The 57671-nt window shown below is 68.6% G+C and carries 48 protein-coding genes (1 of these 48 running past the window's edge); 20 read left to right on the forward strand and 28 right to left on the reverse strand.

Translation table 11 applies throughout. The features are described from left to right. Positions 1-506: 506 nt before the first annotated feature. From MKD50_RS24540 to MKD50_RS24550, 3 genes are all read right to left on the reverse strand, one after another. The gene (locus MKD50_RS24540) at positions 507-2336 is read right to left on the reverse strand and encodes an alpha/beta hydrolase (protein ID WP_115699336.1); all 1830 of its coding nucleotides are present in this window, start codon (positions 2334-2336) and stop codon (positions 507-509) included. A 120-nt stretch (positions 2337-2456) separates the two neighbouring features. Then, the gene (locus tag MKD50_RS24545) at positions 2457-4799 is read right to left on the reverse strand and encodes a polysaccharide biosynthesis tyrosine autokinase (protein WP_115699335.1); all 2343 of its coding nucleotides are present in this window, start codon (positions 4797-4799) and stop codon (positions 2457-2459) included. Positions 4800-4910: 111 nt separating this feature from the next. Next, positions 4911-6485 (reverse strand): mannose-1-phosphate guanylyltransferase/mannose-6-phosphate isomerase, encoded by a 1575-nt coding sequence (locus MKD50_RS24550; RefSeq protein ID WP_371925392.1) that lies wholly within the window; start codon positions 6483-6485, stop codon positions 4911-4913. Between the two features lie 404 nt (positions 6486-6889). Between MKD50_RS24550 and MKD50_RS24555 the strand changes: the two genes are divergently transcribed. Further along, complete coding sequence (locus MKD50_RS24555; RefSeq protein WP_252669070.1) at positions 6890-7942, forward strand: DUF1839 family protein; 1053 nt, start codon at positions 6890-6892, stop codon at positions 7940-7942. A 70-nt stretch (positions 7943-8012) separates the two neighbouring features. Here MKD50_RS24555 and MKD50_RS24560 read toward each other — a convergent pair whose 3' ends face one another. The 11 genes from MKD50_RS24560 to MKD50_RS24610 all read right to left on the reverse strand — a co-directional run bounded on the left by MKD50_RS24560 (position 8013) and on the right by MKD50_RS24610 (position 20020). Next, entirely contained in the window at positions 8013-8735 is a 723-nt protein-coding gene (locus MKD50_RS24560) for a Crp/Fnr family transcriptional regulator (RefSeq protein ID WP_012354880.1), read from the reverse strand. Positions 8736-9168: 433 nt separating this feature from the next. Further along, positions 9169-11790: a glycosyl hydrolase 2 galactose-binding domain-containing protein gene (locus tag MKD50_RS24565; RefSeq protein WP_252669071.1), complete on the reverse strand. Its 2622-nt coding sequence runs from the start codon at positions 11788-11790 to the stop codon at positions 9169-9171. Next, positions 11787-12767 carry a DUF1839 family protein gene (locus MKD50_RS24570; protein ID WP_115699333.1) on the reverse strand — a complete coding sequence of 327 codons (981 nt, stop codon included), beginning with the start codon at positions 12765-12767 and terminating at the stop codon, positions 11787-11789. The genes MKD50_RS24565 and MKD50_RS24570 overlap by 4 nt, the downstream gene beginning before the upstream one ends. Further along, positions 12768-13769, reverse strand: a complete 1002-nt coding sequence (locus tag MKD50_RS24575; protein ID WP_240071348.1) for an amino acid--[acyl-carrier-protein] ligase — start codon at positions 13767-13769, stop codon at positions 12768-12770. Between the two features lie 10 nt (positions 13770-13779). Continuing rightward, a complete protein-coding gene (locus MKD50_RS24580) occupies positions 13780-14979 on the reverse strand; it encodes an acyl-CoA dehydrogenase family protein (RefSeq protein WP_252669073.1) in 1200 nt (399 codons plus the stop codon). Next, a complete protein-coding gene (locus MKD50_RS24585) occupies positions 14976-15227 on the reverse strand; it encodes an acyl carrier protein (protein WP_115665861.1) in 252 nt (83 codons plus the stop codon). Before MKD50_RS24585 ends, MKD50_RS24580 begins: the two co-directional genes overlap by 4 nt. 111 nt (positions 15228-15338) lie before the next feature. Further along, positions 15339-16742: an undecaprenyl-phosphate glucose phosphotransferase gene (locus MKD50_RS24590; RefSeq protein WP_252669075.1), complete on the reverse strand. Its 1404-nt coding sequence runs from the start codon at positions 16740-16742 to the stop codon at positions 15339-15341. Between the two features lie 97 nt (positions 16743-16839). Then, positions 16840-17505, reverse strand: coding sequence for a phosphatase PAP2 family protein (locus MKD50_RS24595; protein ID WP_115699329.1), 666 nt, complete (start codon positions 17503-17505; stop codon positions 16840-16842). A 495-nt stretch (positions 17506-18000) separates the two neighbouring features. Continuing rightward, positions 18001-18315, reverse strand: a complete 315-nt coding sequence (locus MKD50_RS24600) for a hypothetical protein (protein ID WP_115699328.1) — start codon at positions 18313-18315, stop codon at positions 18001-18003. Positions 18316-18410: 95 nt separating this feature from the next. Continuing rightward, complete coding sequence (locus MKD50_RS24605) at positions 18411-18956, reverse strand: DNA-binding response regulator (protein WP_252669077.1); 546 nt, start codon at positions 18954-18956, stop codon at positions 18411-18413. Positions 18957-19174: 218 nt separating this feature from the next. Beyond that, positions 19175-20020, reverse strand: coding sequence for a helix-turn-helix transcriptional regulator (locus MKD50_RS24610; RefSeq protein WP_252669078.1), 846 nt, complete (start codon positions 20018-20020; stop codon positions 19175-19177). A gap of 529 nt (positions 20021-20549) precedes the next feature. Here MKD50_RS24610 and MKD50_RS24615 point away from each other — a divergent pair. Continuing rightward, positions 20550-22148 (forward strand): phage integrase family protein, encoded by a 1599-nt coding sequence (locus MKD50_RS24615; RefSeq protein WP_252669080.1) that lies wholly within the window; start codon positions 20550-20552, stop codon positions 22146-22148. Between the two features lie 106 nt (positions 22149-22254). Here the strand turns inward: MKD50_RS24615 and MKD50_RS24620 are convergent, their stop codons facing one another. Together MKD50_RS24620 and MKD50_RS24625 are read right to left on the reverse strand one after the other, a co-directional pair. Further along, positions 22255-23271 carry a ParB/RepB/Spo0J family partition protein gene (locus tag MKD50_RS24620; RefSeq protein WP_240071345.1) on the reverse strand — a complete coding sequence of 339 codons (1017 nt, stop codon included), beginning with the start codon at positions 23269-23271 and terminating at the stop codon, positions 22255-22257. Positions 23272-23273: 2 nt separating this feature from the next. Continuing rightward, positions 23274-23933 carry an AAA family ATPase gene (locus MKD50_RS24625; protein WP_012354867.1) on the reverse strand — a complete coding sequence of 220 codons (660 nt, stop codon included), beginning with the start codon at positions 23931-23933 and terminating at the stop codon, positions 23274-23276. Positions 23934-24310: 377 nt separating this feature from the next. On the opposite strand from MKD50_RS24625, the gene MKD50_RS24630 reads away from it, so the two are divergent. After that, the gene (locus tag MKD50_RS24630) at positions 24311-24514 is read left to right on the forward strand and encodes a cold-shock protein (protein ID WP_006159056.1); all 204 of its coding nucleotides are present in this window, start codon (positions 24311-24313) and stop codon (positions 24512-24514) included. Between the two features lie 114 nt (positions 24515-24628). On the opposite strand, the gene MKD50_RS24635 is transcribed toward MKD50_RS24630, so the two are convergent. Both MKD50_RS24635 and MKD50_RS24640 read right to left on the reverse strand, forming a co-directional pair. Then, positions 24629-25723: a replication protein RepA gene (locus tag MKD50_RS24635; RefSeq protein ID WP_012354866.1), complete on the reverse strand. Its 1095-nt coding sequence runs from the start codon at positions 25721-25723 to the stop codon at positions 24629-24631. Positions 25724-27292: 1569 nt separating this feature from the next. Next, positions 27293-27496, reverse strand: a complete 204-nt coding sequence (locus MKD50_RS24640) for a cold-shock protein (protein WP_115699322.1) — start codon at positions 27494-27496, stop codon at positions 27293-27295. A gap of 431 nt (positions 27497-27927) precedes the next feature. Here MKD50_RS24640 and MKD50_RS24645 point away from each other — a divergent pair, with 431 nt between their 5' ends. The 3 genes from MKD50_RS24645 (at position 27928) to MKD50_RS24655 (ending at position 31921) form a co-directional block, all read left to right on the forward strand. Continuing rightward, positions 27928-29292: an NCS2 family permease gene (locus MKD50_RS24645; RefSeq protein ID WP_115699321.1), complete on the forward strand. Its 1365-nt coding sequence runs from the start codon at positions 27928-27930 to the stop codon at positions 29290-29292. Positions 29293-29957: 665 nt separating this feature from the next. Next, on the forward strand, positions 29958-30428 hold the full coding sequence (locus MKD50_RS24650) for a hypothetical protein (protein ID WP_115699320.1): 471 nt from the start codon (positions 29958-29960) through the stop codon (positions 30426-30428). 125 nt (positions 30429-30553) lie between these two features. Then, positions 30554-31921 (forward strand): sigma-54 dependent transcriptional regulator, encoded by a 1368-nt coding sequence (locus MKD50_RS24655; protein WP_115699319.1) that lies wholly within the window; start codon positions 30554-30556, stop codon positions 31919-31921. A gap of 146 nt (positions 31922-32067) precedes the next feature. Here the strand turns inward: MKD50_RS24655 and MKD50_RS24660 are convergent, their stop codons facing one another. The 3 genes from MKD50_RS24660 to MKD50_RS24670 form a co-directional block, all read right to left on the reverse strand. Next, positions 32068-32478, reverse strand: a complete 411-nt coding sequence (locus tag MKD50_RS24660; RefSeq protein WP_252669082.1) for a hypothetical protein — start codon at positions 32476-32478, stop codon at positions 32068-32070. A gap of 99 nt (positions 32479-32577) precedes the next feature. Then, a complete protein-coding gene (locus MKD50_RS24665; RefSeq protein ID WP_240071342.1) occupies positions 32578-32799 on the reverse strand; it encodes a hypothetical protein in 222 nt (73 codons plus the stop codon). Between the two features lie 428 nt (positions 32800-33227). Beyond that, the gene (locus MKD50_RS24670; RefSeq protein ID WP_240071341.1) at positions 33228-33425 is read right to left on the reverse strand and encodes a hypothetical protein; all 198 of its coding nucleotides are present in this window, start codon (positions 33423-33425) and stop codon (positions 33228-33230) included. Positions 33426-33675: 250 nt separating this feature from the next. On the opposite strand from MKD50_RS24670, the gene MKD50_RS24675 reads away from it, so the two are divergent. Both MKD50_RS24675 and MKD50_RS24680 read left to right on the forward strand, forming a co-directional pair. Then, entirely contained in the window at positions 33676-34599 is a 924-nt protein-coding gene (locus MKD50_RS24675; protein WP_501993637.1) for a YihY/virulence factor BrkB family protein, read from the forward strand. A 209-nt stretch (positions 34600-34808) separates the two neighbouring features. Continuing rightward, the gene (locus MKD50_RS24680; RefSeq protein WP_115699315.1) at positions 34809-36410 is read left to right on the forward strand and encodes a peptide chain release factor 3; all 1602 of its coding nucleotides are present in this window, start codon (positions 34809-34811) and stop codon (positions 36408-36410) included. A gap of 80 nt (positions 36411-36490) precedes the next feature. Here MKD50_RS24680 and MKD50_RS24685 read toward each other — a convergent pair whose 3' ends face one another. Continuing rightward, positions 36491-38668, reverse strand: coding sequence for a TonB-dependent receptor family protein (locus tag MKD50_RS24685; RefSeq protein WP_252669084.1), 2178 nt, complete (start codon positions 38666-38668; stop codon positions 36491-36493). Positions 38669-38987: 319 nt separating this feature from the next. Between MKD50_RS24685 and MKD50_RS24690 the strand changes: the two genes are divergently transcribed. The 3 genes from MKD50_RS24690 (at position 38988) to MKD50_RS24700 (ending at position 42567) form a co-directional block, all read left to right on the forward strand. Beyond that, the gene (locus MKD50_RS24690; RefSeq protein ID WP_252669086.1) at positions 38988-40235 is read left to right on the forward strand and encodes an MFS transporter; all 1248 of its coding nucleotides are present in this window, start codon (positions 38988-38990) and stop codon (positions 40233-40235) included. Between the two features lie 184 nt (positions 40236-40419). Further along, positions 40420-41298, forward strand: a complete 879-nt coding sequence (locus MKD50_RS24695) for a helix-turn-helix domain-containing protein (RefSeq protein WP_252669087.1) — start codon at positions 40420-40422, stop codon at positions 41296-41298. Positions 41299-41619: 321 nt separating this feature from the next. Next, positions 41620-42567: a mechanosensitive ion channel family protein gene (locus tag MKD50_RS24700; RefSeq protein WP_115699311.1), complete on the forward strand. Its 948-nt coding sequence runs from the start codon at positions 41620-41622 to the stop codon at positions 42565-42567. On the opposite strand, the gene edd is transcribed toward MKD50_RS24700, so the two are convergent. Then, positions 42564-44411, reverse strand: coding sequence for a phosphogluconate dehydratase (gene edd, locus MKD50_RS24705; protein ID WP_240071338.1), 1848 nt, complete (start codon positions 44409-44411; stop codon positions 42564-42566). The genes MKD50_RS24700 and edd overlap by 4 nt on opposite strands. A gap of 217 nt (positions 44412-44628) precedes the next feature. Between edd and zwf the strand changes: the two genes are divergently transcribed. The 6 genes from zwf (at position 44629) to MKD50_RS24735 (ending at position 50714) form a co-directional block, all read left to right on the forward strand. Next, entirely contained in the window at positions 44629-46086 is a 1458-nt protein-coding gene (gene zwf, locus MKD50_RS24710; RefSeq protein WP_252669089.1) for a glucose-6-phosphate dehydrogenase, read from the forward strand. Between the two features lie 34 nt (positions 46087-46120). Then, a complete protein-coding gene (pgl, locus tag MKD50_RS24715; protein ID WP_252669091.1) occupies positions 46121-46801 on the forward strand; it encodes a 6-phosphogluconolactonase in 681 nt (226 codons plus the stop codon). Between the two features lie 45 nt (positions 46802-46846). Beyond that, positions 46847-47860, forward strand: a complete 1014-nt coding sequence (gene glk / locus MKD50_RS24720) for a glucokinase (RefSeq protein ID WP_115699307.1) — start codon at positions 46847-46849, stop codon at positions 47858-47860. Between the two features lie 2 nt (positions 47861-47862). After that, entirely contained in the window at positions 47863-48576 is a 714-nt protein-coding gene (locus MKD50_RS24725) for a response regulator (protein WP_252669092.1), read from the forward strand. Then, positions 48576-49901, forward strand: a complete 1326-nt coding sequence (locus tag MKD50_RS24730) for a sensor histidine kinase (RefSeq protein ID WP_115699305.1) — start codon at positions 48576-48578, stop codon at positions 49899-49901. Before MKD50_RS24725 ends, MKD50_RS24730 begins: the two co-directional genes overlap by 1 nt. 357 nt (positions 49902-50258) lie before the next feature. Continuing rightward, positions 50259-50714: a YccF domain-containing protein gene (locus MKD50_RS24735; protein WP_115699304.1), complete on the forward strand. Its 456-nt coding sequence runs from the start codon at positions 50259-50261 to the stop codon at positions 50712-50714. 5 nt (positions 50715-50719) lie between these two features. Here MKD50_RS24735 and MKD50_RS24740 read toward each other — a convergent pair whose 3' ends face one another. Genes MKD50_RS24740 through MKD50_RS24750 form a run of 3 tightly spaced genes read right to left on the reverse strand, consistent with a single transcriptional unit; the run spans position 50720 to position 53083 of the window. After that, the gene (locus MKD50_RS24740; protein ID WP_252669093.1) at positions 50720-51190 is read right to left on the reverse strand and encodes a MarR family winged helix-turn-helix transcriptional regulator; all 471 of its coding nucleotides are present in this window, start codon (positions 51188-51190) and stop codon (positions 50720-50722) included. Further along, a complete protein-coding gene (locus tag MKD50_RS24745) occupies positions 51187-51411 on the reverse strand; it encodes a hypothetical protein (protein WP_252669094.1) in 225 nt (74 codons plus the stop codon). Before MKD50_RS24745 ends, MKD50_RS24740 begins: the two co-directional genes overlap by 4 nt. After that, entirely contained in the window at positions 51401-53083 is a 1683-nt protein-coding gene (locus MKD50_RS24750; protein ID WP_252669095.1) for an FAD-dependent oxidoreductase, read from the reverse strand. Before MKD50_RS24750 ends, MKD50_RS24745 begins: the two co-directional genes overlap by 11 nt. A gap of 183 nt (positions 53084-53266) precedes the next feature. On the opposite strand from MKD50_RS24750, the gene MKD50_RS24755 reads away from it, so the two are divergent. The 3 genes from MKD50_RS24755 to MKD50_RS24765 all read left to right on the forward strand — a co-directional run bounded on the left by MKD50_RS24755 (position 53267) and on the right by MKD50_RS24765 (position 56934). Next, the gene (locus MKD50_RS24755; RefSeq protein ID WP_252669096.1) at positions 53267-55045 is read left to right on the forward strand and encodes an OPT/YSL family transporter; all 1779 of its coding nucleotides are present in this window, start codon (positions 53267-53269) and stop codon (positions 55043-55045) included. 128 nt (positions 55046-55173) lie between these two features. Next, positions 55174-56331, forward strand: a complete 1158-nt coding sequence (locus MKD50_RS24760) for an acyl-CoA dehydrogenase family protein (protein ID WP_115682047.1) — start codon at positions 55174-55176, stop codon at positions 56329-56331. A gap of 30 nt (positions 56332-56361) precedes the next feature. Beyond that, the gene (locus MKD50_RS24765; RefSeq protein WP_240071329.1) at positions 56362-56934 is read left to right on the forward strand and encodes a hypothetical protein; all 573 of its coding nucleotides are present in this window, start codon (positions 56362-56364) and stop codon (positions 56932-56934) included. Between the two features lie 103 nt (positions 56935-57037). On the opposite strand, the gene MKD50_RS24770 is transcribed toward MKD50_RS24765, so the two are convergent. After that, entirely contained in the window at positions 57038-57412 is a 375-nt protein-coding gene (locus MKD50_RS24770) for a PHA-granule associated protein 4 (protein WP_115682045.1), read from the reverse strand. 141 nt (positions 57413-57553) lie between these two features. Next, positions 57554-57671: the 3' end of a M16 family metallopeptidase gene (locus tag MKD50_RS24775; RefSeq protein WP_252669097.1), read on the reverse strand. The gene runs 2750 nt beyond the window's last position; 118 of the gene's 2868 nt are visible here — the last part of the coding sequence; the start codon falls outside the window, past its right edge; the stop codon is at positions 57554-57556.

Genomic DNA, 57671 nt, shown 5'->3' on the forward strand with positions numbered 1-57671 from the left:
TCGCGCCGGCCCTATCGCGCGGTGTGGGCCCTGGCACTGCATCGCTGCGCTCGCTTGGCCCATGCGGTGCGCGCATGTGATTCCGATTCCCGTGGTGTGTGTAGGCCAGCCGCCAACATCAACCCGGGACGCCTGCAGATGGATTACGCCGGTTGCACGTGGCTTACGGAAGCTCCGCGATAGGGCCGGCGCGCAGCGCAGCCGAAGGCGTTCCTACGACAAAGCCAGCAGCAGGGGCCACTCCGCGCTCTGGGCTCGTTCAACCATCATTCCAACGCCCCACCCACGGTGGTGCCCCCCGCGGCAGGCAGTCCCGCTATGCGAGGAAGCCCAGCCCGTACGAAAACCCCCGGGCACCCTACGATAAGCATGCCGCCCGCAGGGCAGTAAACGCGCTTTTTGGTTACTTTTTGGCGCTCGGCCAAAAAGTGACCCGCCCAGCAGGGCGGAACCACGCGGTTCAACAGCCAACAGCATGTCACCAACAGCGACCAATCGAAAACCCCTCAACACACCTTAGCCCCCTGCGGCAACCCCTCTCCCACCGCCTCCATCGCATCCATCATGCCCACCACATGCTTGACGACCTGGTCACAAAAAACCTGCCTCCCCTCCGCCAGGAACAACGCATGGTCCATACACCCATGCCTGTGCACAGTGATATGCGTGAACGCCGCCAGCGCCTCCAGGTCCCTGCCAAAACGCAGCTGGGCCTCTTCGAGCCCCATGTCGTCCGACCCGTACAGCATGTCGGTCCGTACCCCACGCTCATTCAGGCTGCGCATCGCGGCCCGCGCGTAAGCCGTGGCTGACGCCAGATCTTCGCCACCGCGCAGCCGCGTCAAGCGGAAAGTTACGCGCTCGCTGGCGTTCCGGTACGCATGGCGCGCCATGGCCGCGGCGAGCGGGCCGATCCGCACATGCCCCTGCAGCATCCGCTGCCAGTTGCCGCCACGGCGCGCCGCCGAGAGCCAGCCCTGCCACGATCGCGCGCCCTTGCCCACGCTCCGGTCATCGGCGCGGTCCCAGCGGAATTTCACCAGGTTGGCCAGCACCAGGCCATTCACGCCGGAGTTGGCCAGGGCGGCGTGCAGGCTGAGGAAGGCGCCGGAGCACACCCCGGCCAGCACGATGCAGCGGAAACCGCGCGCACGCATCCAGTCCACCGCGGCGCCCACGTCCACGCGCGGCCCGGACGAGTAGATCGCGGAAATGCTCATGCTGCGTCGCGCGCGCGGGCTGTCGCCGAGCGCTGACACGTCCAGTCGCAGCGACACCACGCCCAGCCTTGCCAGCCGGCGCGACAGCGTCACGAACACGCGGCCATCGCCGACATGGTGATTGCCGCCGGTATTCGGAAAGATCACCGCGACCGGCGCGGGCGCCGCGTCGCGCGGCATGCACAGGATGCCGAACTGGCGCCGCGCGCCGAGCCAGACCGACTCTTCGACCACGCCATCGACCTCCACGCGCAGCGACGCCGTGCCCGCCGCGCCGGGCAGGTGCCACCGCGCCGCCGGCAGTGCGGCCGACGCGGCCGACGCGGCCGCCGCAGCCGCTATCGGCGCCAGCCACTGCACCAGTTGCCGCCACGTCTGCGCTGGCACCCCGGCAAACTCGGCCGATTGCATCATGTCGGCGTAGTCGGCAAACGCGGCCGTATCGACCTTCGCGCCGCCGTCGGTGTAGTACTGCGCGAGCGCGCCGGCCGCGGAGGCGGAGCCCGGCCAGGGGTCGAGCACCAGCACGCGTGGCGCGGGGCAGTTGGCGCCGCGGTCGAGCCGCAGTGCCTCGAGGTCGCGCACGGTGTCGGCGCCGAAGCGGAAGGCCAGCACGTCGAGCGCGCCGGCCGGCGGCGATGGCGGGGTTTCGGTCGGTCCGACGCTGTTGAGCCAGTTCAGGTGCAGCGCGCGCAGCTCGCGCAGGTAGGCGCGGCCATTGACCACGGGCGCGAGCAGCACCAGCGCGGCAGCCCCGCCCTGCCATGCCGGGTGCGAGCGCATCGCCTCGGCGGCCTGCACCGCGAGGCTGGCGCCGGCGCGCAGCCCGCACAGCACGATGCGCTCCACGCCGGCCAGCGCACGCAGCTGCGCGGCCGCGGCCACGATGCTGGAGGCGGCGCGGCCGAGGAAATGCGCGGCCTCGCAGGCGCCGGCGGAATCGCCGGTGCAGGGATAGTCGAAGCGCAGCACCGGCATGCCGGCCGCGGCCAGATCGTCGGCGAGATGCCGCCATGCCCGGTGCGACCACATGGCCTCGTGCCCCAGCGGCGCGCACAGTACTACCCCGGTCTTTCCTTGTGCCTCGTGCAGCCAGCCGGCACAGCCTTCAAACATAAGCCGCCTCATGTCGCCTCCTGGCGAGCGGATGGCCAGCCGCCGAGCCGGTGGAGCCAGACCCGCATTTGCACGCAGAAACGGGTACGCTCAGGCCGCGCTAACCGCTTCCGCGCCCCCTTATTCTTTTCTCTCTTCGCGGTGCAGCGCCTGCCCGATCCGGCGCGAGATCGGCGCGGTCGCCGGCATGCCGAGGTAAGGATTGACGCTGTTGAACTCGGCCCGGTTGCTGCGCTTGGCGATCACACAGTTGAGGATGCCGCCCAGCAGGCGCGCATCGGCCCGTTGCAGGCGCTTGAGCGTCTCATCGACCTGGCCGGGCAGCGTAGCGTCGGCACGCAGCACCACCAGGGTCGAACCGGCCAGGTTCGCGACCAGGCTGGCATCGGCCACCGCCAGCACCGGCGGCGTGTCGATCAGCACCAGGTCGAAGCGGGCGGCGCACTGGCGCAGCGCCTCGGCCATGCCCGGGCGCATCAGCAGTTCGGAGGGATTCGATGGCGGCAAACCCGCCGGCAGGATGGACAGGCCGTTGACTACCGTGGGCCGCACCGCGGCGGACAGCGGCACGTGCCCGGTCAGCAGTTCGGCCAGGCCGGATTCGGCGGGCTGGTCGAACCAGCTCGCCACGCGGCCGCGACGCAGGTCGGCGTCGATCAGCAGCACGCGCTGGCCGGCTTCGGCGAACAGCACGGCCAGGTTCACCGACGCAAAGGTCTTGCCCGCGCCCGGGGCCGGGCTGGTGACGGCGATGACATGGTCGGGCGCGCTGCGCAGCGCGAAATGCACCGCGGCGCGGATATTGCGCAGCCCTTCCACCGCCAGCGAGTGCGGCGCGTTGCGCGCCAGCAGGAACTGGTCGTGCAGGCCCAGCCGCAGCATCCGCTCGGCGCTGTCATCATCCTCCAGCGCGGACACGTCGATCACCGCGCTCGACGGCCGCGGCCGCTCCAGGCGCGCCGACGGCGGTGCGGCGTAGCCCGCGGCCACGCCCAGCAAAGCCTTGGCCGAGACCATGCGCTCGAGCGCGGCTTGTTCGCGGCTAAAGGCAATGTCGCCCAGCATGGTGATGCCGAGCTTGTCCTCGGCGTCATTGGCGGTGGCCACGGTGGGCCGCACGCGCTGGCGCAGCGTCAGCGCCCCCGCCGCCAGCAGCATGCCCAGCATGCCGCCGCCGGCCGCCGGCGTCCATGGCCCCAGGCCGACCGGCACGGTCGGCGTGAGCGCGTTGTCGACGATGCGCACCTGCCCGGTACGGTCGAGTTGCGCCAGCGACAGCTGCTCGACCTTGTTGCGCAGTGTCATGTACATGTCTTCGGCCACCTTGACGTCGCGCGTCAGCGCCACCGATTCTCGCTCGGACGCCGACAGGTTCTGCATGCGCGCGTCCATCTCCTGGCGCTCGCGCGTAAGTTGCTGGATCTGGCTGTCGACGGTGCGGACCTCGTTGGCTTCGGTGGTGAAGCGCTGCAGCAGCTTGGTGCGCTCCAGCCGCAGCAGCGCGATCTGGCGCTGGTATTCCATGCTGCCGTTCAGGTAGGACTGCACGTCCTGGCTCGGCGCGAGCGAGCCCGAGCGCGAGCGGTAACGCGTGAGCGCGCTTTCGGCGCGCTCCAGCTCGGCCTTCACCCGCGGCAGTTCGCCCGACAGGAAGGCCAGCGTTGCGGCGGTGTCGTCCTGGCGCTGCTCGGCCTGGCCCTTGATATAGGAATCGGCGATGCCGTTGACCAGCGCGGCCGCGGTGGCCGGGTCGCGGTTCTGCCAGCTGATGCGCAGCGTGGTGGCGTCGCTCGATTCGCTGTCGACACGCAGTTCGCGCGTGACGGCATCGACCGTCAGCGTCAGGTCGCGCCGCGTGACCAGGAAGCGCGTGCCCGGGCGCGCCTCGATCCGGCCCACCAGCATCGAGATGCCGCCTGCCTCCGCAACCTGGCCCGCGCGGCCCTCGAGCTGGGCATCCGGCCCGCTCAGCCGGAAGCCGTTGTCGGGCAGGATCTCCAGCGTCAGCGGCACGTTGAGCAGGCGCGCCGGCACGTTCAGGCGCTCCACCGCGACCCGCTCGCCGCCCCACGCATAGCCCAGCTCCGCCGGCCACGGCCCGCGCAGCTTGCCGGGCTCGGCGAAATGGTTGACCAGGCTGCCCAGCAGCGGCGCGCGCACCGGCTGGATCTCGATGTCCAGATGCAGGCGCTCGACCACCGGGCCGACCACGGCACGGCTCTTAAGCAGGCCCAGGTCGAGCTGCGGCGTGGCCATGCGGCCGGCGGCGTCGCGGGTCTGCAGCTGCACCAGCGACTTGGCGCGATAGAGGTCAGGGGTGGACAGCCACGCCAGCCAGGCAAGGGCCGCGCCGGTCAGCCCGGCGGCAAGGATCCAGCCTGCGTGGTCCAGCAGCACGCGCGCGTTGGCGCCGCTGCGCGGCGACACCTGGTCGGGTACCGGTACGGCTCCGGCAAATGACATTCTGCTCACGACTTCTCTCCCGCCACACGCTGCCTCACTCCAATCACGCAGCAACCGGTGCGTGCCCGCGCGCCTGCCGGCGCCCGGGCGCACGCACTGGCCGCCGACCCCTTATTTGCGCCCGTAGTTGTCTTCGAACCTCACGATGTCGTCTTCGCCCAGGTAGGCGCCCGACTGCACCTCGATGATCTCCAGCGGCGTCTTGCCCGGGTTCTCGAGCCGGTGCAGGGTGCCGATGGGGATATAGGTCGACTGGTTTTCCGAAAGAATGCTGATGTTGTCGCCGCAGGTCACGCGCGCGGTGCCGCGCACCACCACCCAGTGCTCGGCGCGGTGGTAATGCATCTGCAGCGACAGGCTGGCGCCGGGCTCGACCACGATGCGCTTGACCTGGAAGCGGTCGCCGCGGTCGATCGAGTCATAGCAGCCCCAGGGCCGGCGCACCTTGCGGTGGTTCACCACCTCGTTGCCATGCTCGGAGCGGATGCGCTGGACGATGTTCTTCACGTCCTGCACGTGGGCCTTGTCCACCACCAGCACCGCATCGGCGGTTTCCACCACCACCACGTCCTGCACCCCGACGCACGCGATCAGGCGGCCTTCGGAATGGGCCAGGCACGAGCTCGCGCCGTCGAACAGCACGCGTCCGCGACCGGCATTGCCGCTGGCGTCCTTGGGTGCGATATCCCAGATCGCCGCCCACGAGCCCACGTCGGACCAGCCCGCATCCAGCGGCACCAGCATGCCGGCGATATCCGGCAGGGTCTCGAGCTTCTCCATCACGGCGTAGTCGATCGAGTCGGACGGGCAGGCGTGGAACGCTTCCTTGCCCAGGCACAGCACCTCGCCGGCGCAGGCGGCGTGTTCGCTCGCCGCGTAGGCGGCGCGGCACTGACGCGCCATCTCGGGCTGCAGCTCGGCCACCGCGCGCAGCCACACCGAGGCGCGCACCACGAAGATGCCGCTGTTCCACCAGAACTCGCCCGACTCGACATAGTGCTTGGCCAGCTCCAGGTGCGGCTTCTCGACGAAGCGGTCCAGCATGAAGGCGCCCTGGTCGGCGCCGCCGGCCGCGCGGATGTATCCGAAGCCGGTCTCGGGCGCCACCGGCTTCACGCCCAGCGTGACGATGGCACCGTGGTCCGCGTGCTGGATCGCGGTGGCGATGGCCTCGCGGAACGACGCGACGTCGGCCACGCTGTGGTCGGCCGGCGTCACCACCAGCACTGCATCGCCACCCTCGCCCGCGGCCGCCAGCGCGTGCAGCGCGGCCACCGTCAGCGCCGGCGCGGTATTGCGCCCGCACGGCTCGGACAACACGCGCGCCGGCTTGCCGGCGCGCTTCATCATGTCGGTGATCATGAAGCGGTGTTCTTCGCCGCAGACCACGATCTGCGCCGCTTCCATGCCGTCGGGGCGGCCCGCCAGCGCGGCCACGCCGGCGAGGCGGTTGGCCGTGGCTTCCAGCAGCGTGTCTTCGGCAATCAGGTTCAGCAATTGCTTGGGGAACTGCTCGCGCGACAGCGGCCACAGGCGCGTACCGGCGCCGCCGGCAAGGATCACGGGCTGCACCACCGGCAACGCGGCGCGATGCGCCGCCCTGTCGCCCAGCCCTTGCAGCGCTGCATGGATTTCGCCGTTGACCGGCGGCGGCGTCTGGTTCTCTTCCCGGGTCCGAATTCGCATCATGCCTCCTGGCGTGTCGGCTGTTCCAAGCGTCCCGCGCGTTGTGCCCGGCCCTGCGCGACCACCGCGACGGTCTCGCAGAAACGGGTACGCCCGGCAGCGGTCCCTGACCGCCATGACGGGGATGCCAGCCAGTCTAGGCAGGCGTCCTGGCGCAATCTGTTCGATTCCGCACACGCTACTTGCGCCGCCGCGGCAGGCCGCGCGCACGCGTGCCGCAGTGGCCTGCGATCGCGCGCGCTCTGTTGGAGAACGCACCGATAGCCACGGCCGCCGGCGTTGCAATACAGTGGGCCGTGCAGGCGCAGCGCCTGCGATCGCGGCCCGGCGCCATGCGCGCACTGCGGAGGAACGACATGGAGCGGGCGGTGGCAACGACGGCAATGACGGCAACGATCGCGCCCATGGCAGCGACCACGGCAACCACGGCCACCGACCGCGGCGGCTACCACTACACGCGCCAGTTGCCGTGCCACGTGGCCAGGCCGGTGCAGCGCTGGCTGCACGATCAAGCCTCGGTCTGGCAGGAGAGCAATTGCTACATGGACCTGTGGATCGAGCTGCTGTATGGCTGGGGGCTCGACCCGCGCGCGGCGCTGGCGTTCACCGTGGCGCAGGACTACGAGGGCGACCATTTCACCTTCTTCAAGTACCCGCCGGCGGACCTCGAGCTGCTGTACGGCACGGTGGTGCAGGAGATGGCGGTCTACGACACGCTGCAGGCCCACCTGGTCGAACAGGTCGGGCGCGGCCATACCGTGCTGGTCGAGATGGACAGCTACTACCTTCCGGACACGCGCGCCACCGCCTACCGCCAGGCGCACGTGAAGACCACCGTCGCCATCGACCGGATCGACCCCGGTGCGCAGCGGCTGTCCTACTACCACAGCCTCGGCTACCACACCGCCGCCGACGACGACTACCGCGGCCTGCTGCGGCTGACGCCCGAGCTGCGCGACGGCAACATCCTGTTCCCGTACGCCGAATACGCCAAGCGCGTGCGCGCGCCGCTGCGGGGTGCGGCCGCGGCCGATGCCGCCGCGGCGCTGATGCGCCACCACCTGGGCCGCCGTCCCGCGCTGAACCCGGTCACGCGCTGGCGCGCCGACTTCGACCAGCACGTCGCAGTGATCCTCGCGCGCGGCGATGCCTACTTCCAGCACTACGGCTTCAACCTGCCGCGCCAGCTGGGGGCGAACTTCGAGATGCTGCATCACTGCCTCGCTTGGTTCGGCGAGCATGGTTACGATGTGCCCGCGCGCGTCGCGCGGGCGGCCCACACCATCGCTGCGGAAAGCAAGGTGCTGCAGTTCCGCCTGGCCCGGGCCACCGCGCGCGGCCGTCCGGACCGCTGCAGCGAGTGCCTGGACACCATGGAGTCCGCTTATGAAACCGTCATCGCCGGCCTGCTGTCGTCGTTTGGCGCCGCCGATCCCGCACGGCCGGCCTGCGCCTGACGCCAACGGCAAGCGCCGCCAACGTTGCCGCGGGCGCGCGGCCCCTGCCGTGGCGCGCGCCCGTGGCGCTTCAGGCGTGGGCCAGCGCGGGCAACAGGCGGTCGTACTCGCGCTTGACCAGCTTGTAGCATTCGCAGGAATGCTTCTCGAGCCCGCAATGATCGAGGATGGTGATATGGCCGCGGCTGTGGTGGATCAGCCCCAGGTTTTCCAGCTTGCCGGCCGCTTCGGTAACGCCTTCGCGGCGCACGCCCAGCATATTGGCGATGACCTGCTGGGTGATGACCAGCTCGTTGGAGTTCATGCGGTCGCGCGCCAGCAGCAGCCAGCGGCACAGTTGCTTGTTGAGCGAGTGGTGGCGGTTGCATGCCGCGGTCTGCGCGATCTGCGTCAGCACCGCCTGCACATACAGCAGCGTGACGCGCTGCAGGGTCGGCAGATAGGACAGCTCGGCGCGCAGCGCGCGCGCGGGAATGCGGTAGGCGAAGCCCGGGCTGCGCACTTCGACGCGGCTGGGCATGGTATCGCCGCCCGTCACCACCGGAATGCCGACCAGGCCTTCATTGCCGACCGCGGCGAACTCGACCGTGGCGCCGTCCTCGAGCAGCGACAGCAGCGACACCACCGACGTAGTCGGGAAATACACATGGACGATGCGCTGGCTGGTGTCAGTCAGCAGTTCGCCGGCACGCAGCCGGACCAGTTCAAAGTGGCGCGACAGCGTTTCCCATTCCTGCCGCGGCAGGGCATTGAGCAGATGATTGACATGCAGGTCCGACCGTTGCGTGATCATGCTGATTCTCCCCGTTGACCCGGGACCGGCACTGGGCCGCCGCGCGCGCACTGGTTGCGTGGTGCAAAGCCTGGCTGTACCGCTCCACCCGTGACTGATGCTTACCGACTTGTTGGCACCGCGTATGACTGACCGATGACGGCCGCGATCCGCTTTCCGTCCCGACGCGCAAGCCCTGCGGTGCGCTGTGTGCCTGCCTCGTCGTTTGACTGTATTAAGTGCTATGGCGCACTGAAGCGACAGTAGGCAGACGGTTGGTACTCGTTCATCCTTTGGTTGGTTGGTAGCAGGCCGACGTGGCGCCCGCGGCTGGCGGCGAATGCAAGTACCGGGGCGCTGGCATGTCGGCATCGGCCGGGCGACGACATGCTGCCAGGCCAGTCATGACAACGGCGGAAGCGGCCGGCGGTGGCGGCTGGGGGGCCTGTACGTCCTATGCGGCCGAAGCGTCGTAGCTGGCGGGCCGGTCGGCGTTGATGGCGTAGATCTCGCCCGAAGGGATGGCGCCGGCCGGCGCGGCCGGGCCGCTCTCATGCATCAGGCGGATGCGCCGCGTTTCACCGGGACCCAGGTGGAACCAGTCCTGCTCCGGCAGGAAAGCATGGTCCTCGATATGCACCCAGCGCGCAAAGCGGCGCGTGCCGACGTGCAGCCACCACTGGCCCTGCACGCATTCGACGCTGCCACGCAGTTCCGGCGCCGCCAGCGCGGCCGCGCTGCGGTCAGGCAGATAGACCGCCTGGCTCAGCGGCGCGCCGGCGCTGTCGTCATCGGCATGCAGCGTGGCCAGCACCACGTCGTGGGCGGGCGGCCCGAACCGGTAGGCGTAGGTGAAATCGAAGAACCGGTCGAGCATCGCCGCCGCCGCGATCCGGCACGACTCGCGCGGATGCAGCGTCAGCACCTGTTGCGCCTGGGCCGCCACCGCCTCGCCGTCGCGCAGGCATCGCAGCGTCAGACGCACCGTGCGGGGCTGCGCGGTTTCATTGATGACATGCACATGCAGGCCGTTCAGGCCCTCGTCGGTCAGCAGCACCTGCAGCGGCTGCCACACCGCGCGCAGGGCATGCCAGGGTGACTTGGGGCGGCCGCATGCGTCGACGATGCCCCAGCCGGCCCCGGGCAGCAAGTCCTGCAACATCCACACCAGCCCGCCGGCGCAGGTCGAACCCACGCGGCGCCACTCGCTGAAGACCTCGGTCATGAGCTCGGCCACCACCGCGCGCGACAGCGCCAGGTAGCGCGCCGGGCGCTCATAGCGCAGGCGCGGCGGATCGACCCGGTACAGCGCGCGCAGGTAGAAGTCGCGGATATCCTCGAAGTCCCACGCCGCACCGGCATCGCGCGGCACCCGCGCCTTCCAGCGCGGATCGTGCAGCGGCTGGTTCAGGCCGTGTTCGCGCAGCGTGCGCGCGCACGGCACGTTGGCAAAGGCCAGGCATTCGGCAGCAAAGCGCACGCTGGCCAGCCGCGCATCCGCCAGCGGTCGCTGGTAGGCGCCCACGCCGTAGTAATGGGTGACGCCGGTGTCGGGCTGGAACGGCCACGCGCCTGCGCTGGGCGAGTTGCGCACATAGACCACGTCGGCACGGTGCCGGGCCACCAGGCCGGGAATGAGCTCGTCGAACAGCGGCTGGCGCCAGTCGCCGCGCGGCGTGCCCAGCATGGCCGCCTGCTGCTCGGCTTCGCTGCCGCCGCACAGCACCGCGATGGCCGGATGCGCGCGCGTCGACTGCAGCCACTGGCCGACTTCGCGCGCGGCATCGTCCATCAGGCCGCGCGACGCTTGCAGGTCCGCGCCGTAGTCGAAATTGGCGAACATGAAATCCTGCCACACCAGCAGGCCCAGCGCGTCGCAGGTGCGGTAGAAAGCCTCGCCGGGGTAGCAGGTGACGCCGCCGACCCGCACCATGTTCATGCCCGCGTCGCGCGCCAGCCGCAGCCAGCGGCCTACGGCCTCGTCGCTGTCGGCCAGTCCGGGCAGGTCATGGCTGGACACGCAGGCACCGCGGCAGAAGATGCGCTCGCCGTTGACACGCAGCGCAAAGGCGCCGGGCTCGCCGTCGCGGTCTTGCTCGACGGTGCGAAAGCCCACCTGCGCGCAATGCAGCGCCTGCTTGCCAAGGCGCGCCTCGACCCGGTACAGCGCGGGCTCGCCATGCGTATGCGGCCACCACCGGCGGGCATGCGGCACGCGCAACGTGCCGGCCAGCACATGCTCCGACGTGCGCGCCAGGCTGCCCCAGACTTCGCTGCCACCATGCGCTGCGAGCCAGCGCGCCTGCGCCGGCGCCGGACCGGGGAAATGCAGCGCCAGCGCGATGATGCCGTCGGTGCCGTCCAGCTGCGTGCTGGCCTCGGCGCGCACGCCGTGCAGCGGATCGGCGCTGGCCGGATCGAGCAGCTCGATGCTGCGCCATGGACCGACCGCATGGACCGGCGGACACCAGCCCGGCATATGGCCCAGCAGCGTGGTGCGGACCGCGCGCAGCGTCGGCGGCACGATCATGCGCGGCTTCCAGCGGCTGTGGCCGCGCTGCGTGCGCAGCCACGGATGCAAGGCGCGGAAGCACAGGTGCAGCGTGTTGTCGCCGGCCAGCTGCACCGACACCTGGTGGGCGGCGAACATATGGCGCGTGGTCAGCACCAGCTCCCCGTTGAGCCATACCTCGGCCAGCGTCGCCAGGCCATTGCAGCGCAGCGTGCGCGCGCCGCTGCCGGCAAAACGCACGCGGTACCAGTAGTCATGCCGGTGCAGCGGCGGCGGCGCGCTGTCGTCCCAGCGGCCCGCCGCACGCATGGCCGCGGCCACGGTGCCGGGCACCGGCGCGGGCAGCCATGGCGCATCGGGTGCCAGCTCTGCGGGCCCCTGCGCCGCACCCGCGAGCGTTTCCAGCCAGCACCATTCGCCGGCGAGGGCGCACGGGCCCACCGCCACGCCGGGAGCAAGCGCCAGGTCGGTCGAGGCGGTTGCAACGGATGTGGCGGCGGCGTTGGCGCCGGGCATTCCCGCGGACTGGCCTGGCGCCAGTGCCGCCGGGTCGCGCGCGCTCATGCCACGCTCGCGCCGAAGTGCGAGGCCAGCGCCGGCACCGTGCCCTGGTAGGCCTGCTCGAGCTGGTCCAGGCAGTCCTGGCAGGGATCAGACTTGCGGCTGATCACCGCGCGCATCAGCCGGAACTGCATCACCATGGCTTCGGAGGCCATGGTGTAGCAGGCCTCGCCGATGCAATCGGGCAGCGAGTGCCCGTGCAGCACCAGCCAACGCAGGTAGCGGCCGAGCAGCTCGAAATTGACGCCCAGCTGGCGCAGCACGCTGGCCGCGTAGACCTGGAAGTTGGGCTCGCCGCGCGCCATCAGGTGTTCGAGATGGCCCGGGAACGCCATGCGGAACACGCTGATCGGGTTGTGCTGCGGACGGCGCGACAGGTGATGGCGCAGCAGCTCCAGCGAAGTCCGCATCAGTGCGGCATCGGTCAGCGCGGCGAAGCGCCGCCGTGCCACCGACGCATGCGGAAACGCAGCCACCTCGCCGTAGCCCACGGTCGCCGGGCGGAAGATGGCGGCATAGTCCTCGCCGCTGGCGGTGTGGTAGCCATCGCCATGGAAGTAGCCGACGGCGGCCGCCTCGGGCACCAGCACGTCGATGCCGATGCACGAGCGCATATGCTGGCGGCGATAGGTGCCGGCCGGCTGCGGCAGCTGGTAGTTGTCGACTTCCAGCAGCACCACGTTGCCGCGCGCGGTCTGGGTGGCCACATGCGCCTCGAGCCGGTCATACAGCGACAACTCGTGCGTGACGATGCCGTAGAGGCGTTCGAGGTCATTGGCGGGGAAGGCCGAGAACGTGAACTGGTCGCCCTCGAAGTCCTGCGCCACGGTGAACGGCAGCGCGGCAATGGGTTCCAGGTCCCAGCCCTGCAGCAGCTCGACCCACAGGTCGATCTGCTGGTTCGCATGGGACCAGACCGGATTGCCGCCATGCCAGGTGGAGCGGCCTGCGCGAACCCTGGCCCTGCCGTCGCCGTACATTTATCCCCCCCACAGCGTGTCGCGGACGGGTTGGGGCCAGCGTGCCGGATCCAGCCCGTGGTGGCGCAGCAGCGCCAGCGCCATGCGCTCGACGCCGATGCCGACACAGCCCGTGTGCGCAGTGGCGCCGTCCGCGCTGCGCAGGTCCCACATATGGCCGAAGTGGTCCATGTGGTAGTTGAAGCTCATGCACGCCGAGGGCGGCGCGCCGTCGTTGATGGGGATCAGCAGCTCGAACTTGAGCCTGAGCTCGCGCTGGCTTTCGGCGACGAGCTTGCCGCCGCGCCCGAAGAACGGATCGTTGGCGACGTCGATCTCCACCGGCAGCTGCAGCGCCGTGCCCAGCTCCGGCACGCGCTCGAGCCACTGCTCGCGGAACGCGGCGATGCGTTGCGGCGTACCCAGGCAGACATACTCGCGCTGACGGAACAGCTGCATGCGGGTCGGCTCGAGCGAGGACTCATGGCGGAAGCAGTACGACATCACGTCGACCACCTTGCCGTCCTCGGGCAGCGGGCCGCGCCGCGCGATCACCGGGTAGACCGGATAGCACGCCGCCGGGGTCAGCACCACGCCGGTCGGCTGCTGCTGGTCGGTCCAGTCGTCCTTGTCCTCCAGCCGCGCCAGCAGGCGGCGGTGGCCCTTGTCGTCGCCGCAGAAGCTGTGGACGGTGCCCGCCAGCTGGGGAAAGCTCTTCATGTAGCCGCTGGTCTCGAAATCCGCCTGGCCCATGGCCGGCGGGAAGTGCAGCGTTTCCGCGCCGAGGCCGCGCCCCAGCTGCGTCATGACGTTGTTCATGCCTTCGCAGATCGATTCGAAGATGGTGTTGCGACCATACAGGCCGGGCACGCCGGTCGGGATCATCAGGCCCTCGGCCACCAGCTGCTCGAGGAACGTGGGGCCGGATGCGCGCGGCGCCGGCTTGCCGCGCTTCGTCGCGCCGCTCGGCTCGGCCGCGGCGCCACCCTGGGCGCTGCCGTCGGTCAGGATATGGAGGTCCATGCGATCTCCCTCAGGAACGATCGGCCAGCAACAGATTGGCCGTGTTGGTCAGGATGCGATCGTTGTTGATCATCAGCGGCGCCGACCACAGATCGCGCAAGTGGCGGCCCAGGCTGAACGGCGTGCCGTGCTTGTAGCCCGCCATGCCGCACACCAGCATGGCCTGCTGCACCGCCTCCAGCGCCAGCGTGGACACCGCGGTCTTGAGCCCGTTCATGCCCGCAGCCAGCGCGAACGCGCTCGCCACCGGCGGCTCTGCATGGCGCCGGCGCTGCTGCTCCAGTGCCAGTTCCAGGCGTCCTTCGATCAACTGCAGCAGGCTGACCGCTTCGGCCACGCGCGCCGCCGACGGCGGCAGCGCGCCGGGCCGCGCGCGCGCCTGCCCCTGGAAGTAGGTCTTGGCGCGCGCCACCGCATCGCTGCAGATGCCGAGCCACAGCGCACTCCACAGGATGTGCGACACCGGCGTCATGGTGGCGTCGGCGATCTCGCCGAACGGCACCGGCAGCACCTGCGCCAGCGCGCCGGTGGCCTCGAGCCGGAAGCCATTGCTGCAGGTGCCGCGCATGCCCAGCGTGTCCCACGTGTTCAGGCTTTGCAGCGTATAGTCCGGCTTCAGCGCGCACACCAGCACCTGGTCTGATGGCCCGGCGTCGGCATGGCGGCGCGACGTGATCAGGATGCCGTCGGCATGGGCGCCATACGAAATCGTCGGCGCCATCTTGAGCAGGTGAAAGCGCTCGCCGTCGACGTTGAGCGCGCAGCCGCTGCTGCGCAGCGCGCCGCCGATGGCTTCCTCGGACGTGGCCGAAGCCAGCAGCAGCTGCTCGGCGGCAATGCGTGCGAGCAGGCCCTGGTGCCAGGAGCTGGTGGTGCCGTGTTCGAGCACGCAGGCCACCTGGATCTGATGCATGGCGTAGACCATCCCGGTCGACGCGCACGCCGCGCCGAGCACGCGGCAGATTGCCGCCACCGTCGCCAGCGAGGCCCCGGCACCGCCTTGCGCGGCCGGCACCATGGCGCCGATCAGGCCGTGTTCGCGCAAACTGTCGAAGGCTTCCTGCGGAAAGCGCGCGTCGCGGTCGACGGCGTCGGCATGGGCCTGTGCAACCGCGGCGGCGGCCTGGGCGGCCGCGAGCAGCGCCTCGGCGCGCGCGCACACGGCGCCCGCGCTGGAATGCGCCAGTGCCACCTTGGCCACGGGGGTCATGCCGCCTCCTGCTGACGCCGGATCTGCTCGACCGCGGTGGCCAGGGAATCGATGCTGCGGAACAGCTGGCGCGTCAGCATCTGGTCCGGGATCTCGATGTCGAAAGCGTTCTCGAGCGCGAGCATCACGTGCACGGTGGCCAGCGACGACAGGCCGGCGGCATACAGGTCATCGCTGTCTGCCAGGTCGGCGAGCGGCACATCGAGCCGGGCAACTTCGCCCAGGATGCTGCGGATGGTTGCTTTCATGGAACACCTCCGGTTTTTATGGGTGCGGCCTATTGCACGCTTAACCGGCTGCGGCTTCGGTACGTTTGCGCACCAATCCGTGCGCCCCCCGGCACCGCCGCAGCTGCCCCCTCAATACGCACTGGCGCCAGTCCAGCCGTGCAGCGCGGTGCGCAGGATGATCTGCAGGTCGAGCTGGAACGACCAGTGCTGGATGTAGTAGATGTCGAACTCGATACGCCGGCGCATCTTCTCGACGGTATCGGTCTGGCCGCGCAGGCCGTTGATCTGGGCCCAGCCGGTGATGCCCGGCTTGACCCGGTGCCGCAGCATGTAGCGGTCGATCAGCTCCTTGTAGAGCTCGTTGTGCTCCATCGCATGGGGGCGCGGGCCGACCACCGACATCTCGCCGCGCAGCACATTGAAGAACTGCGGCAGTTCGTCCAGGCTGGTGCGGCGCAGGAAGGCACCGACCCGCGTCACGCGCGCATCGCCGCGTACCGCCTGCGTCACGCCCACGTCGGCGTGCTGGCGCATGGTGCGGAACTTGAAGACATCGAACGGGCGCCCGTCCATGCCCAGCCGCCGCTGGCGGAACAGCACCGGCCCGGGCGACGACAGTTTCACCAGCGCCGCCACCACCAGCAGCAGCGGCGCCAGCCCGATCAGCGCGGCCAGGGCAAAGGCGCGATCGAAGCTGGCCTTGAGCAGGCCGGTGATACCCGACACCGGTGGACTGTTCAGGTCGATCACGGGCAGGCCGAGGAACTCGCTGAAGCGGTGGCCGAGCAGCTCAACCGACATCACGTCGGGGATCCAGCGGATGTCGATCAGCTCGTTGCGGAACTGCCTCACCACGTCGTACAGGTCGCGGCATGCCACCATCGGCAACGTGAGCCAGATCTCCCTGACGGCCTGGCTGCGCACGAACAGGTTGACCTCTTCCATTGTGCGCAGCGAAACCACGCCGTGGGGCACAGCGATCGGCTCCTCATGGTAGATGCCGACCACGCGGTAGCCGGCGGCGCGGATCTGGTCCACGCGCAGGTACATCTCGCGCCCCAGCGGCCCGTAGCCGAAGATCACCACGCGCTTGGCGTTGATGCCCTGCTCGCGCACATTGCCCAACATGCGGAACATGAGGGCGCGCACTCCCGCCAGCGCCAGCAGGCTGGAACCGAACCAGCCCAGCGACCAGACCCGCGACACCGCAGCGATCTGGTGCATCAGGAACGCCGTCATCAGCCCGACGATGAATACCGTGGTCCACGCCGCCAGCAGGCGCAGCACCAGCGCCGCACGGCTGCGGCCGCGCCACGATTCATAGATGCCGAAGGCGGGAAACACCGCCAGCACCCCGATCGAACACAGCGCGGCAAGAAAGCCGTGCACCGGCGCGGCCCCGCGGATGCCCTCCGGAAAGTACAGCGTACCCATCATCACCCCGCAAGCGCCGACCAGCACCGCGTCGGCCAGCCGGTACAACAGGTGCAGCGCCGTGTGGCGCTCTGCCGCGAAAGTCGAACTGGATGCCATGGCTGCCCACCGCGAATGCAATGCTCGATGCAGCGATGGTTGCCGAGCCGCCCGCCAGCGTCTGTTGGCGGGCGCACACAGGCCGTGGCCGGGGAAATCAGCGCGGCCCGGTGCGCGTCGCGGCGTGCATCTTGGCGTACCCGGGCGCGCGCCCGTGCATGGCCCATTCGCCGCGCTGGAAGGGGCGGTCGCGCCCGGACAGCAGCATGGCAAGCTGCTGGATCAGCGCGTGCGAGGCGCCCACGGTGCCGGTCATCGGCATCACCAGCGCGGTGGCCAGCACCACGCTTGCCAGCACCATCGCCAGCGGTCCGTGCGGCGTGGTGCGCCGCAAGATGAACGGCAGGCTCACGCACAGGCCCACGCCCAGGCCGCCCGCCACCTCCGACACCGAGTGCGCATGCAGCGCCAGCCGCGACACCCCTACCAGCAACGCCAGGACCACGCCTGCCGCCGCCGCCAGCCAGCCCAGGCGCCGCCACGCGGCCGGCACCGCCAGGTAGAGCAGCACCGGCAGCACCGACGCCGCCATCATCGCGTGGCCGGAGAAGCCGGTGAAGTTCAGCGCCGCACTGCCGATGCCCCAGCCCATGAACGCGAGCTTGGACGCCAGCACCAGCAGCGCGGCCGCGGCGAACGCCAGCACCCAGTGGCGCGCGCTGCCTGGCACGCCGCGCCAGTACAGCCACAACGCCAGGAACACGGCGCACGGCAGCAGGTACGCGGATTCGCCGAACAGGGAAACGAGATGCCAATGGCTCATGGGCGGGCGCAAGCAGCAAGCGTCAGGGTCTGGTGGCGCAGCGTACCACCGCGTCGCGCGCGGCGGCATCGGCCGCTTGGTCCAGGGCCACACGCGCGCGCCGCGCGGGCCCGGACTGCGCTGGTAAGGGTGCAGACAGGTTGAGAGTGCATGACTGCATTGGCCGTCTGGTGGATAGAGAGTCTTTGCGCAATTCGATATGTTCAATCGGGATCGCTGCCCTTGCATCACCGGGGCAGCGTTTTCAAAGCCCGCATGGTCCCCCGGTCGGCGGGCTTCTTTTTTTTCCGGCCCGGAAGGCATGGTCGAGATGGCGGCGGCAACGGCGAGATCATGCGGCCCAAACAATGCGGCCCAAACAATGCGGCCCACACAACGCGGCACATCAGTGCGGCCCACCGATGCGGCCAACCCGATACGACCCGCACAAACGCACAGCGGCACCGGGCGCTCGCGCCGGGTGCCGCTGCACAACAGCTGCGCGTGCCTGCAGGTTCAGCTCACCACTGACGGCGGCACGCGGTGCCGATGCTGCGCGATGATCAGTGCCTTGAGGCTCTCCACGCGCAGCAAGGCTTCGCGCTCGCCGGCCGCGCGTGCGGCATCGGCGGCGGCCAGCTCGCAATCGAACTGGCGCCCGTGCAGTTCCCCCCTGTACAGCAGCGGCTCATCGCTGCCGGCAGCGCCATCCGCGCCGCAACCTTCCTCACGATGGGCGGCGAGCCTGATCTCGAAGCAGCACGCCCACTTTCCCCGACCCTCGCGCACCGCAAAGCCGCGCACGACGAGGAACTCCAGTCCGGCCTCCATACGACCCCCTTCTTCCCGGGACGGCCAGCCTGCAAATGAGGGCCAGCTTCTGCCTCCGGGCGAATCAAGCATAGGCCATCAGCGATATTGCGCCCTCATCCGGTGGTTGTAGGAGGGATCGCACAAAGGAGGGAGGGAGCGGGAGCACGCACCCCGCCCAGCGACAGCGCCATGCGCGGGAAACACTGGCCGCCGGCCCACACCAGCGCGGTGGCCGCGCACACCAGGTCCATCGCCGCGGGCAACGCGAGGCAGCCGCTGGCACCGAGCAGCGCCGCATGCAGGATCAGCGCGGGGTCGAGGCGATCCGACAACACCAGCCAGCGCCGCGGCGCCAGGCGCGCGTGCAACTGGTCCAGCCATGCGCGGGGGTCGCCTTCGAGGCCGCTGCAATCGATCACGGCAATATCCGCGGGATCCGGCGGCAGCGGCGCGGCGGCATGCGTGGGCGTGTGGCCCGGGACGGCCTGAAGGTCCTGCGTTGCAGTCCGCGCCGGCGCAGCCGATGACGGGGCGTGCGCCGAGGCTTGCAGCCATTGCGGTGTGCGGCAGTTTATCGGCCGGGGCAGGTCGAGCGCGTGCAGGCGTCGTGCCAGCACCCGGCACATCATTTCATTGTGGGCGATCAGGTAGGTCGGCATTGACTCGGTCCGGCGGCAACCCGGGCGGCCATGGCAGCGGCCGCGCGGTCGGAGCCGGGCTGCGGGCGGCCCGGCGGGGAAGGCATCGCACCAGCGCCAACCGCCGGCGTCGGTCTGTGCGGATGTCTTCCCTCAGAAAGTAGCAAGCCGCTGCCACCCCTGCCTCATGCTTTTGGCGGAGCATCGCGCAGCAGAAGGATGAGGCGCGCGCAACCGGCTCAAGCCGCCTGGCCTACCGGCGCCGGCATACGCGCGGGCGCTGCCGCCGGGTCCGGTCCCGCCCAGTTGAGCGTGGCACCCCTTTGCAGGGCCACGTAGACCGCTTCGCCCTTGTTGCGCACATGGAGACGCTGATACAGGGTGCAGGCATGCGTCTTGGCGGTGGCGATCGAGATATTCAGCATGCGGCTGACGGTCTTGATCGGATAGCCGCGTGCCAGCAATGCCAGCACTTCGTACTGGCGCTCGGTGATGTTGAGCAGGTGCGCGCCGGCCGATGGCGTTTCGTACGCGGTGGCGTGCGCGGCGAACTGGCGTTGCGCCACCGGCGCCGCGCTGTCGTGGCCGGCGGCGTCCAAGCCGGGACGCAGCGCCACCACCCGGGCATCGCCGGGGGCCGCCGGCGCCAGGTGCGCCGCGACGGGTTCCGTGCCGGCGTGCCGGCCCGGCAATGGCTGGGTCGACGCCGGGAAGCACTCGCCACCGGCCAGCACCAGCCGCACCGCCGCATCCAGCGCGTCGGCGCTGCAATGCTTGGGCACGCAGCCGCGCACCGGCTCCGGCAGTCCGGCCTCGGGCAGCGCGGGCATCGCCTGCTCGCTGAGGACCAGCACCCGCTGTGGCCGCAGCCGCTGGCACAACTGCTCGAGCAGGGACCAGCCGCTGGCCTGGTCCGCCGGCAATCCATAGACCATCAGGTCGGCATCGTTGAGCCACAGATCGGAATCGATGGGCGCCAGCGGATCGATGTCCAGCAGGTCGCCGTCGAGGTGTGCTTGGGCCAGCAGGTGGCGCAGACCCAGGCGCAGGAGGGGGTGAGGCTCGATCAAGAGGATGGTGGCCATGGCCGCTCTCTTATTATTGCGGCAAGCACGAACCCCGCGAAAATCCGTGCCTGCTTGTCGGACGTGCCCCGCTATCCTGCGGTTGCACCTCCATACGATCCGCCATGGCTCCGGGGCCGCCGTGCAGCCTTCCCGTCTGGCTGCGGGTCGTTCTCACCCTGGAGATACCGGATCGCCCCGGTTTGCGTGTGAAACGCTTATGTTGCAAGAGCCTTAGATTCGGCTGAAGTCTGATCTAAGTATTTATAACTCCTGAGCTGCAGCATATGAAACGTGCCCCGCGAATGCAAGGTAATGGTGCGCTGCAGCGGGTAATCCCCAACCGGCGCTTTGCGCCGCTGCCCGCCAGGTCCGCTGCGGGCTGATTGCAGCATACGGACCAAACCTTACCCGCGGGCCTGTGCATCCTGCGTCATCGCGCATAAAATTATCGGCATTGCCTTTTGCTATGCATTTCGGGTCGGACGATTTCAGCCTCTGCCCGGGTGTCTTATAAATCAATAAGTTAGCGATACTGCGCAAGCTGCCGATGATTCCTGCCGCGCCCTCTGTCAGCCTCACCCGACGCGAGTTCGCCGCCGTGCGCGCCTATGTCCAGGGCATGCCGGCGGCGATGGTAGTGCCCCGCTACCTCTCCGACGACACAGACGACGATGACGCCGGCGCCGAGTCGGCGCTGCGCATCCTGCTGGCCTTGCGCGACCGCATGGTCCAGCTTGCGCACCTGCACGGCCGCGCGGACCTGGCCGACCTGCTGCTGGCCGGCCCCGGGAGGTCGAACCGCGGCATGGATCGTCGGGTGGATGCACTCGGCGAACTGGAAAGACTGGGCACGGCGGCTCCGCAGGCCCAGCATAGTGTGGAACTGTGGTTTGCTCCGGCCCTGGCGCGGCGGCTGCGCAATGCCGATATTGTGACTCTTAAAGCTCTTTTTGCTCTGGCCAATCAACGCGGTACCGCCTGGTGGCGAGCCGTGCCGCGCATTGGCGCGCTCGCCGGCACTGCCATCAACCGCTGGCTCGGCGAGCATCGCTCGGTCTTCAAGGGGGCGGATGGCGCGCCGCTGCTGCACGCGCACGTCGGCAACCGCGCGCCGCTGCAACCGGCGGCGCTGGGTCCCGCCCTGCGCCAGCCGTTGCCGCTGGAGTGGTTGAGCGAGGCGCCGGCAGCGGCTTTCGGCACCGGTCACGCCTGCCCGTACAGCCACGGCGTAACGGTGGTAAAGGCGTGGCTGCGTCATGCCACCGACGGCCAGGGCAGCACCTTTGCCGCGTATCGCAAGGAGGCGGAGCGGCTGTTGCTGTGGGCGGCGCTGGAGCGCAGCAAGGGGCTGTCGCAACTGGACCTGGACGACCGCCAGCACTACCTGGCGTTCCTGGCCAGCCCGGAACCCGCCAGCCGCTGGTGCGGACCCCGTGCGCCGCGCCACCAGGCCGCATGGCGGCCGCTGACCGGCGCGCTGAGCCCGGCCAGCCAGCGCCACAGCCTGCGCGTGCTGGCCGCGTTGTTCCGATGGATGCACGATAACGGCTACCCTTGCGCGGCGCGCTGGCCGGCGCAGATCGAAATGGCGACGGCGCCGGACGCGGCGGCGGTTACGCCGACCGCCCGCGCTGCGCTGCCGGAAGACAGCGTCGCTGCCTTCCTGGCATGGCTGACATCGCAAGCCGAGGCCCGCGACGGCCAGCGCTACCGCGCCGCGCGCGCCGCCATCCTGCTGCTGCGCGAGCGTCAGCTCAGCCTGGATCAGTTGTCAGCGGCGACGCTGCGATCGCTGTCCCTGGCCGGGGCCACAGACGGCATGGCCATCGAATCATCCACCTGCGGCAATCACGGGAACGCGCCCTGCCCGTGTCGCGGCCTTGCGCCCGCGACACGGACGGCGCTGGCGCGCCACTGGCAGGACCGCAATCTGCAATGGGAGGGTCCAGGCATGGAAGACGCATGCCTGATCGGCCCCGCGACGGCGCCGCCCACCGGGCGTGCCCGCCGCAAGCGCGCGGCACAACCACTGGGCGGGTATTCGGTGCGCGGCCTGCATGCCTTGCTGGCGGCCATGCTCGAGCGCTATCGCAAGCGCTGTGATCCGGCATTCGCGGCACGTTCGCCACGGGATCTGATGGCCTGAAAACAATGGGGGGCAGTGTCGCCACTGCCCCCGCATATTGCCCCGCCTGGCATGTCGGCACCCGCGTCACCGCGGAGCCGAACTGGCGGCTGTTCGATTCAGAGTTTCAAAGCAACGTCTTGTCAAGTCCGAAGCGAGACTTCAGGGCTTCAACCAGGGCCTCGCGCGCGCTGCGGTCGGTCAGTTGCACGTCCAGCATCACGCGTCCGGAATCCCATTCCTTGATGGTGCCGAGCAGTTGGCCGCTGTCGGTGCGGATCTTGTACTGGCGGCTGATCTCCTTGACCTTGCGCGCCTTGCCTTCCTGCGCCTGCTTGCGGATCGCCTCGACCTCGCGGCTGGACAGCCCGTCGTGGATGATCCGCCCCGCCAGTTCGCGGGTCCGCTCCTCGCCCGCCAGCTTGAAGTACAGCGTCAGTTCATAGCCGGCGGCAATGCCGATCGCGCTCGGGCATTCGCGCATCACGCCCAGCACCGATTCCGGCAGGCGCAGCAAGGCGAGGGTCTTGTTCACGGTGCCCGCGGAGATGCCGGTCAGCTCGCAGATTTCTTCTTCCTTCTGGACCTTGCCTTCATCGAGCAGCTGGCGCCAGGCGATGGCATTGTCGAGCGCGGACTGGTCCGAGCGCTGCTCGTTCAGCATGAACGACAGCCGGTAGAAATCCAGGTCGCTCAGGTCGTTCTCGACAAAACATTCCATTTCGAGCTTGCCGGCGGATGCCAGGGCTCGCTTGCGGTAATGGCCGTCGATCAGGATGTAGTGGCCCGGGCGCGCCGGATCCGGCGCCGCCAGGCCGGGCGTCTTCTGGCCGTGTGTGGCGATCGACGCGGCGCGCTCCTGCACCACGGCAGGATCGTAGATGCGACGCGCGTTCAGCGGGTTGTCATGCAGCAGCGCCAGCGGGATCCGGATCAACTGCCGGCCCGCGGCGACGTCGTCGAGACTTTCAGCGCTGAAACCGGGCAATGTTTCGGCACCCCCCCTGCCCTGCAGCAGGCCGTTGGGATGCTGGGAAATTGCCGCTTCCGCCCTTGCGAAGCGGTCCATCGTATCGTTCCGGCTCTTCTCGGCCGCCATGCCGGCGAGCATGCCGGCCTTCAGGCTCTTTAGTTTGGTAGCCATGCCTATTGCTCAATCAAAGACAACACTTCATCGACCATCATGTCGACCTCCTGCACCGCCTCGCGCGCGCCGGCCACGCCGTGGACCGTGCAGCCGATCGCCTGGCATTCGCGGAACGCCGAACGCGAGCCGATCATCGAATTCAACAGCGGGACGTCGCCATCGTCGCCAAGAATCTCAATCGCCTGGCGTGCAATCGACACCCGGCGCTGGACCATATTGGCCATGACCCGGATCAGCAGCGATTCATTTTGTACCTGCGCGTGCTGGGCCAGCGTCTTGGCGGCCACCGCGGCCCACAGGTCGGGCGGGGAAGGCACGACGGGAATGATGGCGAGGTCGGAGATCAGCAACGCGCTGGATGGCGCCGCCGAATGAACCGCCGGCGGGCAATCCACAACGATGTAGTCATAATCCTGGACGAATTTGCGAACCTCGCGGTGCATGGCGCCGCCGGATGGCGCCAGCCCGATGACCGAGGCCGGGAACGGCCGCTCGTCACTGGCCTGCGCCGCCCATCGGGTGGCGGTGCCTTGCTCGTCCATGTCGACCAGCATCGAGCGCGCACCGCGCAAGCCTAGCGTGCCGGCAAGGTGCATGCTGACCGTCGTCTTGCCGCAACCGCCTTTCTGGTTGAAGACCGTAATGATTTTGGCTGGCACTGCGACCTCTCTTTCAGCGCTGAAAGCGCGGTTGATTCTTAAGGCGCAACTGTAGCCAAAACCAGGTGACGTATCAACCGTTTTCCAATTTAACAAAAAAAGTATTTCAAGGCTGATGCGGTCGAATTGTCCTTAAGACCGGGGAAATCGCGCAAGTCGGTAAAATTGCTTGAAAATCGGACCGTAATGTGCCTAAAGTATCTGTAGTGCGCATTACGCCGCACATGACACCGTAATCCAAAGTGGTTATGATGCGCGCTACAGTCGAGTCAAGTCGTGTCACCTCGTCGGCTTCCGTTCGGTATCTACGAGAACTCAACGTGCTTGAACGGTTGTTTGCGTTGTGTACAAGAACTTGCTTCGAAAAGGAAATTCCTATGGCAACCGGTACGGTCAAGTGGTTCAACGAGACCAAGGGCTTTGGCTTCATTACCCCGGACGACGGCGGTGCAGATCTGTTCGCGCACTTCTCGGAAATCCAGGGCTCGGGCTTCAAGACCCTGAAGGACGGGCAGCGCGTGACGTTTGAAGTCAAGCAAGGCCCGAAGGGCCTGCAGGCTTCGGCAATCAAGCCGGCCTGATCCAGCCTCGGCTGAGCTCTCACCCGCCGCGACGCGTTCGCAGCGGACAACAAAAAAGGCAAGCGTTTCGCGCTTGCCTTTTTTGCGTCCGGGCCGTTCTGCCCGGGGCCGATATCAGCCCAGCTTGCGCACGCTGGTACGCGACGGCTGCAGGATCAGCGCCTTGGACGAATCCGCGTCCACCTTGGCACCGGGGTAGACCACCAGCACATCTTTCAAAGCCTTGCGGAACAGCGCGCGGAACTTGCGTTCGCTTTCGGTTTCCGTGCCAAATTGCATCTGCAGCGCTTCCCAGGGGATCTCGGTGCGGCGCTGGATCGTGAAGAACCGGTAGGTCAGCCACGAGTAGACGTCGAGCGCGAACGGCGACTGCTTGAGCGCCTTCAGCGCGCGCATGTCCACCGGCACCGGCCGGTTGACCAACTCGTTGAAGAACGGCTCCGACAGCACCACGAAGCTCTCGAACATCGAGCCCTGGCCGGGCTGCATCGGGTCCCACCAGGTCGACAGCTGGTCGGCCAGCAGGTAGCCCACGCGATCGATCGACAGCGGTTCGTGGTTGGGATTCTGGTTCTGGCTCGGCGTCGACTTGTTCTGCACGATGGCGATGGTCGCCGAAAACAGGCGGATCATCTGCTGGCGTACCAGCGTCATGGTGCCGCGCTTGCCCCCGGTGGCCATCGGGATGCCGAGGTTGTACATGAACTCCGACAGCGAATTGCCAAGCGAGATACGCCGGTCTTCCACCGTTCCGGTGAATTCGCCGCGCTTCTTCTTCGCCATGATCTCCTTGCCGATCCAGGCCAGCATCAGGCGCGGATAGGAACCATACGGGTATCCCAGCGACACTGTCTCCGACACCAGCTTCTGGCGGCCGTTGGCGGCGCGCTCGGAGCGTTGCTGCGTGAAATAGCCCGGCTGGATCATCAGCGAGATATTGCCGCTGGTGCGGGTCCAGACCGGCGGCGCGCCCTTGGGCGCGCGATATGGCAACGTGACCTGGACGCTGGCGCGGCTGAGGAAGCCGACCTCGCCGCTTTGCCAGGCGTCTTCGCGCTCCATGGCCTGCGCTTCGTCGAACAGGCGCTGGAATTTCTCGGACGGAACCAGGTTGTTCTCGTTGCCGGGAACAATGATGCGGGAGGGTTCGGCGTCCAGGTCGAGGACGCTTCGATCCCCCGTGGCGGCCGGGGAGCGTTTGATGGGCATAGTGGCTTGCTTCGGATTACCCGCCTTTGTACTCGAAGCCGCAAAGCTTGTCACGCAGAAACAGGTACACAAGCAACCGCATTGCTCACGGGGTTCTTGCCAGCCGGGAGGATCTAATGGCTGGTCGCATGGTGGCGGACGGTGGGCAACCCGGCAGGGTTGTCCACGGTTCGCCAGCCATCAGCTACCAGTAAACGATACCGATACGGGTTAACTACTTGTAAACCGTATACGTGAAGCCAAGCCCGTTGATTCGTAAGCGAAAATCACCGCCCCGCGAACCCGATTCTGCGGCGATCCGTACCCGATTCAGCGAAGGGCCGAACCCGTATCTGCGGCCACCCGAACCTGTATCTGCGGGCGGCGCGAACCGGATTCTGCGGGGATAACCGCCGTCTCCCACAGGCTTCTCCACAGCCAGGACCCCGTAAAGCGTACCCAATTCTGCGAGATCACTGACTGCCAGGCGCGCAGGATCGCCGGTTCCCGCCCAAAACCGGTGGATAACTGCGCCGACAGGCGGTTATCCCCGCAGAAACAAGTTCGCGCGCCAGTGCACAACTGGCGCGTTGAGCGGCGCCCGCGTACCCAATTCTGCGAAAACCCTGGTCAAAGCGTACCCGTTTCTGCGCCGGCCTCAGATCTGCGCCATCAGGACGCCGCAGCGTACCCGTTTCTGCGGCGTACCCATTTCTGCGACCGGAGCCTCGCGCCTGGCTTCTCCCTTCGGCGTACCTGTTTCTGCGTGTCCCGATGATGAGGGCGGCACAGCAGGGCGTACCCATTTCTGCGTCGATTCCGCCTGGGGTGCAAACGGAACTTTCACCAAGTTTCCATTATACATGGGCAGCATATAAAAAGCTAGTACTCACACCCAACGTATACGTGATCAGGCGAGGTCTCGCCACTGCGTACCCGTTTCTGCGACGCTATTGGAGGGAAACCTGGCATCCGCAAGTTGCCCCATGCCAATGCTGCGCCGGTGCGTACCCGTTTCTGCGAAGGCGCATGCGGGCCGATCGGCGCACTCCCGTACCTGTTTCTGCGAAGAGAAGCCAGGGGGAAGGAGCAGGGGCCGGGTTCTGCGTCGCAACACGGGGCGTACCCGTTTCTGCGCCGGCTGGCCGGCGCCGGGGATGTGGATAGATCGGGCCTGGAGGCGGTTGGGCAGCCCAGACGAGGGCACAAAAAATTTTTGCTGCGTACCCGTTTCTGCGCCCCATCGGAGGCGCAGGACGAAGCGACGGGTCAATGCGTACCCGTTTCTGCGTGGCTGTTAGGCCGAACGAATGGGCTGTGTGGCAGCACGTACCCGTTTCTGCGTGCGAATGGCCCGGGGCCTGTCGCCCTGCGCTGCAACATTCCGTACCCGTTTCTGCGTCGCGGGGTCGCGGCGTTGACGAGCGGCTTCTGATCAGGGCGGGGAGCGCGAAGAGACGAGAAAGAGGGGAAAAGGGAGGAGGGAAACTAGGACGCGCCGTGACGCTGCGACAGAAAACAAAAAACCCCGCCATGGGCGGGGTTCTTACGCTGTGCGGCGCACACCAGGTGCGCCGGGGCGGCCAATGCTTACAGCGGGGTGATGTTCGCGGCCTGCAGGCCCTTCGGGCCATTCTTGACTTCGAACTGCACGCGCTGGTTTTCCTGCAGCGACTTGAAGCCCTCGGAGCGGATTTCCGAGAAGTGAGCGAAGAGATCGTCACCACCTGCGTCCGGCTTGATGAAGCCGAAGCCCTTGGCGTCGTTGAACCACTTGACGATACCGGTTTGCATGATTGCTTTCCAGAAAAAGGACAAAAATAGATCGCATGACGAACACGTCATCCGACACGGGGAACTCAAGGAAAGGACACCATGGACAACCGAAGTACCAGACGGTGGCTAACGAATGAACTGTTGCCTCGTCGCTTGAATCTAGGCGCGTTTATACGGGGGAATGCCGCCATCGTCAAGTTGGGGGCGATCCGCATGGCTCACCCTGGCCGCGCGGGCATCGGGGCTGGCCCGGCCCGTGCGCGTCGTGGGATCATCACGCCTTTTGCATGTTGCCTATTCGTGCCCGCCGTGTCGGCGCCGGTCCGGGCGGTACAGAGTTCGCTTGCCCGTTCAGGGCATGCGCGGCCGGCGGGCCAGTCCGCCCGGCACCTGGACTGACCACGGGCCCCCGCTTGCCGCGGACACGATAAGACACCAGGAGACCATTCATGTCGATGCCGGATCCCGCTTCCAAGCCGGGCACATCCACCCCTGCCGCGCCCCACGCCGCGCCCTCGCTGCTCGAGCGGGTATTCAGGCTGCGCGAGCACCATACCGATGTCCGTACCGAGATCCTGGCCGGCATCACCACGTTCCTGACGATGGCGTACATCATCTTCGTCAATCCCTCCATCCTCGGCGATGCGGGCATGCCCAAGGACGCGGTGTTCGTCGCCACCTGCGTGGCCGCGGCGATCGGCACGCTGATCATGGGCTTCTACGCCAACTATCCGATTGCGATGGCGCCCGGCATGGGCCTGAACGCGTATTTTGCGTACACGGTGGTCAAGGGCATGGGTTTCCCGTGGGAAGCGGCGCTGGGCGCGGTCTTTATCTCCGGCTGCCTGTTCCTGCTGGTGACGCTGTTCCGCGTGCGCGAGATGATCGTCAACGGCATTCCGCATTCCATCCGCGTGGCGATTACCGCGGGCATCGGCTTGTTCCTGGCCATCGTTGCGCTGAAGAACGCCGGCATCGTCACCGCGAGCCCGGCCACGCTGGTCACCATCGGTGACCTGCACCAGCCTTCGGCGGTGCTCGCGATCGTCGGCTTCTTCGTGATCGTGGCGCTGGACCACCTGCGCGTGAAGGGGGCCATCCTGATCGGCATCCTGCTCACCACGCTGCTGAGTTTCGCCTTTGCCGGCAACACCTTCCACGGTGTCTTTTCCGCGCCGCCGTCGCTGAGCCCGACGCTGTTCAAGCTCGATATCACCGCGGCCCTGTCGATCGGCATCATCAACGTGGTGCTGGTGTTCTTCCTGGTGGAACTGTTCGATGCGACCGGCACGCTGATGGGCGTGGCCAACCGCGCGGGCCTGCTCAAGGCCGGCAAGATGGACCGGCTCAACAAGGCGCTGATGGCCGACAGCACCGCCATCATGGCGGGCTCGTTCCTGGGCACGTCGTCCACCACGGCCTATATCGAAAGCGCGTCGGGCGTGCAGGCCGGCGGACGTACCGGCCTCACCGCGGTGACGGTGGCCGTGCTGTTTCTCGCGGCACTGTTTATCGCGCCGCTGGCGGGAACGGTGCCTGCCTATGCCACCGCGCCGGCGCTGCTGTACGTGTCGTGCCTGATGTTGCGTGAACTGCTGGAAATCGACTGGAACGACGTCACCGAGGTGGTGCCCGCGGTGATGACGGCGCTGGGCATGCCCTTCACCTATTCCGTCGCCAACGGCGTGGCGTTCGGCTTTATCAGCTATGCGGCGCTCAAGCTGCTGACCGGGCGCGCACGCAGCGTGCCGGTGATGGTATGGGTCATTGCCGCCGTGTTTATCTTCAAGTTCTATTACCTCCCGGGACACTGACGCGCACGGATCGCGGCAGCACCCGATAGCAGGGCGGCCCAAGGGCCGCTCTTTTTTTGTCCCTTGCCGGCCGGCGTCGCGCTTCCCCGCCGACGGTCGCGTACCCGTTTCTGCGGGCGAACGATAGCGCGTGGCCGGCGCAAGCGTACCCGATTCTGCGTGCCGGCCGCCATGGCCGCTGCCACCACGCACTGGCACATGTCCCTGCCGCGGTGGGGTGTCGAAGCGTACCCGTTTCTGCGTAGTATGGTTGCGCCATCTGCGCGCGAAAGCGCGCTCTGGCGTGCTGTTGCCGGCGCGTTCGCGAGTGTGCGCGAGGGCTCATACCAAAGGATGAGATTGGCTGTAAGTCACCCACACGGGGCTGGACAAACCGCTGCAAATGCACTGAACTATAGGCGTGGCAAAGAGGGGCGCGGCAAGCGCCCCTTCTTGACTCCGGTGTATGCGGCAGGGTGCCGGAGCCAGACCGAAAGCGCGTCGGCGCAATGCGCCAGGGCGGCGGTGCTTTCGGGACAGAGACCGTCAATGTCAATGACGGCGCCGCCCACAATCCGGGAGCGTGCGGACAACATGCGCGCCACGCAGACAAGAAAATTCCAAGACCGAAGAAGTGGTAAACGTAGACGTGCAGTGCCGGGGGATGTTGTTCAACGGGGATAATCATGACCGCAGGAGAGATCCGGCGACCCGCCATCGGGCCTGTCAGGGAGTCCAGTCACCGCTCCATCCGATCTATGCATCAAGCCTGGGCTGCCGTGGGGGAAGCCGCAGGTGAAGTGCCCGCCAAACTGGCCGCGGTGGAAGCGGCCACCGCGGATGTCGCCGCCCTGCTTGCCGAAGACAGCGGACTCAGTGACAGCGCGCGTGCGGCGGTATCCAACCTGCTGCGTCGCCATCGCTTGCTGCAAGGGGAACTGGCGCGTCAGCGCACGCTGCTGCAGGAATGGATCCTGAGCCAGCTGACCTACAAGACGCTCTACTACCAGTACTCCGGCCAGTCGCCGCAGGCGCCTCGCGTGGAGTTGATGCGCGAGAAGGAGGCCGTGCGGCGGCGCATCCGCGAGCAGCTCCAGCCGGGCGCGGATTACCTTGCCGCGCCTGATGAATCCACCCGCAGTCTGTCCAGCTCGTGACACCGACGTCGACCGCGGGCGCATGCCCGCAGCCAGTTCAGCCCCACCGTCCGCCTCGGACGCGCGCCGCCACGGCGGCCACGGGTGCCGGCACCAAGAACAAGCCTAACGTCCGGGAGATCGTGATGGACCGACTGTGCAAGGCGTCACGCACTGCACAGCTCGTGGTCGTGTCGCGTCATGAAGATTTTGGTTTCGACCCGTCCGTGATCGGCACGGAATGGGAAATCCGCCGCGTCGCGCAGGTTCGCGATGCCGAGCGCGCGGTGCGCGCCTGCCCGCCCGCGGCCGGCGTGATCGACCTGCAGTCCGACTACAGCGAGGCCGAGTTCGCGCAGCTGGAACAGGCCCTGCAGCACCTGCATATCACCTGGGTGGCGATCACCTCCGATACGATGCTGGCCGACGAGCGCGTACGGCGGATGATCCGCGACTATTGCGTCGACTACGTGCGCCTGCCGTTCTCGATGCCGGAGTTGCTGTACACGCTGCGGCATGCGCGCGGCATGGCGTCGCTGCACGGCACGCGTCCGCAGGAAACCGCGTCGCGCGGCACCATGATCGGCGAATGCGCGGCGATGCGGGCGATGTTCCGCTCGCTCGCCAAGGTGGCGCACAACGAGGCGCCGGTATTTATCTCGGGGGAGTCCGGCACCGGCAAGGAGCTGGCTGCGCAGGCGATCCACGATGCCTCGAGCCGGCGCAAGGGCCCGTTCATCGCTATCAACTGCGGCGCCATTCCCTCGCACCTGGTGCAGTCAGAACTGTTCGGCTATGAAAAGGGCGCGTTTACCGGGGCCAACCAGCGCAAGATCGGCTGGATCGAACAGGCCGAGGGCGGCACGCTGTTTCTCGACGAAATCGGCGACCTGCCGCTGGAAAGCCAGGTAGCGCTGCTGCGCTTCCTGCAGCAGGGCACGATCACGCGGCTGGGCGGCCACCAGTCGATCCCGCTGAACCTGCGCATCATCTCGGCCACGCACGTGGACCTGGTGGCGGCGCAGGGCGACGGGCGCTTCCGTTCGGACCTGTTCCACCGGCTGTGCGTGCTGACGCTGTCCATCCCGGCGCTGCGCGAGCGCGGCGAGGACATCCTGCTGCTGGCCAACGCGGTGCTGGCCGAGCACGGCCATGAGGCGCACCGGCGTATCCGCGGGTTCTCCGCCTGCGCGACGCAGGCGATGATGCAGTACGCCTGGCCAGGCAATGTGCGCGAACTGATCAACCGCGTGCGCCGCGCCATCGTGATGACCGACAACCGCAAGATCACCGCCGAAGACCTGCAACTGCACAACGGCGCCGAGCTGCCGCGCAAGACCCTCGATGCGATCCGCGAAGAAGCCGAGCGCGAAGCGATCCGCACCGTGATGGCCAGCCACGGCTTCCACGTGGTGCCGGCCGCGCGCGAGCTCAACGTGTCGCGCGTGACCCTGTACCGGCTCATGCACAAGCACAACATCCGTGTGGAGAGCCACGCCTCGGCGGGGGAATAGCTCACAAGGGCGGACAGGGAACCAGGACATCGGTCGCGCGGCGCTTGCTCTATGGCCGGTCCTTCGGCCCTTACAGGCGCCAGCGGGAAAGGGGAACCGGCGACGTCCGCTCGCCGGTTCCGCCTTTCCCCGTGCCGGCCGGCACGTCAGCGCACTACCCGCGGGGGCCTCGTGGCCCACTTCCCGTCCGCGATTCCGTCCGCGAACCTGCCGCCGGTCGCCTGTGCGGGCACGGTGGCGAGGTTCATGCTGATTTTGCCGCGCGCCCGCCGCGGCAGCTCGCAGGCATCCTGGGCCGGCCACGGCACGATGTCGCGGCGGCGCTGGCCATCGCGAGCGTGCCGCGCGGGCGGCGCCAGCGTTTCGCTGCCGGTCGTGCCCGGATCCAGCCGCAGTTCTCCCCACGCCCAGCCGAAGCCGCGCACATAGACGTCATGACTGACCGCGGCGTGGCTGTTCGCGTCGTCCGCGTCGGGGCGGTCGAACCACGCGTAGCTGGCGCCCGCCGCGCTGCCCGAGCCGATCGCCAGCGCCGTGGCGAGCATTGCAGCTTTCATGGTCGGCATCTCCCTGTGGAAAAAAAGTGCCCGCCGGGGGACGGAACACTAATCCGCGCGGTCACGCTGGCTCGCGTGGCCGCCTGTTGTGTCGGCCTGTCATGCGCGCCGCTTGCCCGCGTGCCGGCGGCAGGCCGGACTGGCCTGCGCCGGCCTGCGGATCGCCACGCATGCCATGCCGTGCGCGCTGCGCGTGACTTGCACGCGCGCGCGCGGATAGGGCAGCAGCGGCGCCGACACCAGGTCCATCTCTGACGGCGGCGGACCGGCCAGGCGGTATGCGCGCCGGCGCGCCGTCATGCGGGAAGGCGGATGACGCATGTGGTGATCTCCAGCGCGCAACGACGGGTTTGACGGAACTGGCGCGGGGCTGCACTGTGCGCCTTGGGCAAGCCAGAGCGACAAGTGTGCCAAGGGCCGCAAACGCTTGTGCCACGCGGCTTTGCGAGACGGTTCGCAGTAACTGGTCGCCACTGCGCGGCGGCGCTGGATCAATCGGTTGCGCCACTGCAACGCGTTGCGCTGGCGCCGTGGCGGCGCAGGCATGGCGCTGCTGTCCGCTGGCGCGCACTGGCCGGCGCTTTGCCGTCGTCGCGAGGGGTGGCGCCACGGCCTCGCAGCCGTTGCACGATTGAAACTGGCCTTACATCAGTCATGCACGCGAGTTACCGCGGTGCATCGCGCCAGTAAGACGGGGCGGTGCATGGCCGCGCAGAAACGGGTACGCGCGTGGCACAACCCGCGTGCAATCAGCGGGGCTGGCCCGAGGTGCCAGAGGGATTGGCCGGGCTGGACGGTGTCGCGGCAGGCGCTGCCGAGGGCACGGCGCCCGATGCGGTGCCGGAGATCGGCTTGGGTCCGGGCTGGGTGCGCTCGCAGCCGGCGCAGCCGAGCACGGCGAGGATGGCCAGCACGGCCGCCGGGCGTGCGCGGAGGTTGCAGGTCACGGGTGCCTCCTTGCGCCGGCGCGCGGGCAACGGATGCGCCGGCAGGTATGCCTGGTCTTACTGTAGCAGGTCGCCTGCCGCGCGCCGCGCCAGGGCCCGCCTTGGGCAAGCGGCGCAATGCGCAGTATGATGAACGCAGCGCCCGCCGCGCGGGCAGGCGCAATCCATCCGCGGTCCCCGCGCCGGATCGCGCCAGCTCCAGGCCGTGACTGACAAGACCGAACCTTCCTCTTCGCCCGCCGCCGAAGGCGTGCCACCGCCGCGCCGGCACCGTCCGCACTGGCTGCCCGACCGCCACACCGGTGCGCGCACGCTGCGCGTGGTGGGCGCCGCGATCACCTCGTGGTTCGCGCACCGCGCCGCCAGCAAGGGTGCGGCGCTGTCCTTCTACATGCTGTTCTCGCTGGCGCCGATCCTGGTGCTGGTGATCTCGATCGCCGGCCTGTTCTTCGGCGCCGAGGCGGCGCGCGGCGAGATCTTCACGCAACTCGAAGGGCTGGTCGGCGACCAGGGCGCCGCCGCCATCGAGAGCATCCTGGCCGCCACGCACCGCGCCGGCGGCAGCGGCATGGCCGCGCTGATCGCGACCGGCATCCTGTTCGTCGGCGCCACCAGCGCCTTTGCCGAGCTCAAAAGCAGCCTGGACGACATCTGGCACGTGCCGGTGCCCGACACCGCCGGCTGGCGCCAGTTGCTGCGCACGCGCCTGCTGTCGTTCAGCCTGGTGCTGGTGCTGGCCTTCATGCTGCTGGTGTCGCTGATCGTCAATGCCGGGCTGGCGGTGGTCGAGCGCATCTGGGGGCAGTTGTGGACACAGTCGTGGTTTGCGCCGGTGGCCGAAGTCATCTCCTCGGTGTTTTCGTTCGCGGTGGTGACCGCGCTGTTCGCCGTGATCTTCAAGATGCTGCCCAATGCGCGCATCGCCTGGCGCGACGTCACCATGGGCGCGGTCATCACCGCGCTGCTGTTTTCGATCGGCAAGCGGCTGATCGGGCTGTACCTGGGCAACAGCGCCGTGGCCTCGTCCTATGGTGCAGCCGGCTCGGTGGTGGCGCTGATGCTGTGGGTGTATTACTCGGCACAGATATTCTTCTTCGGTGCCGAGCTCACGCGCCAGTACGCGCTGCAGTTCGGCAGCCTGCGCGGCAAGCCGGCGGACAAGCTGGCCGAGTAGCGGCAGCGCGCCGAAGCGGGCATGGAGCGGGGCGGGGGAGCCGGCCGGCGACAACGCAAATCCCGTAGCGGCGCCCAAACCGGTAAAATAACGCCCCATTCCCTTCGCGTGCCCGCGGGGCCCGGCCCTGCGGCCGCCCGCGGCGCTGCCGGTCCAGGTTCCGGCCACCGCCGGGCCATCCCAATATTTCCCAGTCTGATTCCGCTGCCGTGAGCTCGCTCGTTCCTGAAATTGCGCGTCGTCGCACCTTCGCCATCATCTCCCACCCCGACGCGGGCAAGACCACCCTGACCGAAAAGCTGCTGTGGTTTGGCGGCGCGATCCAGGTCGCAGGCGAAGTGCGGGCGCGCAAGGCCGACCGCCATGCCACCTCGGACTGGATGGAGCTGGAAAAGCAGCGCGGCATTTCGGTGACGTCGTCGGTGATGCAGTTCCCCTACCGACGCGACAGCGCGGACGGCAAGGCGCAGGAGAACATCGTCAACCTGCTCGACACCCCGGGCCACGAGGACTTCTCCGAAGACACCTACCGCACGCTGACGGCGGTGGACTCGGCGGTGATGGTGATCGACTCGGTCAACGGCGTGGAAGCGCAGACCATCAAGCTGCTGAACGTCTGCCGGCTGCGCGACACCCCCATCCTGACCTTCATCAACAAGCTCGACCGCGAGGGCCGCTCGCCGATCGAACTGCTCGATGAAATCGAGGACGTGCTGCAGATCCAGTGCGCGCCGATGACCTGGCCGATCGGCATGGGCAAGGCCTTCCGCGGCGTGTACCACCTGATCGACGACAAGGTGCAGCTGTTCGACCCGCACGGCGACAAGGGCACGGCAGCGATCCTTGACGGCCTGGACAATCCGGAGCTGGACCGCATCCTCGGCAGCCAGGCCGAAGAGCTGCGCATCGAAATCGAACTGGTGCGCGGAGCTTCGCACACCTTCGACAAGGAGGCTTTCCTGAACGGCAAGCAGACGCCCGTGTACTTTGGCTCGGCCATCAACAACTTCGGCGTGCAGTCGCTGCTGGATGCGCTGTGCCAACTGTCGCCGCCGCCGCTGGCGCGCAACACGGATTCGCGCGTGGTCGAGCCGCAGGAGCCCAAGTTCACCGGCTTCGTGTTCAAGATCCAGGCCAACATGGATCCGCGCCACCGCGACCGCATTGCCTTCGTGCGGGTGTGCTCGGGCCGCTTCGAGCGCGGCATGAAGCTGCTGCACGTTTCGGCAGGCAAGACCGTTGCGATCAACAACGCCATCACCTTCATGGCGCAGGACCGCAACACCACTGAAGAAGCCTATGCCGGCGACATCATCGGCGTGCCCAACCACGGCACCATTCGCCTGGGCGATGTCTTCACCGAGGGCGAGCCGCTCAAGTTCACCGGCATCCCGTCGTTCGCGCCGGAGTTCTTCCGCCGCGCGCGCCTGAACAACCCGCTCAAGGTCAAGCAGCTGCAGAAGGGCCTGCAGCAGCTGGCGGAAGAGGGCGCCACGCAGATGTTCCGCCCGCTGGCGTCCAACGACCTGGTGCTGGGGGCCGTGGGTATCCTGCAGTTCGACGTGGTGGCGCACCGGCTGGAGCATGAGTACGGCGTCGACGCCATCTTCGAATCGCATGAATGCGCCACCGCGCGCTGGCTCAAGGGCACGCCGGCGGAGATCGAGAAGCTGATCGCCAAGGCCGGGCACAACGTGGCGCTGGACGGTGCCGGCGACCATGTCTACCTGGCGCCGAGCATGGTCAACCTGCGGCTGACGCAGGAACGGTTCCCGGAGCTGCAGTTCCTGGAGACGCGCGAGATCGTCTGATCATCGTACTCGTGCACAGCAAAACGGCTCGCCATGGCGAGCCGTTTTGCTGTGCGTGCGGTGATGGGGCTGGCAGCGCCTCAATACGCCAGCGACGCCTGGATATAGAAGGTCCGCGGCATGCCCACATACTTGCCGGCATTGTTGTCGGTCGAGCGCGTGAAATAGCGCTTGTCGAACACGTTCTTCACGCCCACCGCCAGCTTCAGGTTCTGCGCGGCCTTGCCGAAGTCATAGCCCACGCGCAGGTTCATCAGCGCATAGCCCGGGATATCGCCCAGCGCGCCGTTGGCGCTCTCTGCAGTCTGGTAGGTGGTCGACGTGCTCGGGTCGCCCGGCGAATGCTGCTTGGACTGCGCAAAGCCGTCGACATTGAACGACCAGCGGTTGCGCGCGTAGCGCATGCCCACCGTGGCCACGTGGCGCGAATAGAACGGCAGGTCGCGCCCGGCAAAGTTGCCCTGGTTGTAGGTGGCTTCGGTGTAGGTGTAGGTGGCATAGGCCGACAGGCCGATCAGCGACTTGTCGAGCGCGCCGAAGTCATAGCGCAGCGACGATTCCACGCCGCGGTGGGTGGTGGCGCCAAGATTGGTCCATGCCTCGGGCGAGCCGCCAGTGCCGCCGCGCAGCTGCAGTTCGTCGTCGAAGTCGATGTTGAACAGCGTCAGCTCGCCACCCCAGCCATTGGCGTTGAAGTGCGTGCCGATCTCGTAAGTCTTGGCCTTTTCCGGCGTCAGCCCATTGGTAGTCTGCGCGATCTGGAAATACTGCAGCGGGCCGAACGACACGCCGGCGTTGGCGAACAGCTTCCACTGGTCGCTCACGTGGTACATCACCGCCAGCGACGGCAGCGGCTCGTTGGAAGACACGTCGCGGCGCACGCCGCTGAAGTTGTCGGTCACGTACGAGCGGATGAACTCATAGCGCAGCCCTGGGGTGATGGTCCAGTTGCCGACGTTGATGGTGTCGTCGATATAGACCGCATTGGCGGTGGTGCCGCCGGTGCGCCACTGGTAGACCGGCGAGGGCAGCGTGGTGGCATCGATCGAACCCGGCACATAGAACGCGGTGCGCGATGCCTGCTCGTCGCTGGCTTCGCGCAGGAAGCGGTAGCCGACGCTGACCTCGTGGCTCATGCTGTCGCCGCGGAACAGCTGCGAGTAGCGCGGCTCGATCGCAAAGGTGTGGTAGTTGCGCGGGGCCGCGGTCAGGCGGCGCTGGCCGGCCTGCGCGCCGGTGCCTTCCTGCTCGATATTGCTGCCGCGGAAGCTGTCGGTGTAGTAGGTCAGCACCTCGAACTTGCGGTCGGCGTCGTTGTGGCTGTATTTCAGGCTGAAGTCGTGGCGCCGGCCGCTGAAATTGTCGAACGGTCGCACCGACTGGAACGGATCGGCGGCGTACTGCGCCGGCGTCAGTCCGCCGGGCATGCCGGCCGTGCCTTCGTAGTAGTGGAACGCGGCACTCAGCGAATCGGTCTTCGAGATCCGGTACGCGCCCTTGAGCAGCAGGTCGTCGATATTGACGTGGTCGTTGCTGGCGCGGTAGCCATTGCCGTGGATGCCCGAGTACAGCAGCGCCCCGCCCAGCCCCTGCTCGTTGGTGCCGCCGATGAATGCGGTCGGGTTGGTCTTGACGTTGCCGCCTTGACTGTAGATGTCGGTCGAGACCGAGGCATCGGCGGCGAAGGTCGTGGGGATCGGGCGCGTCACGAAGTTGATGATGCCGCCCACGTTCTGCGGGCCGTAGCGCACCGAGCCCGCGCCGCGCACCACGTCGATGGTCTCGAGGTTGCCCAGCGACAGCGGCGCCATCGACAGCTGAGGCTGGCCGTAGGGCGCCACCGCCAGCGGGACGCCGTCCATCAGGATGGTCGAGCGCGGCGACAGCCGCGAGGCCAGCCCGCGCACGCCCACGTTCAGCGAGACATCGCTGCCGCCGGTGCCGTTGTTTTCCTGCACCTGCACCCCGGGAATGCGGCGCAGCACTTCGCGCACATTGTTGGCACCGGCTTCGGCGAAGGTCTCGCGGTCGACGATGGTACGCGCGCCCGGATGCTCCAGCACCTTGGCCTCGTTGGCGTTTTCCAGCCAGTTGCCCACCACGGTGACCGTGTTCAGCGTGGCTTCGGTATTGGCGATGGTGGCAGTGGCGGGCGTTGCGGAAGCCGGTTCGGCGGCGTGGGCCGGCATGGCGGCAAGCTGGGCAAATAGCAGGGCGGCGCCGAGGGCACCCCCGGTCAGACGGAAAGCGGGCTGCAAGGTGAGTTTCCTGGGAGAGCGGCGCGTCCCGCTGCGCCGGAAGCGGTGGTCCGGACGGGCGCGCCAATGGGCGGCGATTATAAATGCGAGTGATTCTCAAAAGCGAGAAGCCCATGCTTGCGACGCTGGCGCGTGTCGCGTCGCTGCATCATTGTGCTGACAACGATGCAAAGCACGCGCTCCATCCGACACATTTCGAGGATTTGGTGTGCAGGCGTGGGCATTTGCATGCAGCAATTAAACGTACGCTTTAGAATCTGCCCTTTGCGCATGGCAAACCCCTTCGCCGCGCAAACTCAGCTCCCTTCCCGCCCCGTCCATGTCTTCCCCTGCCACCGTTCCGGCCGCCGCGCCGGACAGCGTTTTCCGTGATTCCGTCTTTCGCCGCTACTGGTTCGCGCGGCTCTGCACCACCATCGGCTACCAGATCTTCACCGTGGCGGTGGGCTGGCAGATGTACGACCTGACGCGGGACCCGCTGATGCTGGGCATGGTCGGGCTGGTGCAGTTCCTGCCGTCGGTGGTGCTGATCCTGATGTCGGGCCATGTGGCGGACCGCTTCGACCGGCGCCGCATCGTGCGCACCTGCCAGTCGATCGAGGCGCTGCTGGCCGCCGGCATGGCCGCCGCCAGCCTGGGCGGCTGGATCGACAGCCATCACATCTTTGTCTTCGTCGCGCTGATCGGCGCCACGCGCGCGTTCGAGAACCCGACGCTGCAGGCCTTGCTGCCCAGCGTGGTCACGCCGCGGCAGCTGCCGCGGGCGGTGGCACTGGCCAGCTCGGCGGGGCAGGCCGCCATCATCATCGGCCCGGCCATCGGCGGCTTCGCCTATGTGGCCGGCCCGGGGGTGGTGTACACGCTGAGCGCGACGCTGTTTGCGATCGCCGCGCTGCTGGTGGGCGGCATCACGCTGCGCCAGGCGGCGCAGCGGCTGACCGCGCCGGTCAGCGTGCGCACCGTCTTTGCCGGTTTCGCCTATATCCGCAGCCGCCCGGTGCTGCTGGGCGCGATTTCGCTGGACATGGTCGCGGTCTTGCTGGGCGGCGCCGCGGCGCTGTTGCCGATCTACGCGCGCGACATCCTGCATACCGGGCCCTGGGGGCTGGGACTGCTGCGCTCGTCTCCGGCCATCGGCGCGCTGGCGATGGCGCTGTGGCTGGCGCGCCATCCGCTGAACCGGCGCGCGGGACGCGTGATGTTCGCCGCGGTGGCGGTGTTCGGCGTCGCCACGGTAGTGTTCGGGGTCTCGACCTGGCTGCCGCTGTCGATGGCGGCGCTGGTGGTGTTGGGCGCTTCGGACATGATCAGCGTGGTGGTGCGCTCCACGCTGGTCCAGCTCGATACGCCCGACGATATGCGCGGGCGCGTCGGCGCCGTCAATTCGGTGTTCATCGGCGCTTCCAACCAGCTGGGCGAGTTCGAGTCCGGCGTCACCGCCGCGCTGTTCGGCCCGCTGGGCGCGGTGGTCCTGGGCGGGGTCGGCACGCTGCTGGTGGTAGCCGTGTGGATGCGCTTGTTCCCGGCGCTGGCGGCGCGCGACAAGCTCCATGAACATCCCGCGTGAACCAGCCGCGCGGCGCGTGCAGGCCGGCATGGCGATGGCTGGGGCGTACCCGTTTCTGCGTGCGCGGCGGTGGCGCTGACGGCGGTATAGTGAGGCCTTCGCGCGCCAACTTTCGTCGCTGAAAGTCGTGCCCGATTGTTGCCACTCGCATCGCCCCCCCGCATCCCCCCACGCCTTGCGCCACATGACCTTGCCGACCGATCCGCTCCAGCGCCACGCGGTGTTTGCCGCGCTCAGCGGCTCGCGTGCCTCGCTGGAGCGTGCCGCGGCACTGGGCGATGGCGTGGGCGTGGCGCTGTGGCGCAACCGGAACGACAACACCGGCTATGCGCGGCCCGGCCACCACACCATGTCGGTCTACCTGCAGGGCGGCCACGCCACCTACCGGCGCGACCAGCCCGGCAACAAGGGTGCCCCGGGCAGGCTATGCCTGTTGCCGGCCGACCATGAGTCACGCTGGCATGTCGGCGGCCCGCAGCGCTTCCTGCATCTGTATTTCCGTCCCGAAACCCTGGCCTGGCACTGCGTGCGCCTGCTCGACCGCGAGCCCCGCTCGGTTGCCTTGCGCGACCTGACCTTTGCTGACGATCCGCGCCTGCATGGCCTGAGCCAGCAGCTCGCCGCGCTCGACTGGCGCTTGCCCGAGGCGCGCATGGCCGGCAATGCGCTGGCGCACGAGGCGCTCAGCCACCTGGTGCTGACCCACGCCGGCCGCGCCGCCCCGACCGACTGGCGCGGCGGCTTGTCCGCGCAGGCACGGCGGATCGTGCGCGACTGGATCGAGAGCCATCCCGAAAGCAATCCGACCCTGGGCGAACTGGCGGCCCTGGCGGGACTGTCGGAATTTCACTTCGCGCGCATGTTCCGGGTGTCGTTCGGCATGCCGCCGCATGCGTGGGTGCTGCAGACCCGCCTGGCGCGGGCGCAACGGCTGCTGGCCGATCCGCGCCGCCCGCTGCACGAAGTCGCCGCCCGCGCGGGATTTGCCTCGGCCAGCCACCTGAGTCGCCGTTTCCAGGCGGAATTCGGCGTAACGCCCGGCGCCTGGCGCGCAGGCGCGTAGCCTTCACCCACTACCGGCCGGTCCGGCGCCAGCCTTGGCAGCGCAAGGCCTGTCGCCTGGGCCTGCCGGCTCGTGCGCACCCTCGCGGGAACCCCCAACCGCTTCGCTTGTCCCCTTCTATGTGCCGTCCTTCCGGCTTTGTCGGTGATCGTCTGACATTTTGCTTTCAATGGTCATTAATTTGTCAAACGAAAACCTCGCCCCCGGCGTTCCGGCAAGCCCGTCCGGAGCGGCCACGGCACGCAGAAACGGGTACGCATCGCCGTCCCCGGGCCAGCACCGTCGACAACCCTGACAACAACCGCAAACGGAGCCGCTCCCATGAATCTCGACTTCATCGATGCCAACCAGCTGGAGGCGGGCTGGTCCTACCTGGTCCGCTTCGGCATCAACCAGGGCATGAACTGCCTGGCGGCCATCCTGATCCTGATGATCGGCTGGTGGCTGTCGGGCCGCGTCGGCACTGCGGCGCGCGCTGCGCTGGGCCGCACCCATGTCGATGCCACCATGCGCCCGCTGCTGGCCAATGCGCTGCAGTGGATGGTGCGCGTGCTGACCATCGTGCTGGTGCTGTCGCAGTTCGGCGTGCAGACCGCCAGCATCATCGCCATGCTGGGCGCCGCCGGCCTGGCGATCGGGCTGGCGCTGCAGGGCACGCTGCAGAACATTGCCGCCGGCATCATGCTGGTGCTGCTGCGCCCGTTCCGCGTGGGCCAGTACATTGACGCGCAGGGCGTGGCCGGCACCGTGCGCGAGACCGGGCTCTTCATGACCGAGCTGACCACCTTCGATGGCGTCTGCCTGCGGGTGCCCAACGGCAAGCTGTGGGGCAGCGCCATCACCAACTACAGCGAAAACGCGACGCGGCGCGCGGACATCGAGGCCACGGTGACCTTCGACAGCGACGTGCAGCGCAGCCTGGAAGCGCTGCGCGCGATGCTGGCGCGCGAGCCGCGGCTGCTGGCCGAGCCCGCCCCCGAGACCATGGTGGTCAACTACACGCAGCAGGGCATCACGCTGAACGTGCGTTACTGGACCTCGAACGACGATTACTGGAACGTGCGCTTCGCCTTCTACGAGCGCATCAAGCAGGTGCTGGAGCAGGCCGGCAGCAAGCTGGCGGTGCCGATCCAGGAGTTGCACGTGCCGGGTGCGTCGTCGGTACCGGGGGCAGTGAAGGTGGCCGACAGCGCGCCCGCGGCAGCGCCGCGGCCGGCCGGCACGCCACCGCAGCAGCCGACGCGCCAGCCGGCGCGGCAGCCGGGCTAGCCGCGCGCGTCCTGCGCCTCACCCTCATCCGAAAACAGCGTGCAGGCCCCGCTTTCGGCCGTGCTGACCTGGCGGCGGAAGGTCGCGAACAGGTCGCGGCCGACGCCATGGCGATTGGCGCTCAGGTCCGGGCGCGCCGGCGTGCGTGCCTGCCATTCGTCGTCTGGCACCAGCACGTCGAGCGTGCCGGTGGTGGCGTCGACGCGCATCATGTCGCCGCTACGCACGCGCGCGATCGCGCCGCCGCGCAGCGCTTCCGGGCAGACGTGGATGGCGGCCGGGACCTTGCCCGATGCGCCCGACATGCGTCCGTCGGTCACCAGCGCGACATGGAAGCCGCGGTCCTGCAGCACTGTCAGCGTGGGCGTGAGCTTGTGCAGCTCCGGCATGCCGCACGAGGCGGGGCCCTGCCATGGCAGCACCGCGATAAAGTCGCGCTCCAGTTCACCGCGCTTGAAGGCGTGCAGCACATCGTCCTGATGCTCGAACACGATCGCCGGGGCCTGCACCACCTGGTGCTCGGGCTTGACCGCGGAGGTCTTGATGACCGCGCGGCCGAGCCTGCCGTCGAGCAGCTTGATGCCGCCGTCCGGGGCAAAGGGCGCGTCGGCGGCGCGCACGATGCTGTCATCGAGCGGCGCGGCCGGGCCGTCGATCCACGTCAGCTTGCCGTCGCGCAGCACCGGCTCGCGCGTGTAGTCCTGCAGGCCCTGGCCGACGACGGTGGTGACGTCGTCATGCAGCAGACCGAGTGCGAGCAGGCCGCGGATTACCACCGCCAGCCCGCCGGCGGCCTGGAACTGGTTTACGTCGGCCTTGCCGTTGGGGTACACGCGCGCCAGCAGCGGCACCACCGCCGACAGTTCGTCGAAATCGTCCCAGCTCAGCACGATGCCGGCCACGCGCGCCATCGCGATCAGGTGCAGCGTATGGTTGGTGGAGCCGCCGGTGGCCAGCAGCCCGACGATGCCGTTGACGAAGGCGCGCTCGTCCAGCACCTCGGCCACCGGCGTATAGCGCTCGCCGCCGTGCACCAGCCTGAGCGCCTGGCGCGCGGCCTCGCGCGTCAGCGCTTCGCGCAGCGGCGTGTTGGGATTGACGAAGGCCGTGCCCGGCAGATGCAGGCCCATCATTTCCATCAGCATCTGGTTGGAGTTGGCGGTGCCGTAGAAGGTGCAGGTGCCGGGTCCGTGGTAGGAGCGGGTCTCGGCCTCGAGCAGCTCCTTGCGACCGATCTTGCCTTCGGCGTAGAGCTGCCGTGTATGCGCCTTCTCGTCGTTGCTGATGCCGGTGGTCATCGGCCCGCCGGGCACGAACACCGCGGGCAAATGGCCGAAGGACAGCGCGCCCATCACGAGGCCGGGCACGATCTTGTCGCACACGCCCAGGTACAGCGCGCCATCGAACATCTGGTGCGACAGCGCCACCGCGGTGGCCAGCGCGATCACGTCGCGCGAGAACAGCGACAGGTCCATGCCGTCCTGGCCCTGCGTGACGCCGTCGCACATCGCCGGCGTGCCGCCGGCAAACTGCGCGGTGCCGCCGGCGTCGAGCGCGGCTTCCTTGAGCCACTGCGGGAACGCGGCCAGCGGCTGGTGCGCGGACAGCATGTCGTTGTAGGCCGAGACGATGGCCAGGTTGGGCCGCTCGTCGGCCTTCAGCCGGATCTTGGCGGCGTCCGGCATGGCGGCTACCGCGTGGGCGAGGTTGGTACAGGAAAGCTGCGCGCGTTCGACCTTGTGCCCGGCCATGGCGCGGGTGCGGTCAAGATACGCCTGGCGCGAGGCGGTGCTGCGGGAGACGATGCGGGCGGTGACCCGCTCGAGCACTGGATGACGTGGCATGGGGTTCTCCTGCGGGGGAGCTTTCAGCCTAGCGTACTTTGCCGGGGCCTGCACGGCGGAGGGTGCTTGATGGCCCGCCCGCGGCCTACGCCAACCACGCAGAAATGGGTACGCTTGCCTCGCCAAGCCGTAGCGACTCACGTAAACTGGCCGCTACCCGGCCGGCCATCGGGCGCCGGCCGCGACAACTCGAATCCTCAAGGAGCGCAGGGTGAGCATGCCTGATTTCGACATGGTGCTGTTCGGCGGCACCGGCGACCTGGCGCGGCGCAAGCTGCTGCCGTCCCTGTTCGATGCGCACCACGCGGGGCTGCTGCATCCGGCCGCACGCATCCTGGCCACCGGCAGCCAGCCGATGTCGAGCGCGGACTACATCGCCTCGCTGGAACAGAGCGTGCGGCCCGCGCTGGCCCATGCGCCGCCCGAGTCATGGGACAGGTTTTGCGCACGCATCATCTACGTGCAGGCCGACGCACGCGTGCCCGCGCATTTCGATGCGCTGGCCGACCAGGTGCTGTCGCGCAAGCCCGAGGTGGTGGTGTGCTATCTGGCCACCGCGCCGCACCTGTTCGTGTCGATCTGCGAGCAGCTGGCGCGCACCGGCCTGAACACGCGCCACGCGCCCAACGTGCGCATCGTGCTGGAAAAGCCCCTGGGCCACGACCTGGAATCGAACGAGGCGATCAACTCCGCGGTGGCGAAGTTCTTTGCCGAAGAGCAGATCTACCGCATCGACCATTACCTCGGCAAGGAGTCGGTGCAGAACCTGATGGCGATCCGCTTCGGCAACGCGCTGTTCGAGCCGCTGTGGCGGCGCGAGTGGGTGCAGGACGTGCAGATCACCATTGCCGAAGAACTGGGCGTGGAAACGCGCGGCGACTTCTACGACCGCACCGGCGCGCTGCGCGACATGGTGCAGAACCACCTGCTGCAGCTGCTGTGCATGGTGGCGATGGAGCCCCCGGCGAGCCTCAGCGAAGACGCCATCCGCGACGAAAAGATCAAGATCCTGAAGGCGCTCAGGCCGATCACGCCGCAGGACGTGGCCGACAAGACCGTGCGCGGCCAGTACCGCTCCGGCGCGATCGGCGGCAAGCCGGTGCCCGGCTACCTGGAGGAAGAGGGCATCGCGGCAGACAGCCGTACCGAGACCTTTGTCGCGATCAAGGCCGAGATCGCCAACTGGCGCTGGGAAGGCGTGCCGTTCTACCTGCGCACCGGCAAGCGCATGCAGTCGCGCGTGGCCGAGATCGTGATCCACTTCCGCGACGTGCCGCACGCGATCTTCCCGCGGCCGCTGACGCAGTCGCCGCAGAACCGGCTGGTGATCCAGCTGCAGCCCGAGGAAAGCATCCGCCTGTACTGCCTGGTCAAGCAGCCCGGCGATACGCTGGAACTGACGCCCACCTCGCTCGACCTGGACTTCGCCAACTCGTTCAAGGTGCGCCGCGCCGGCGCCTATGAACGGCTGCTGCTGGACGTGATCCGCGGCCGGCTGGGCCTGTTCGTGCGCCGCGACGAACAGGTGCAGGCGTGGCGCTGGGTCGAGCCGATCATCGACACCTGGGAAGCCAGCACGGTCCCGCCCAAGCCCTATACCGCCGGCACCTGGGGGCCGGCGGCGTCGTCGGCGCTGATGTCGCGCGACGGCGGCCTGTGGCACGAGGAAGCCTGAGCCATGGGCTCGCACCACTGCAAAGGAAGCCGCCATGCGCCTGTTTGAACATCCCACGCCGATGGACCAGGCCGAGGCCCTGGCGATCTCGATCGGCAATGCGCTGGAGCTGGCCGTGCGCGTCAAGGGCTGGGCGGTGCTGGCGGTCTCGGGCGGACGTTCGCCGGTGGCGATGTTCGAGCGGCTGCGCCACCGGCACGTGCGCTGGGACGCGGTGACCATCACGCTGGTCGACGAACGCGTGGTGCCGCCCGACCACGCCGACAGCAACGCCGCCCTGGTGCGCACCTACCTGCTGCGCGAGGCCGCGGCCAGTGCCGCCTTCGTGCCGCTGATTGCCGATGCGCAGGACGCCGCCGCGCCCGCGCAGGCGGTGGCGCGCGCCAATGCCGCATTCCGCCAGCCCGACGTGGTGGTGCTGGGCATGGGCGAGGATGGCCATACCGCCTCGCTGTTTCCCGATGCGCCCGAACTGCAGAGCGCGCTGAGCGAGCCGCAGCCGGGCTACGCCATCACCCACCCGTCGGTGGCGCCGCATGCGCGCATCACGCTGAACCTGGCCGCGCTGCTGGCCGCCGAGCGCGTGTTCCTGTCCGTCTCCGGCGCGGCCAAGGCCGCGGTGCTGGAGCGCGCGCTGCAGGGCCCCACGCCGTCATTGCCGGTCAGCCTGGTGCTGTCGAGGCACCGGCACGGGTTTGACGTGTTCAAGACCTGACCGCCGCGCCAGTCCCCCTTTGCGCGAGCAACGAGAACCGCTGCCATGGCCACTACCGCATCTTTCTCCGCTGACTTCCCCCGCCTGCTCGGCGATGTAGGCGGCACCAACGTGCGCTTTGCGCTGGAGACCGCGCCCATGCGGATCGGGCCGGTGACGGCGCTGAAGGTGGCGGACTTCCCGTCGCTGGAGGCGGCGCTGCGCCAGTACCTCGACGGGCTAGCTGGCGCCGGCCAGCCCACGCCACGCCACGCGGCGATCGGCCTGGCCAATCCGGTGACCGGCGACCAGGTCCGGCTGACCAACCATAACTGGACCTTCTCGATCGACGGCATGCGGCGCGCGCTGGGGCTGCAGACGCTAATGGCCATCAACGACTTCACCGCGCTGGCGCTGGCCTTGCCGCACCTGCCCGCCAACGGCCTGGCGCAGGTGCGCGCCGGCAGCGCGGTGCGCACCGCGCCGCTGGCGCTGGTCGGGCCCGGCACCGGGCTGGGCGTTTCCGGACTGGTGCCCGCGCCGGGCGGACAGGCCGTGGCGCTGGCCGGCGAGGGCGGCCATATCGAGCTGATGCCCGACACCGACGACGAATGGATCGCGTGGCGCGCGGCCCATCGCAACCTCGGCCGGGTCTCGGCCGAGCGGCTGCTGAGCGGCAGCGGCCTGTCGCATATCCATGCCGCGCTGGCCGCAGAAACGGGTACGCTTTTGCTCGCGCCATTGCAGCCGGCGCAGGTGACCGCGGGCGCGTTCGAGCGCAACGACCCGCTGTGCCAGCGCGCCATGGCGGTGTTCTTCGGATTGCTGGGCTCGGTCGCGGCCGATATCGCGCTGGTGATCGGTGCGCGGGGCGGCGTTTATCTGGGCGGCGGCATCCTGCCGCGCTTCGTGCCGGCGCTGCGGGACTCGGCGTTCGCCGAGCGCTTTGTCGCCAAGGGCCGCATGCGCGGCTGGCTCGAGGCGGTGCCGGTCCATGTCATTACCGCCAGCCATCCGGCGTTGGCGGGGCTGGCGCAGGCGCTGGCCGAACGCCTTGGCGGCGCGGGCGGGAACGGTTAGCCATGCGCGTGCTGCTGGTCGAAGACGACGCCATGATCGGCGAGAGCGTCAAGCTGGCGCTGCGCCAGGAAGCCTTTGCCGTCGATTGGGTGCGCGACGGCGAGGCGGGCCTGGCCGCGGCCAGCACCGCCGCGGACGGCCAGGCGTGCTACGACCTGATCCTGCTCGACCTGGGGCTGCCGCGCCGCCCCGGCCTGGAGGTGCTGCGCGCGCTGCGGGCGCGCGGCGTGCCCACGCCGGTGCTGATCCTGACCGCGCGCGACGCCGTCGCCGATCGTGTCGCCGGGCTCAATGCCGGTGCCGATGATTACCTGGTCAAGCCCTTCGACCTGCAGGAGCTGGCCGCGCGCATGCACGCGCTGGCACGCCGCGCCGCCGGGCGCGCTGAACCGCTGGTCACCTATGGCGACATCGTGCTCAATCCCGCCACGCGCGAAGCTACCTGCCGCGGCGAACCTGTGCGGTTGTCAGCGCGCGAGTTCGCGCTGCTGTCGGCGCTGATGGCGCGCCCTGGCAAGGTGTGGTCGGTGCCGCAGTTGCAGGAGCGGCTGTACGGCTGGGACGACGAAGTCGGCAGCAATACCGTCGAGGTCTACATCCACGCGCTGCGCAAGAAGTTCGGTGCGGCGCTGATCCGCAATATCCGCGGCGTGGGCTATGTGGTGCCGCGCCTGGACATCGAAGCGGCCGCGGATGGCGACGGGGAGGGCGGCTGATGCGCTCGATCCAGCGAACGCTGCTGGCGTGGCTGGCGGCCGGGCTGGTGGCCGGCATCGCCATCGCCACCGCGCTGATCTACGGACAGGCGCGGCAGGAGGCCAACGCACTGTTCGACTACCAGATGAAGCAGATGGCCGCGGCGCTGCCGAGCCAGTTTGCCAACCCGGTGGCGCCGCCCTTCGTCGGCGCGCCCGGCGACCTGGCGCATGCCGAAGAAGACGTGGTGATCCATATCTGGGACGGCTCGGGGCGCAGCCTTTACTTGTCGCATGCGCATCCGGCGCTGCCCGCGCGCGCCGAGCTGGGGTTTTCCAACGTGACCACGCAGCAGGGCGAATGGCGCCTGTACAGCATGCAGCTCGGGCCCACCGTGGTGCAGATCGCGCAGCCGATGAGCGCGCGCCGCACGCTGGCCGCGCGCATGGCCCTGCGCACCGTGGCGCCGCTGCTGCTGTTGCTGCCGCTGCTGGGCTGGCTGGTGTGGATGGCGGTAGGCCGCGGCCTGCGGCCGCTGCGCGAGATCGCCACCGAGGTGCGCGCGCGCGACGCCAATGCGCTGGCGCCGCTGGCGGTGCGCCCGATGCCCGACGAGATCGCGCCGCTGAGTGCCGCGCTGAACCAGCTGCTGGCGCGGCTCTCGCACGCCATCGACACCCAGCGCGCCTTCGTCGCCGACGCCGCGCACGCCTTGCGCACGCCGCTGACCGCGCTGCAGCTGCAGGCACAACTGGTCGAGCGGGCCGACGACGGCGCCGCGCGCGACGAAGCCATCGCCAAGCTGCGCCAGGGGCTGGAGCGGCTGACCCACCTGGTGACCCAGCTGCTGACGCTGGCGCGGCAGGAACCGGGCGCGGCCGTGCCCCCGCACGAACCGGTGGAGCTGCATCAGCTGGCCGCCGGCGTGGTCGCGGACATGGCGCAGGCCGCGCTCGATCGCGACATCGACCTGGGACTGGATGGCAGCGCGGACGCCGCGCCTGCCGTGGTACGCGGCGACGCCGATGCCTTGCGCATCCTGTTGACCAACCTGCTGGACAACGCGCTGGCGTATATCCCCGCCGGCGGGCGCATCGACGTGGCGGTGCGGCGCGGCACCGACGGGCGCAGCGCGGAGCTGGTGGTCAGCGACAACGGACCGGGAATTCCCGCCGATGAGCGCGCGCGCGTGTTCGACCGCTTCTATCGCGTGGCCGATGCGCCGACCGGCGGCAGCGGCCTGGGGCTCGCCATCGTCGCCGAGATCGCGCAGTCGCATGGCGCGCGGGTGGTGCTAGAGGATGCCGGGCCAGGGTTGCGGGTCAGGGTGGTGTTTCCGGCTTAGCCTGCGTCAGCAAACATTGCGGCCTGCCCGTTGCGCAACTGGCTGAAGCGGGAGCGCAAATCCAGTTTGCCTTCTGCCCTGGGCAAGGCTTGCCAAAAGCGACAGCCCATCGACCGACACGCAGAAACGGGTACGCTTTGCGCCCGCAGGGCGGGATGTGACGCGGCTGAGCGCACTGGTTACGCAGCCAAATCAAGCGTTATCGCGGGCCTGAAGGCGCCGCGGCATGGCTTTGCGTGGCCCCGCCGCGGCACGCAGAAACGGGTACGCTTTTGCCGCGCAAGCCCTCTGGCGCCATGGCGGCGCGGCGCCATTGCGTATCATGCGTGTTCCTTCCCTCACTGGTGCAACGACTGCATGCGCGCGATTGGCAACTTCCTCTGGTTCATCCTCGGCGGCGTGGTGATGGGCCTGGCCTGGTGGCTGGCCGGGCTGCTGGCCTTTGTCTCGATCATCGGCATTCCGTGGGGCAAGGCCTGCTTCGTGATCGGCAGCTTCACCTTCTTTCCGTTCGGCAAGCAGGCGATCAGCCGGCGCGAACTGACCGGGCGCGACGATGTCGGCACCGGAGCGCTCGGGCTGGTGGGCAATGTGCTGTGGTTTGTCGTTGCCGGTGTGTGGCTGGCCATCGGCCATGTCATGGCGGCGCTCGCCAACTTCGTGACCATCATCGGCATTCCGTTCGCGCTTCAGCACCTGAAGCTGGCCGGCATCGCGCTGGCGCCGATCGGCCAGACCGTGGTCAGCAACGAGATGGCCGACGCCGCGCGCCGCGATGGCGCCAGCGCGCGGGTAGACAGCCTGCGCCGCTGAGCCACTCAGGCGTCGGTGGCGTCGGCGCCTTCCCCTTCCTGCTCGCCGGCGTGCGCCACCAGGCGGTCGAGCAGGCTGCCCAGCAGCGCCTGTTCGGCTTCGCTCAGGCAACCGAAGATCTCGTCATTGCGCCTGGCGATCATCGCGATCGCCTGCCGGTACAGCGGCTTGCCCTGCGCGGTGAGCGACAGCACCACGCCGCGCCCGTCGGCCGCGCTGGCTTCCTTGCTGACCAGCCCGCGTGCCACCAGCGCCTGCGCCGAGCGGCTGGCTTGCCCCTTGGTCAGGTTGGCGCGCTGCGCCAGGGCATTGACCGACAGCGGCGCGAAGGCCCCGATCGCCGCCAGGCAACGCCCCTCGCTGAGCAACAGCCCGCATTGCTCCAGGTAGGCGGCGGCGCTGTCCTTTTCGCTGAGCTTGTTGACCTGGTGCAGGCGGTAGGTCAGGAACTGTTCGAGGCGTGGCAGGGGCTTCATGGCGTTTCCGTTTCAGGCGTCGGCATTGCAGGGCCGTCGCCCGCTTGCCGGCTGCGTGCCTCGGCTTCGTCGATCAGCGCCAGCACCGGCGCCAGCGCTTCCTGCCGGCTCATCAGTCCCAGGCACACCATCGCCAGCAGCAGCGGTGCGCGGGCCTCGCCGGTGCGGCCCATGGCTTCGCACAGTCGGGTATAGGCCTGGTCGAGTTCTTCAGCTCGCATGGTGGGCTCCGGTCTGCAGCAGGGGGGCGAGGGTGGCGCGCACGGCTTCCCATGACGGGTCGCGCCAGCGTGCCAGCACATAGCCATCGGGGCGGATCAGGTAAAGCGTGCCGGGGCGGGCGCCATAGCGGGTGCTGGCCTGGCCATCGACATCGGCCAGCGCGGTGGTGCCGGCAGCGGCGCCGGTGACCACCTCGTACGCGTGCAGGGCGTGCGGATGCGCCTGCGCGAGCGCGGCCAGCGGTTCCGGCAGTGCCGGGTTGGCATGCCGGAACCAGAGCAAGGTGAAGCGCTGCCCGAAGCATTGCGTGAGATGCCGGATGCCGCCCGGTCCTTGCACGCGCATCTCCGGCGCCGGCATGCCTGGGGCCGCGCCCGGGCAGTCGGCGCCGAAGTCGCTGGGACCGTTCAGCGCCGAACCGGTATAGGCGATCGGCGCCGATTGCCGCGGATTGATCAGCGAGCGCACGGCCGGCTCGGATGGCGCGAGCCGCAGCGTGGCTTCGCGCATCAGCTTGAAGGCGAAGTCGGGCGGCGCCATGAACTCGGTGCTCTTGGCGCCGTAGGCAAGGTTCTGGCGCGTGGCGTGCAGGCGCTCGGCGGAGTAGGTGTCGAGCAGGCTGTCGCCGGCCTGGCCGCGCAGCACCCAGGCCAGCTTCCAGGCCAGGTTGCCGGCATCGTCCAGCCCCGAATTGAGCCCGCGCACGCCGAAGATCGGCACCAGGTGGGCGGCGTCGCCGGCGAACAGCACGCGGCCATGGCGGTAGTCCTGCAAGGTCAGGCACTTGGCGTTGTACATCGAAATCCACAGCGGCCGCCACGGCTCGGTCTCGCCGATCATGTCGAGGTGGCTCTGCACGCGCGGCAGCACGTTCTCGGGCCTGACTGCCTCGTCCGGGTCTTCGTCGTCGCGGATCTGGTAGTCGATGCGCCAGACATCGTCGGGCTGCCGGTGCATCAGCAGGGTCGATCCGGGATTGGAGGGCGGGTCGAACCACGCCAGCCGCTCCACCTCGCGCCGCGTCTTCTGCACGATATCGACGATCACGTAGCGGCCTTCGTACTGCGTGCCTTCCATGCGCAGGCCCAGTTGCTCGCGCACCATGCTGCGTCCGCCGTCGCAAGCCACCAGCCATTGCGCATCGACCTCCACCGCGCCGTCGCCAGTCTCGATCTCGGCCACCACGCCGCCGGGGTGCTGGCGCAGCGTCCGCAGCCGCGCGCCGAAGCGCACCTCGGCGGGCGACGCGCCACGCAGCGCGGCATCGTGGGCGAAGGCCTCCAGGTAGTACTGCTGGATATTGACCATCGGCGCAAAGCGCTCGCCCGGCTCGCTCGGCATCTGGAAGTGCAGCACTTGCGTGTCGCGATAGTAGCTGCGTCCGCCGACCCAGGGCAGGCCGGTTGCGACGGTGGCCCGGTCGGCCCCCGCCCAGCCCAGGATTTCCAGCGAGCGCCGTGCCATGCAGATCGCGCGGCTGCCGGCGCAGTAGCCGTCGTCGGCCTCCACCACCAGCGCGGCAATGCCCTGGCGCGCCAGCAGTGCGGCCAGGGTCAGGCCGACCGGGCCGCCGCCGGCGATCAGCACCGGGATGCGCTGCGGCCAGGGGCGGGACGAAGCGGGTGGGGGTGCGGGCGGCACCGGCAGGCGAGGTGCGTACAGGTCTGGCATGGCTGGCTATGGTGTGCAGTAGTTGTGGGCGCAACTATATCGGCGATATAGTTGCGCACGAAACTAGTGTAAACCCGTCCGGCCCGCGCCGGCACTGCGGTAACGCAAACCAGCACCCGCCGCGGCCGGGCCCTTCGCCTATGCTTCGCAGCAGGCACACTGTTCCGCTGAAGGGGCCGCGCCATGCCCGTCCTGCCCTCCGATGCCGCGCCTCGCGCGGCCTGGCTGCCAGCGCCGGGCAGCTGGCGATACCACCTGATGCTGGGCGCAGCCGGCATGCTGGTGCTGGGTCCGCTGGGCGGAGTGGCCGCGGCGTACATGAACTTCTCGCTGGGCTTTTTCGTCGGCGGGCAGGTCCTGGCGGGCATCCTGGGCTCGGTGGTGACGGCAGGCTATGGCGCGTCCGGCCGCCATGGCGCCAACTACATCCAGACCGCGGCGGCGTCGGTGGCGGGCATGGGCGGCATGGCGGTGGTACTGCAGGCGATGGCGTGGCTGGGCATGGCGCAGCCGCCGCTCTGGCAACTGCTGCTGTACCTGCTGTGCATCGGCATGTTCGGGGTGGGCGTGGGCATGCTGTACACGCCGTTGCTGGTGGACCGCATGCAGCTGACCTTTCCCTCGGGGCTGGCGGTGGCCAACATCCTGCGCGCGCTGACCGATCCCGCGCTGCTGCGGCGATCGGTGGCGCGGCTCGGCGGCGGCATGGCGCTGGGGCTGGCGAGCGGGCTGGGGGCCGCGCGCGTGCCGTGGCTGGCGGCGCTGGACCTGTCCGCGGCCACCTTCGGCGCCGGCATGATCGTCGGCGCGCGCGTGGGCGTTGCCGCGCTGGTGGGCGGGCTGGCGGGTTGGGCCATGACGCCGTGGTTTGTCGCCGCCGGCTGGCTCGCGCCGGGCGAGCCTTACCGCAAGGCCACGTTCCTGGTGGCGTTGGGCATGATCCTGGGCGCGGCCGTGGTCGACCTGGCACAGTTGCTGGTGCAGGCGTGCCGGCGCTGGCGGGCGCGCCAGCGGCAACCGCACGCGCCGCGGCGCGGGCCGGGCATGGGCTGGGTGGCGGCCTGGGCGCTGCTGTGGGGCGCGGCCACGGTGGCGGCGGGCGTGATGTGGTTCGGGCAGCCGCTGGCTTTCCAGGTGATGGCCGTGCTGATGGCGCTGGTGTTCGCGCTGGTCAACGGCATTTCGGTCGGCATGGTCGACCAGAACCCGATTTCGTCGGCGTTCGTGCTGTCGGTGATCCTGATGGCGGCCGCGGGCCTGCGCGCGCCGCAGGTCGGCCTGATCGCCGCCACGGTGCTGCTGGTGGCCACGGCCGAAGCCAGCGACATGCAGCAGGACCGCTCCACCGGCTGGCGCCTGGGCAGCGACCGCATGGTGCAGTTCGGCTACCAGGTGGCGGGCATCGTGGTCGGTGCACTGGTCGCGGTGGCGATGGCGCGCCTGTTCCTGCAGGCCTATCCGGTGCTGGCGCTGGACCAGACCCGCCTGCCGGCCGACCAGCAGCCGGCGCGCTGGACCTCGGCCATGACCTACAAGATCGTGGGCGTGCTCCATGGCTTGTCGCAGGACCGGACCGGCCAGTATCTGGCGGTCGGAGCGGGACTGCTGATCGGACTGGCCACGGCGCTGTTGCGCCGCGCCATCCTCGGCCATCCTGCGTGGCAGCGCTTTGCGCGTTCCGGACGAGGCGGGCAGGCGGCGGATTTCGTGCTCGATGCCGTGATCCTGCCCTCGCCTTATGCGTCGTCGTTCGGCGGTTTTGTCAACCTGACGGCGGCGGCATGGATGGCGGCAGGCGGTGTGCTGGCCAGCGTGGGCGCCGTAGTCGGCACGCGCGGGACGCGCGGGCAGGGCTTGCCGCGCGACATGAACACCGCGTCGCTGCTTGGCGGGGGCTTGATTGCCGGCGACGCACTGGCGGCGCTGGGCATCGGCATGGCCGGCCTGCTCTCCGTTAGCTGAGAGGTCGGGGCGGCTGATTGTCAAATTTTATTGACGCTTCTGTCCAAGATCCAATGGATTGTCAAATCGCGCCACCGGCGTACCATAGGCGGCCAGACTGACGTACTGGCTTGACCCGGAGAATCACCATGGCCCTAGACCAAGAATCCTTTGCCCTGCTGCGCGCCTCGGTGCAGCGCTTCATCGACGAGCGCCTGAAGCCCGCCGAAGACACGCTGGAGGAAACCGACGACGTGCCCGCCGAGATCGTCGCCGACATGAAGGAGATGGGGCTGTTCGGCATTTCCATCCCCGAGAACTACGGCGGCATCGGCCTGTCGATGTCGCAGGAATGCGATGTGGTCTATGACCTCGGCCATACCGCGTTCGCCTTCCGCTCGGTCTTCGGCACCAACGTCGGCATCGGTTCGCAGGGCATCCTGATGGATGGCACCGAGGAACAGAAGCAGCAGTACCTGCCGCGCATCGCCAGCGGCGAGATGATCATCTCGTTCGCGCTGACCGAGCCCAACGCCGGCTCCGACGCGGCCTCGCTGCAGACCAGGGCCGAACTGGACGGCGACCACTACGTTATCAACGGCACCAAGCGCTTCATCACCAATGCGCCGCGCGCGGGCGCCTTCACGCTGATGGCGCGCACCGGCGGCCCGGGCGCCGGGGGCATCTCGTCGTTCATCGTGCCGGCCGACACCCCGGGTATCTCGCTGGGCAAGCCCGACAAGAAGATGGGCCAGCGCGGCACCAAGACCTGCGACGTGGTGCTCGAGAATGTGCGCGTGCCGGCCGCCAACATCATCGGCGGCGTGCCGGGGGTGGGCTTCAAGACCGCCATGAAGGTGCTGGACCGCGGCCGCCTGCACTTGTCGGCGCTGGCCTGCGGCATGGCGCACCGGCTCATCACCGACGCCGTGGCGTATGCCAAGGAGCGCAAGCAGTTTGGCCGCCCGATCGGCGACTTCCAACTGATCCAGGCGATGCTGGCCGACAGCCAGGCCGAGCTCTACGCGGGCCTGTCGATGGTGCGCGACTGCGCCCAGCGCTATGATGCCAAGCCCGCCGGCAAGAGCGATCCGGAAGTCAGCATGCTGGCTTCGTGCACCAAGATGTTCTGTACCGAGATGGTCGGCCGCGTGGCGGACCGCGCGGTGCAGATCCACGGCGGCGCCGGCTATATCGCCGAGTACAAGGCCGAACGCTTCTATCGCGATGTGCGCCTGCTGCGCCTGTACGAAGGCACCACGCAGATCCAGCAGATGATCATCGCCAAGCATCTGCTGCGCGACTGACCCCCAACGGCCCGCGTGGCAGGAGTCGACATGGACACGATGCAGTATCGCGGGCGCGACGGTGCGCCGCAGGCAGGACATGATGACGGCGCGCCGCACCGGCTGCGCGCGGTGGTGGCGACCTATCGCCCCACGCTGCAGGCGTACACGCTGGCGGTATCGCCGGCCGAGCTGATGGCGCTCTCCGCGCTGCCGGCACAGATGGCGGCCAGCGTCGGCGCCGCCCCGGACCCGCGCGTGCAGGCGCACCTGGCGCGGTTGCGTACCAAGGTGCACGGCAGCGGCATCGCCTTGCCCGGTGCCATCGTGGTGGCGGTCAGCGGCGGTAGCATGCAGTGCGAGTGCGACCACCTGTTCACGCTTACGCTGCAGCCGCGCCATGGCGACCGCCTGATCGTGATCGACGGCTACGAGCGCCTGCTGGCGCTGGCGCATGGCGAGCGCCGCCAGTGCAAGACGCTGGTGTCGGCGGTGCTGTGGCGCACCGCGCTGGAGACTGCCGCGGCGACACCGGCCGACGATGCCGCCAACGACATCATCGACGCGCCGGTGGCGCAGTCATGCGCGGCGCGCTGGGCCAACGCGACGCGGATATGGCATTGATCCGCGTGATTGGCGTGACCGGCGTGACCGGCGCAAGGTAACGGAAGCCGCCTGCAGGGGCGGCTTCTTTGTTTTCTGGTGACCCCAGGGGCGCTTGGGCCGCTTATTGCGGCCACACGCCATCGACCTCGCGCAGCAGGTGGCCGGCGAGAATATAGTCCCCGAGCCGGGTAGCCTTGGCCTCGAGGTCGAGCAGTTCATGGTCCGCCAGCGTGCCGAGATCGAACTGGCAATAGAGATTGCGTTGGCGGAATGTGCCCTTGGGTTTGGCCAGCCCTTCGATCAGGGCTTCGCGGGAACGGACGGCGATGCTTTCTTGTCCGCGATACTGCACCTTGATACCGCGCTTTTCTCCGAGCCTGCCGAGTTCGACGGCGTCCTGCCATCCGGTCTCGTAGTCCAGCTCAAGCGCCAGCACGCCTTCGGAGGCCAGAAGCCTGAGCGCTTCTGCCTTGCTGCCAGCTCGCACGATTGACATCCACACCTCTTGTATCGACTTATACTGTACGAATATACAGTCAACCCGGGGTCGGGGCAAGGGCCTGGCGCCGCAATGCCCGCGCTCGCGGACGGCGCCACCGCCCGGCGAGTATGGTTGCCGATCTATGTCAGGCGCATGTCAGAGGCGCGCGGGTGGCCTGTTGCCGCCTTCGTTGTTGCCGGCTTCGTTGCCGCCGGCGCCTGAGCCGGTCGCAGTGCCGGCGGGCGTGCCCGCGGCCTGGCCGGTTGCGCCGCCC

The organism is Cupriavidus mimosae (assembly GCF_023952485.1).
In the GTDB taxonomy this organism is placed as follows: Bacteria; Pseudomonadota; Gammaproteobacteria; order Burkholderiales; family Burkholderiaceae; genus Cupriavidus; species Cupriavidus taiwanensis_C.

Bases quoted from the DNA above. Each gene is read 5' to 3' on its own strand.
- MKD50_RS24540 (WP_115699336.1), bottom strand. From the start codon at position 2,336: ATGTTTGAAGGCTGTGCCGGCTGGCTGCACGAGGCACAAGGAAAGACC.
- MKD50_RS24545 (WP_115699335.1), bottom strand. From the start codon at position 4,799: ATGTCATTTGCCGGAGCCGTACCGGTACCCGACCAGGTGTCGCCGCGC.
- MKD50_RS24550 (WP_371925392.1), bottom strand. From the start codon at position 6,485: ATGCGAATTCGGACCCGGGAAGAGAACCAGACGCCGCCGCCGGTCAAC.
- MKD50_RS24555 (WP_252669070.1), top strand. From the start codon at position 6,890: ATGGCAGCGACCACGGCAACCACGGCCACCGACCGCGGCGGCTACCAC.
- MKD50_RS24560 (WP_012354880.1), bottom strand. From the start codon at position 8,735: ATGATCACGCAACGGTCGGACCTGCATGTCAATCATCTGCTCAATGCC.
- MKD50_RS24565 (WP_252669071.1), bottom strand. From the start codon at position 11,790: ATGAGCGCGCGCGACCCGGCGGCACTGGCGCCAGGCCAGTCCGCGGGA.
- MKD50_RS24570 (WP_115699333.1), bottom strand. From the start codon at position 12,767: ATGTACGGCGACGGCAGGGCCAGGGTTCGCGCAGGCCGCTCCACCTGG.
- MKD50_RS24575 (WP_240071348.1), bottom strand. From the start codon at position 13,769: ATGGACCTCCATATCCTGACCGACGGCAGCGCCCAGGGTGGCGCCGCG.
- MKD50_RS24580 (WP_252669073.1), bottom strand. From the start codon at position 14,979: ATGACCCCCGTGGCCAAGGTGGCACTGGCGCATTCCAGCGCGGGCGCC.
- MKD50_RS24585 (WP_115665861.1), bottom strand. From the start codon at position 15,227: ATGAAAGCAACCATCCGCAGCATCCTGGGCGAAGTTGCCCGGCTCGAT.
- MKD50_RS24590 (WP_252669075.1), bottom strand. From the start codon at position 16,742: ATGGCATCCAGTTCGACTTTCGCGGCAGAGCGCCACACGGCGCTGCAC.
- MKD50_RS24595 (WP_115699329.1), bottom strand. From the start codon at position 17,505: ATGAGCCATTGGCATCTCGTTTCCCTGTTCGGCGAATCCGCGTACCTG.
- MKD50_RS24600 (WP_115699328.1), bottom strand. From the start codon at position 18,315: ATGGAGGCCGGACTGGAGTTCCTCGTCGTGCGCGGCTTTGCGGTGCGC.
- MKD50_RS24605 (WP_252669077.1), bottom strand. From the start codon at position 18,956: ATGCCGACCTACCTGATCGCCCACAATGAAATGATGTGCCGGGTGCTG.
- MKD50_RS24610 (WP_252669078.1), bottom strand. From the start codon at position 20,020: ATGGCCACCATCCTCTTGATCGAGCCTCACCCCCTCCTGCGCCTGGGT.
- MKD50_RS24615 (WP_252669080.1), top strand. From the start codon at position 20,550: ATGATTCCTGCCGCGCCCTCTGTCAGCCTCACCCGACGCGAGTTCGCC.
- MKD50_RS24620 (WP_240071345.1), bottom strand. From the start codon at position 23,271: ATGGCTACCAAACTAAAGAGCCTGAAGGCCGGCATGCTCGCCGGCATG.
- MKD50_RS24630 (WP_006159056.1), top strand. From the start codon at position 24,311: ATGGCAACCGGTACGGTCAAGTGGTTCAACGAGACCAAGGGCTTTGGC.
- MKD50_RS24635 (WP_012354866.1), bottom strand. From the start codon at position 25,723: ATGCCCATCAAACGCTCCCCGGCCGCCACGGGGGATCGAAGCGTCCTC.
- MKD50_RS24640 (WP_115699322.1), bottom strand. From the start codon at position 27,496: ATGCAAACCGGTATCGTCAAGTGGTTCAACGACGCCAAGGGCTTCGGC.
- MKD50_RS24645 (WP_115699321.1), top strand. From the start codon at position 27,928: ATGTCGATGCCGGATCCCGCTTCCAAGCCGGGCACATCCACCCCTGCC.
- MKD50_RS24650 (WP_115699320.1), top strand. From the start codon at position 29,958: ATGACCGCAGGAGAGATCCGGCGACCCGCCATCGGGCCTGTCAGGGAG.
- MKD50_RS24655 (WP_115699319.1), top strand. From the start codon at position 30,554: ATGGACCGACTGTGCAAGGCGTCACGCACTGCACAGCTCGTGGTCGTG.
- MKD50_RS24660 (WP_252669082.1), bottom strand. From the start codon at position 32,478: ATGAAAGCTGCAATGCTCGCCACGGCGCTGGCGATCGGCTCGGGCAGC.
- MKD50_RS24665 (WP_240071342.1), bottom strand. From the start codon at position 32,799: ATGCGTCATCCGCCTTCCCGCATGACGGCGCGCCGGCGCGCATACCGC.
- MKD50_RS24690 (WP_252669086.1), top strand. From the start codon at position 38,988: ATGTCTTCCCCTGCCACCGTTCCGGCCGCCGCGCCGGACAGCGTTTTC.
- MKD50_RS24695 (WP_252669087.1), top strand. From the start codon at position 40,420: ATGACCTTGCCGACCGATCCGCTCCAGCGCCACGCGGTGTTTGCCGCG.
- MKD50_RS24700 (WP_115699311.1), top strand. From the start codon at position 41,620: ATGAATCTCGACTTCATCGATGCCAACCAGCTGGAGGCGGGCTGGTCC.
- edd (WP_240071338.1), bottom strand. From the start codon at position 44,411: ATGCCACGTCATCCAGTGCTCGAGCGGGTCACCGCCCGCATCGTCTCC.
- zwf (WP_252669089.1), top strand. From the start codon at position 44,629: ATGCCTGATTTCGACATGGTGCTGTTCGGCGGCACCGGCGACCTGGCG.
- pgl (WP_252669091.1), top strand. From the start codon at position 46,121: ATGCGCCTGTTTGAACATCCCACGCCGATGGACCAGGCCGAGGCCCTG.
- glk (WP_115699307.1), top strand. From the start codon at position 46,847: ATGGCCACTACCGCATCTTTCTCCGCTGACTTCCCCCGCCTGCTCGGC.
- MKD50_RS24725 (WP_252669092.1), top strand. From the start codon at position 47,863: ATGCGCGTGCTGCTGGTCGAAGACGACGCCATGATCGGCGAGAGCGTC.
- MKD50_RS24730 (WP_115699305.1), top strand. From the start codon at position 48,576: ATGCGCTCGATCCAGCGAACGCTGCTGGCGTGGCTGGCGGCCGGGCTG.
- MKD50_RS24735 (WP_115699304.1), top strand. From the start codon at position 50,259: ATGCGCGCGATTGGCAACTTCCTCTGGTTCATCCTCGGCGGCGTGGTG.
- MKD50_RS24740 (WP_252669093.1), bottom strand. From the start codon at position 51,190: ATGAAGCCCCTGCCACGCCTCGAACAGTTCCTGACCTACCGCCTGCAC.
- MKD50_RS24745 (WP_252669094.1), bottom strand. From the start codon at position 51,411: ATGCGAGCTGAAGAACTCGACCAGGCCTATACCCGACTGTGCGAAGCC.
- MKD50_RS24750 (WP_252669095.1), bottom strand. From the start codon at position 53,083: ATGCCAGACCTGTACGCACCTCGCCTGCCGGTGCCGCCCGCACCCCCA.
- MKD50_RS24755 (WP_252669096.1), top strand. From the start codon at position 53,267: ATGCCCGTCCTGCCCTCCGATGCCGCGCCTCGCGCGGCCTGGCTGCCA.
- MKD50_RS24760 (WP_115682047.1), top strand. From the start codon at position 55,174: ATGGCCCTAGACCAAGAATCCTTTGCCCTGCTGCGCGCCTCGGTGCAG.
- MKD50_RS24765 (WP_240071329.1), top strand. From the start codon at position 56,362: ATGGACACGATGCAGTATCGCGGGCGCGACGGTGCGCCGCAGGCAGGA.
- MKD50_RS24770 (WP_115682045.1), bottom strand. From the start codon at position 57,412: ATGTCAATCGTGCGAGCTGGCAGCAAGGCAGAAGCGCTCAGGCTTCTG.